This is a genomic window from Synechococcus sp. CS-1332 (genome assembly GCF_025127995.1).
Lineage (GTDB): Bacteria > Cyanobacteriota > Cyanobacteriia > PCC-6307 > Cyanobiaceae > Cyanobium.
Genome location: NZ_JAHLYP010000018.1, coordinates 1 through 49,263 on the forward strand (window position 1 = coordinate 1; position 49,263 = coordinate 49,263).

The window sequence follows — 49,263 nt, forward strand, 5'->3', positions numbered from 1 at the left end:
CCGCAGGCCCTGCCAGTGGTGCACCACTCGCGCCCCCTGCAACCACTCCGGCGCCGCGCCGCCCAGCTGGCGCAGCCGGCTGAGCTGGTCCGGATCGGCGGCGGCGCCGGGTTCCAGGGTCGCCCCCAGCCACAGGCGTCGGCCACCCTCCAGGTCGGGACGGGGCACCAGATTGAGGCCGCCCCACACCACCGTCCCGGGCCAGGCGGAGGGCAGGGGGGCCTCCAGTTCAAGCTCCAGGGCCTGGCCCAGCACCGGCTCAAGCAGCCACCGGCCATCCCCGATGCCGGGGACACCCTCCAGCAGGGCGCCGGCGGAGGTCCCTGCCGCCAGCACCACCCAGGCCGCCTGCTCCGAGCTTCCGCCTGCCAGCTCCACCCGCCAGCCGCCCTGATCGGGCTGGAGGGCCACGGCTGCCTCCGCACGCAGCGCCAGCCCCCGCTCCCGGCCGTCCGCTGCCAGGGCCGCCAGGGCGGAGCCGGGATCGAGCTGGCCGTCGCGGCCGGAGTGGAGCCCCGCCAGGGCGGGCTGGGGAAGGGTGGGCTGGAGAGGCTCCAATCGCTGCCGGTCCCAGAGTTCCATGGGCAGACCCAGGGCCCGTTTGCGCGCCCCCAGCGCCGCCAGACGCTCCTGCTCGGCGCCATCGGCGGCCAGCAGCAGCACCCCGGCCCGGTAGGGGATCGGATGCCCCCGCTGGGCCAGCTCACGGCGCCACTGGCTCCAGAGCTCCAGGCTGCGCTGTCGCAGCTCCCAGGCCCGGCCCCGCTCGCGGTGGAAGCTGTCGGCCATCAGCACGCCGAGGGCCGCCCGGCTGCCGCTGCGCCATTCGCCCCCAGCGTCGCGATCTCTCGGGCGATCACCGGCCAGGGCCGGATCCAGCAGCAACACCTGGTGGCCCCGGCACTGCAGCCACCAGGCGCAGGCCAGGCCCACAATGCCCGCCCCCACCACGATCACCGTGGTAGGGGCGCTGCCTACTGGCGGTGCTTGCGGGGGCCTGGGTTCAGGCGTCGGCGTTGCTCACAGAGACCGGCTGGGGAGCGGGCGTAGAGGCCGAGGGGGCCGGGGGCACGGCGTTGGACTCCTTGACCTCGGCGGCGAAGGCTTCGGCCATGGCGACGGCCTCGGCTGGGATCACCTCGGCGTAGGCGCTGAAGCCGGTGGCCACCTTGATGTAGTCCTTGCGGAGGTTCTCACCGTCCTGCAGGCGGGCGGCCTCATCCAGCTTGGCCAGGGAAGACTTCAGCTTGGTGGCCCGCTTGCCGGCCTCGGCCCGGTCGGCGGGGAGCAGGCGCTGGTTGATGTAGAGCATCTGGCGACCCAGATCCTGCATCGGACCGTGGATCAGGTTGCGGGTGAAGACCCAGTTGCGGTCGTTGACCAGATCAGCCAGTTCGGGCAGGCGTTCCTTCGAGGCCAGGAACCCTTCGGCCTGGCGGGCGATCAGGGTCATGTCGGCGGGGCTGATCGTCGGGGGCTTGCGGGTCTGGTCGCCCGAGCAGGCCACCAGCGACACGCTGAGCAGCAGGGCCACGGCGAGCAGGGCGAGGCGGCGCAGGCCAGCCATCAGGGAGATGGGCGCGGGGATCGACGCGACGGCCATGGGACGGTGCTGTGACGTGGCTGGCGCCGTGACTTTACCGGCCCGCCTGCGCCACGATGACGGTCCCGTCCGCTCCATTCCGGAATCATCGATGCGTTCTGCCACGGCGATCCTGCAGCTGATCTGCCCCGATCGACCAGGCTTGGTGAGCGAACTTTCGGGCTGGGTGGCCGCCAACGGCGGCAACATCGTGCACGCCGATCACCACACCGATGCGGGGGCGGGGCTGTTCCTGAGCCGGATCGAATGGGCCCTGGAGGGCTTCGGCCTGCCCCGAGAGGCGATCGTTCCGGCGGTGGCCGCCCTGGCGGGGCGCCTCGGCGGCGAGGGCCAGGTGCACTTCTCCGATGCCCTGCCCCGGGTGGCGATCTTCGCCAGCCGCCAGGACCACTGCCTGGTGGATCTGCTATGGCGCACCCGCTCCGGGGAACTGCCGATGCTGGTGCCCCTGGTGGTGTCCAACCACCCGGATCTGGCGGCGCTGGCGGCTGATTTCGGGGCCCGTTTCGTGCACCTGCCGATCACGGCGGCCACCCGTGCGGAGGTGGAGCAGGCCCAGCTGGATCTGCTGGAGGAGGAGGGGATCGAGCTGGTGGTGCTGGCCAAGTACATGCAGGTGCTGAGCCCCACGTTCCTGGCCCGGTTCGCCCAGGTGATCAACATCCACCACTCCTTCCTGCCCGCCTTCCAAGGGGCCCAGCCTTACCACCGCGCCTGGGAGCGCGGCGTCAAGCTGATCGGCGCCACGGCCCACTTCGTCACCGAGGAGCTGGATGGGGGGCCGATCATCGAGCAGGCCACCATGCACGTGGGTCACCGGGACGAGGTGGAGGACCTGATCCGCAAGGGCCGTGACACCGAACGGCTGGCCCTGGCCCGGGCGGTGCGCCTGTTTCTGCGGCGACAGGTGATGGTCTATCGCGGCCGAACCGCTGTGTTTGATTGAGCCTTGCCCCGGGACCCGCCGCCGGTCCCCCGTTGCCGCCGCCGCCCCGGTGATCTTTTTTTCCGCCCTCGACGAGCGCCTGATGGCGCCCAAGCCGGACGCCGCCACCCCCCTGGGCTGGCGCTGTTTCCAGCTGGGGCTGTTCCTGCTGGCCAGCAGTGCCTTTCTGGGTGGCCTGGCCCTGCTGCTGGCCCTGATCCTGGGCAGCCGCGGCCGGCGCCCCGTCCTGGCCGACCGGGTCAATGGTGTGCTTCTGGTGGCGGCGGTGCTGATGGTGCTGGGCTGCTTCCGGGCCGCCAGCAATGGGCTGGCCTGGCTGGGGATGGGCAACTGGCTGCCCTTCTTCTGGGGCTTCTGGGGCTTCCAGGTGTATCTCGGCACCCCCGCCGCCCGCCGCCGGGTGGCCCTGGCCCTGGTGGCCGGGACGGTGCCGGTGATCCTCACGGGGCTGGGCCAGCTCTGGTGGGGCTGGAGCGGACCGTTCCAGTGGCTGGGGGGCCTGATCATCTGGCACATCAAGGCCGGCGGCAATCCGCCGCAGCGGCTGGCTGGCCTGTTCGACTACGCCAATATTGCCGGGGCCTGGATGGTGCTGGCCTGGCCCTTCACCCTGGCGGCCCTGCTGGAAGCCCGCCAGGGCTGGCGGCGCCGGGGGGTGGTGCTGGTGATCGCCGCTGCCCTGGTGGCGGCCGTGTTCCTCACCGATTCCCGCAATGCCTGGGGCGCCCTGCTGCTGGCGGTGCCCCTGGTGGCGGGGCCGCTCAGCTGGGTATGGCTGCTGCCGGTGCTGCTGGTGGTACTGGCGGTGATCGGCCTGGCCACCCTGCCCTGGGTGCCGGAGGCCCCGCAGGAGCTAGCCCGCCAGCTGGTGCCCGAGGCGATCTGGGGCCGGCTGATCGACCTTGACTCCGGCGGCCAGCGGCCGCTGGCGATCACCCGCCTGGCCCAGTGGCAGGTGGCGCTGGGACTGATCGCCGAACGGCCCTGGCTGGGTTGGGGGGCGGCCGCCTTCAGCATCATTTACCCGATGCGCACCGGCTTCTGGCACGGCCATCCCCACAACCTGCCGATCGATCTGGCCTTGAGCCACGGGGTGCCGGTCGCCGTGCTCGTGGTGGGGCTGGTGCTCTGGCTGCTGGGCCGGGCCGGCTGGCTGGGCATGGCCGGCGGCAGCTTGTTCGATCGGGCCTGGTGGGCGGCGACCCTGGTGCTGGTGGCCCTGCACGCCACTGACATTCCGCTCTACGACAGCCGCGTCAATGTGGCGGGCTGGGTGCTGCTGGCGGGTCTGCGCTGCTATCGCCAGCCAGCGCCTCCTGCCGGTGCCTGAGCAGGGTGGCCGGGGGCAGGGGCCCCTCCAGATGGGCCCAGGGCAGCACCCTCTCCTCAGCCCAGGTGGCGTGGACCACCTCCTCCCAGGGGGGTGGCAGCGGCAGGGGGAACGGCAGATCGGCCGGTGCGGTCACCTCGCCGGCCCGGGCCGCCCGGTAGGCCGTCTTCCAGCCGCCCTGGCTGTCGTGCTGGCCCCGCGCCGCGGCGATCACCGGCGCCAGGCGGCGGTCGCTGCGGGAGAGCAGGGCCTGGATGACGCTCCAGCCGTAGCTCTCCGGCCGCAGCTCGATGCCCTTGGGCTGCAGGCGCCGCGCCAGCCGTTGCAGACGCTTCTCCGCCTCCGGGCGCACCCCCTGCCACTGGAAGGGGGTGTGGGCCTTGGGCACGAAGGTGCTCACCCCCAGGCTGAGCCGCAGGCCCGGGGTGGCTTTCTTCAGGTCCAGCAGCAGGTCGGCGGTGGCTTCGATGTCGGCGTCCTCCTCACTGGGCAGCCCGGCCATGCCATACAGCTTCAGGCCGCTGAGGCCACCCTCCTTGGCGTAGCGGGCCGCCGCGAAGATCTCCTCGCCGCTCAGTTTCTTGTTCACCACCCGGCGCATGCGTTCGCTGCCGCTTTCGATGGCGATCGTGAGGGACTTGCTCCCCCGCCGGGCCAGGATCCGCCCCAGCTGGGGGGTCACGGTGGCCGCCCGAACCGAGCTGACGCTGACCCGGGTGCCCTCGAAACGGTCCTGATCCAGCCAGCTGAGCAGGTCGTCGAACTGGGGGTGCTGGGTCACCGAGGCCCCCAGAAGGCCGAGCCGCTGCGTCACCGCCAGCCCCGTTTCCACCGCCGGGATCAGACCGTCGTCGAGGGAGGCGGTGCGGAAGGGCAGGGTCAGGTAGCTGGCCAGGCAGAAGCGGCACAGCTCCGGGCAGCTGCGGGCCACCTCCACCATGTGGATCGACGGCCAGGCCGCCTCGGGTGTGATCACCGTGGAATGGCTCAGGGTGTTGCCCCGCCAGGTCTGCTTGGCGATGGTGGCCGGCACCTCGGCGGCGATGGGCTCCACCGCCAGCAGGGCGCCGTCGGCGTCGTAGCGGGGGGCGTAGAGCGCCGGCACGTAGACCCCGGGAACCCGGGCCAGCTGCCGCAGGCGTTCGGGGCGGGGCAGGGGGCGGCCGGCCTGGAGCGCGTCGATGAAGGCGGGCAGCAACTGTTCGCCGTCACCGAGCAGCACCACGTCGAAGAAGGGGGCCAGGGGTTCGGGATTGGCGGTGAGCACCGGCCCGCCGCCGAACACGATCGGGTCGTGCTCCCCCCGCTGGTGGCTCCACAGGGGGATGCCCTGCCGCTCGAGCAGGTCGAGCAGCACCGGTCCGTCCAGCTCCCAGCTGAGCGACAGGCCGAACAGGTCGCAATGGCGATGCGGCGGGTCCCCCTGATCCGTGAACAGCCGCCGCACGTCCAGGTCGCTGCGGCGCGCCAGGCTGGCCCACACCACCTGATACCCCAGGCTGGTGATCCCCACCGAATAGCTGCTCGGGAAGGCCAGCACGGTGCGCAGGGCATCGGCGTCCGGCCGGGCGGGTTCGAACAGCAGGGTTTCCTGATTCAGAGGGGCGGCAGGGAGTGGAGTTCCAGCGTGTCACTTCAGGCGACGCGGTGGTGTCTCCCTAAACTCGGGCGCTTTACGACAGCCGTCATGCTCACGCTGCCGAGTTCCGTCGAAATCATCCTCGGCATCCTGGTGCTGTTCGGCGGTGGGGAGTTGTTCGTGGCCGGTTCGGTTGCCCTGTCCCTGCTGCTGGGCATTCCCCAGCTGGTGATCGGTCTGACCGTCGTTTCGCTGGGCACCAGCACGCCGGAACTGTTCGTGAGTGTGCTGTCCACCATCCAGGGGGACGCCGACCTGGCAGTCAGCAACATCGTCGGCAGCAATATCTTCAACATCCTGGTGGTGCTGGGCGCTAGCGCGGCCATCGTTCCCCTGCGCGTCAGGAGCCGGCTGGTGCGGCGGGACGTGCCGCTGCTGCTGGGTATCTCGATGGCCGTGTGGGGCATGGCCTCCGGGGGCCGGCTCACCTGGCAGGCGGGGGTGGCGCTGCTGTTCGCGATGGTGGCCAATCTCGTCTGGGAGATCCGCACCGCGTCGGAAGATTCCGAGGACGACGAGGACAACGAAGAGGAACGGGCAACCCCGCTGGTGGCCGGCCTGAAGCTGGCCGCCGGCCTGGCCCTGCTGGTGCTCGGCTCCCAGCTGCTGGTGAAGGGGGCCACCACGGCCGCCGTGGCCCTGGGGGTGAGCCAGACGGTGATCGGCCTGACGATCGTGGCGGCCGGCACCTCCATGCCCGAGCTGGTCACCTCGGTGGTGGCCGCCTACCGGGGCAAGGCCGACCTGGCCATCGGCAACGTGGTGGGCAGCAACCTGCTCAACCAGGTGGTGATCCTGGGCCTCTGTGCCGTGGTGTCCGGCGGCAAGGGACTGGCGGTGGATCCGGTGATGATCAGCCGCGATCTGCCGATCATGGTGGCCACCACCCTGGCCTGCTTGCCGATCTTCTGGAGCAACGGAACGATCTCCCGCCTCGAGGGCTGGTTGCTGCTGGGTCTTTACGGGCTCTATCTGGTGGAGCAGGTCCTGGCCGCCACCGCCGGCGGTGAGATCGTCGACAACACCTTCAGGTTCGTGGTGCTGGTGGCTGTGCTGCCCCTGCTGCTGGTGTTCCTGGTCTGGCAGGTGCTGCGCTGGAAGCAGCAGCGCAAGCTTCTGGCTGTCCAGGGCGGCGAGTAGGAGCGGGGGCTGGCGTGGACCGGTGAGGGTGCGTCGGGATCTGCCGATCTTGCTGGAGCTGGGTGAGGTGAGGGGGTACTGGCGTTCGGCTCGCTGGCGCGGGGCGAGGCACGCCCTGATTCCTACCTTGATCTGGCGGTGATCGTGGGCCGCGCCCAGCTCAGCCCCGCAAAGAAGGTCACCTGCTAGCGCCGCTTTCGCCAGGCCCTCCGGCTGCTCGGCGCCGGGGTGGACCTGGTGGCGGCCACTTCCGCCGACGCCGAACGGTTGAGCGGCTCGCGCTGGCAGGTGTTCGGCGATGAGGCCACCGACAAGGAAGGTCCGCTTCCTCTGTCGACGCTCGCCTGGAGCTGCTGGTATTACTGGAGGCCGAGCTGGAACGCTGGCGGTAAAATGGCGGACTTAATCGGTTCCGTCAATTGAGCGTTAGTCTTCACACAAAGCACCCAACGCCTCGACTATGTTTCGATTCTTGTGACAAAGTTGGGTGAAATGGCCGTCATAAAGGTCGGCCCGACTTGAGCCGAGTTGATGACATTGCTAGTTTGCTATTTAACTTCGCAGGCGACTTCGAAGAGTCTCTCCAGCTACCCAGTATATCGACATTCCATCTTTACAGCACCAATAGGAGCAGGCAACTAAAGGTTCATTCAGAATTCACAGGCGCGGCGGATGTGGGTCGATCCCTCTGGATATCTGCCAAAAGCGCATGCCGACAGAGAGTCATTGGAAAATCTCTGCGTGCTCGCTGCCAAATGCACCGGTTAATGGGTGCTGGGACTTAGGGGAATTTTTACCTACCCTGGCCTAGAAACAGAGCACGATGTACTTAAGCAAGCCCGTAGGCCGTTTCTCAGTCAGGCCTAACCCCCCGCTCAAGCTGAGTCCCAGCGGCGTGGCACACTGGACAGTAAGCGTTAGGCCTGCGACCCATTCAGTGCTTGCTGTCTAGCGCTCCACGGTGCTGGGGTCAGCTAGCTCAAACGTTGGACTGACAACAGAACCAGTCAGTAACCCAGCGATAAGACTTGGTATCTCGCTAGACCAAGCTTCCACGTTCACCTTGGTATGTCAGCATGAGTCCAGCTAAACCGAATCAGATTGCTGAGGACTTCACTCAGCCGGTCTATAAACTCAGGGATCCCCAGGCATTGAAGATGAAGCAGTCCGCAAGAGATATGAGCTGTGACACTGTGTTGAGGCTCTTTGGGATAACTTGCGTTTTTCTCCCAATCGTGTTTGCCATTGCTTGGAAGAACCCTGCGCATCTTCTCCAACTGGCCTATCTTCCCTTCGCGTTTCTCATCTCACCAATTGTTTGCGGCTTCTCTCCTGTAAATCGGCGGATATCTAATGCGATGCACTTCATGCCAGTCTTCATCCTGTTAATTCCAATTGCGCTTATTCATCGCCTCGTGCCATCTCCCTCATGGTATATTTTTGTGGTGCCATTGCAGCTGATTTTGTCTTGGTGCGCCAAAAGCGGGCTTCCAAGCATGAAGAGAAGGGAGTGGCAAGAGTTTTCAAGAATCACGGGATAAGTTCAGCTGATTGATGAAACGATCATCGTAGTTGCTCGGGCTTTCTCTTCCTTGCCGATCGGGGGGCATGGAAATCGGGCGGAAGTTCAATATCTCTGAATTGGCTATGAAGCTCCTTCAAGATTCTGGAAGTTACAGTCCAATATCCAGATTCAAGAGATGTGATTCCACCTAAGTCAATGGATTACATCGCTTCTGCCCGCTTCTGGGCTGGAGCGTTAGCGGCACCCCCTCACACCTCCGCCAGCACCTTCTCCTCCTCCTCCACGCTCACCACCCGGCCGGCATCGCTGAAGCCATCGATCTGGTCGAAGTTGAGGTAGCGGTAGAGCTGGTCGGAGAGGGGGTCGATCTTGGCCGCCGCGATCTCCAGGTACTCGGCCGGGCTGGGGATGCGCCCCAGCAGGGCGCACACCGCCGCCAGTTCGGCGCTGCCCAGGTACACCTGGGCGCCGTTGCCGAGGCGGTTGTTGAAGTTGCGGGTGCTGGTGGAGAACACGGTGGTGTTGTCCTCCACCCGGGCCTGGTTGCCCATGCACAGCGAGCAGCCCGGCAGCTCCATGCGGGCGCCGGCGGTCTCGAACTTGGCGGTGTAGCCCTCGGCCCGCAGCACCTCGTCGTCCATGCGGGTGGGGGGGCAGACCCACAGCCGGGCGGCGCTGGTGCCGGCCCCATCCATCACCGTGGCGGCGGCGCGGTAGTGGCCGATGTTGGTCATGCAGGAGCCGATGAACACCTCGTCGATCCGGTCGCCGGCCACCTCGCTCAGCAGCTTGACGTTGTCCGGGTCGTTGGGGCAGGCCAGGATCGGTTCGCTCAGCTCGTCCAGGTTGATGTCGATCACGGCGGCGTACTCGGCGTCGGCATCGGCCTCCATCAGCACCGGATCCGCCAGCCAGGCCTCCATCGCCTTGATCCGCCGCGCCATGGTGCGAGCATCGCTGTAGCCCCGGGCGATCATGTTCTTCAGCAGCGCCACGTTGCTGCGCAGGTATTCGCTCACCGTCTCGACGCTCAGCTTGATCGTGCTGCCGGCGCAGGAGCGCTCGGCGGTCGCGTCCGTCAACTCAAACGCCTGCTCCAGCTTCAGATCGGGGAGCCCTTCGATCTCCATGATGCGGCCGCTGAAGATGTTCTTCTTGCCGGCCTTCTCCACCGTGAGGAGGCCCTGCTGAATGGCCACGTAGGGAATGGCGTTGACCACGTCCCGCAGGGTGACGCCGGGCTGCAGGGAGCCGGAGAAGCGCACCAGCACCGACTCGGGCATGTCGAGGGGCATGGCACCGATGGCGGCCGCGAAGGCCACCAGGCCGGAGCCGGCCGGGAACGAGATGCCGAGCGGGAAACGGGTGTGGCTGTCACCGCCGGTGCCCACCGTGTCCGGCAGGAGCATGCGGTTGAGCCAGCTGTGGATGATGCCGTCGCCGGGGCGCAGGGCGACGCCGCCCCTGGAGCTGATGAAGTCCGGCAGCTCGGCGTGGGTCCTGAGGTCGACCGGCTTGGGGTAGGCGGCGGTGTGGCAGAAGCTCTGCATCACCAGATCGGCGGAGAAGCCCAGGCAGGCCAGCTCCTTCATCTCGTCGCGGGTCATCGGCCCGGTGGTGTCCTGGCTGCCGACGCTGGTCATCAGCGGTTCGCAGCTCGTGCCGGGGCGCACGCCCGCCAGGCCGCAGGCCTTGCCCACCATCTTCTGGGCCAGGGTGAAGCCCTTGCCCGTGTCAACGGGGGCCACCGGCCGGATGAAGGCCTCGGAGGGGGGCAGGCCCAGCTGCAGCCTCACCTTGTCGGTGAGCGAGCGGCCGATCAGCAGGGGGATGCGGCCACCGGCCCGCACCTCGTCGGCGATGGTGCTGGGCTTGAGCTCGAAGCGGGCCAGGACCTCCCCGGCCCCCGGCTCGCCGGCGGCCCGCTCGATCGTGCCGGCGTGGGGCCGGATCGTGATCACGTCGCCGCTGCTGAGGGCGCTCACGTCGCACTCGATCGGCAGGGCGCCGGAATCCTCGGCGGTGTTGAAGAAGATCGGCGCGATCTTGCTGCCCAGCACCACCCCGCCGCTGCGCTTGTTGGGCACGTGGGGGATGTCGGTGCCGATGTGCCAGAGCACCGAGTTGATGGCGGATTTACGCGAGCTGCCGGTACCCACCACATCGCCCACGTAGGCCAGCGGGTGGCCCTTGCCCTTCAGCTCGGCGATCAGGGCCAGCCCCTCCGGCATCCGCGTCTCCATCATCGCCATCGCGTGCAGGGGGATGTCGGGGCGGGTGGTGGCGTGGGTGGCCGGGGAGAGGTCGTCGGTGTTGGTTTCTCCGGTCACTTTGAACACCGAGACGGTGATCGCCTCCGGCAGGGGCGGCCGGGCGTGGAACCATTCGGCCGCCGCCCAGCTGTCGACCACCTGGCGGGCCAGGGGGTTGGTTTCGGCCAGCTCCAGCACGTCGTGGAAGGCGTCGTACACCAGCAGCGTGCGGCTCAGTCCCGTGGCCGCTTCGGAGGCGATGGCGGCATCGGCGTTGCCCAGCAGCGCGATCAGGGCGCCGACGTTGTAGCCGCCGATCATCGTGGCCAGAAGCCGGGTGGCCTCCAGGGCGCTCACCAGGGGGCTGGTTGTGGTGCCCTGGGCCACGGCGCTGAGCCAGCCAGCCTTCACGTAGGCGGCCTCATCCACCCCCGGCGGGATGCGTTCGCTCAGCAGGTGCAGCAGGAAGGCCTCCTCGCCGGCAGGAGGGTGCTCCAGCAGCTGGGTGAGGGCCTGGGCCTCGGGTGCCGTGAGCGGCAGGGGCGGCACGCCGAGGGCTTCGCGGGCCGCGGCGGCCTCGCGGTAGGTGGGGAGCAGGTCGGCAGGCGAGAGGGACATGGGGGCGTGGGTCCGGGTCGTACCCCCGGATGGCATGGACGTGACGTCCATTGTTCTTCGCCGTGGGTCCACCCACTGGTGACGACGGCTGCAGAAGTCGTCGCTGCGACCGATGGCGCCAGGGTGGCGAAGGGTGTCTGGAACGTCAGTTCGTAGGCTGGAGTCCCTGACCAATCTCCGCCGGCCGCCGCGCATGATCCCCACCTCCGATCTCCACGTGGTGGAAACCCGGCCGCTGGTGCCGCCGGCTGTGCTGCATGCGGAGTTGCCCCTGTCCGAGCAGGCCGCCCGCACCGTGCAGCAGGCGCGTGAGCGCATCAAGGCCATCCTGCACGCCGGCGACCAGCGGGTGCTGGTGATCGTCGGCCCCTGTTCGGTCCATGACGTGGCTGCCGCCCGCGAGTACGCCGGCGCCATCGCCCAGGCCCAGCGCCGGCACCGGGGCGAACTGGAGATCGTGATGCGGGTCTACTTCGAGAAGCCCCGCACCACCGTGGGCTGGAAGGGAATGATCAACGATCCCCACCTCGATGGCAGCTACGACATCAACACCGGCCTGCGCCGCGCCCGCTCCCTGCTGCTGCACCTGGCGGAGATGGGCCTGCCGGCGGCCACCGAGGTGCTCGATCCGGTGGTGCCCCAGTATCTCGCTGACCTGATCAGCTGGACCGCCATCGGCGCCCGCACCACCGAAAGCCAGACCCACCGGGAGATGGCCTCGGGCCTGTCGATGCCGATCGGCTTCAAGAACGGCACCGACGGCAGCGCCGCCACAGCCATCAATGCCATGGAGGCGGCCGCCCGGCCGCACCATTTCCTGGGCATCAACAAGGAGGGCCAGGCCGCCATCGTCTCCACCACTGGCAACCCGGATGGCCACCTCGTGCTGCGGGGGGGCAAGAGCGGCACCAACTACCACGCCGAGGCGGTCGAGGCCGCGGCGGCCCTGCTGGCCCGCGATGGTCTGCCGGCACGGCTGATGGTGGATTGCAGCCATGGCAATTCCAACAAGGACTACCGCCGCCAGGGGGAGGTGCTGCGCCAGTTGGCCGATCAGGTGCGCCAGGGGTCCGTCCACGTGATGGGGGTGATGGTGGAAAGCCATCTGGTGGAAGGAAATCAGAAGATTTCCGCCGATCTTGCCTCGCTCACCTACGGCCAGAGCATCACCGATGCCTGCATCGATTTGGACACCACCCTGGATCTGCTGGTCGAACTCGCCGAAGCGGTGAAGCAGGCCCAGGCTCGAAGCCTCGCCCTGGCCTGAGAACCCAATCAGCACTCTGATGACGCGAGTGCTGATTCCATTCTCTGCAACAGACTGTTCTTTGTGAACAGTTAACTGCTCCGCCATGGGTACGTTTGGGTCAGCAAGATCATGGAGGTCCGCTGATGTCCTATCTCCTGCAGTTCTGCGGGTTGTCGGATCCCTTGCAGTTGTTTTATCTCGAGCAGAAATCCGCTTCTTCACCCTCCGGCAGCCCCACGCCCGGCCCGATCTACGGCGGCTTCCGCCCCTTCCAATTGGATGATCTGCTCGGTTGGGCCCTCGACACCGCCCGGGGCCGCAGCTGGGACGGCGAGGCCATCCAGCGGCTGGTGCTCGACGTCTGGATGGAGCGGGCCGATGTGATCCGCCAGTGGCAGCTGCGGCTGCGGGAGGAGCCGGCCGGGCGGATGCTGGTGGCGGGGATCGGTACCCAGCGCGACTGGGAGTTCCGCTGCGAGCAGCTCCTGAAGGCTTGAGCTCTCCCCGCCTCCTGGTCTGCCCGGGGTCAGTGCTTCCTCAAGCGACCTCGATACCGAACAGCTGCCGCATGCGCTCCAGGATCGAGGTCTGTCGCCGGGCCGCATCCGGCGAGGAGAGCTTCTCCAGCTCCGAGCGCCGTTGGCCCACGATCGCCGCCAGGGCATCCAGCACGCCGGCGTCGTCCTCCACCAGGGGCAGGAAGTCGTCCCGCTCCACCTCCAGCAACACACATTCCCCCCGCGAACGCACCGTGGCCGTGCGGGGTTCCCCCGTGCAGACCGTCATCTCCCCGAAGATCTGATCACGGCCCAGCACCGCTACAGACCGCCCCAGGGGGGAACCATCGGCCTTGAACACCTCCACCTGGCCATCCACCACCTGGAACAGGGCGTCACCCTCCTCCCCTTCTCCCACGATCGTTTCGCCGGAGCCGAAGCGCAGGCAGCGCACCTCCGGGGCCAGCCGACTCACCTGGTCGGGATCCAGCTGGGCGAACAGCCAGCTGCGCCGCAGCAGTTCCGCCGTCAGGGAGGCATCCACACCGGTGGGATGGGCCGGATCCCGGCGGGTCTGGCGGCGCTTGAGCTCCCGCACCGGATAGGGCAGCTCCCAGCCCTGCCGCTCCAGGGCGTACCAGATCTGCTCCAGCAGTTCACTGCGCAGACGCAGTCGTGCCCCTTCCGAGGCGCCCTGCTGGGAGGCCAGCAGTTCGTAGCGGACCAGGGAGTCGTCGTAAGCACTGATCCAGACCTCCGGCGGCGGCTCCTGAAGCACCAGCGGGTTGTCGGCCATCACCCGCAGCAGCAACTGGCGGGCCCGGGCCGGCGGGATCTCATAGCCCAGGGAGATCTGGAAGCGATTCCCCACCGGGTCGTACTGGTTGATTCGCTGCATCGGGTTGTCCGCCACCGTGTTGTTGGGCAGGTTCACGGTGGAGCCGTCGGTGCGGCGCAGGCGGGTGCTCATCAGATGCAGCGACTCCACCGTGCCGCTCTCCACGCCGACGCTGATCCAGTCCCCCTCCCGGAAGGGCGGATCCAGCTGCAGTTCGATGCCGGCGAACAGATCTTTGAGCGATTCCTGGGCCGCCAGGCCGATGACGGCGGTGAGTACGGCTGACGTGGTCACCAGGCCTACCAGGTTGAGGTTGGCCAGGCGCTGCAGCACCAGCACGGTGGCCAGGGCCGACAGACCCAGGCTGAGCAGGTCGCGCAGGATCTTGGCGACAGGCCGCCACCAGCCCAGGGCCTCCGGGCACTCCAGGGCCAGCCAGGCCAGCAGGGCAATCAGGGCATAGGCGGTGGCCAGTTCATCCACAGCGCCGAGCCACTGCACCCCGGCCGGTCGACTCATGTTGCCGAGCACGGACCAGAACACCACCGCCACCACTGGCAGCAGCAGCGGCGGCGGTGGCAAGCGAAAACGGCGGGTGGCCAGCCGCAGGCCCAGCAGGGCCGCCACCAGGGCCACGCCGATCAGAATCCGCTCGATCGGTCCCATCAGCTCAGCACCCGCCACAGCCCGGCCACTGCCACAGGCACGCTGAAGTTGTCGATGCCCAGCAGGGCCCATTGCTCCAGACCCGTCGCCACCAGGGCGATCAGGGCGATCCCCGCCGCTCCAGGCGCGGGGCCGCTGCCCAGCTGCCCCAGGGCCAGCAGAACGGTGAGGCTGGCGAGCGCCATGGCAGCAGTGCCCACCAGGGAGCGCCGTTCCCCGAACACGGTCCAGGAGGGCGAGGGGATCAGTGGCCCCAGCAGACCGGCCAGGCCGTCACCGAAGGCCATCACCAGAACGCCGGCCGCCACCGTGGCGGGATGGGCGGGCCACCAGAGCCAGAGCAGCAGGGTGATTGAGGCGCCGTAGGCGATCGTGCCGTAACTTCGCCGCTCCACATCCTCGATCGCTGGCAGCACCCGGACCCGGTGATTGAGGGCCGCCAGCAGGGTGATGGTGCCGGCGGCGGGTACGGCGATCAGCCTCTCGACCCCAAAGGCCCAGGCGATCAGCACCACCGGCCCGGCACCGATGTGCACCAGCTTGCGGCTCCATTCCCGTTGCTCGGGCCAGCGGCGGCGCAGCAGCAGAGCCGCGCCGCTGAGCAGGGCCAGCCAGGAGGCCACCACCAGCGCACCGGTGAGCTGGGTAACCCCGCCCTGTTGTGGAGGAAGGACCAACGCCAGCAGGGAAGGTGGGATCAGGCGGCCTGGTGGAGATTGCTCATCAAGCGCAGCTTCATGATGGCCTTGGCTTCCAGCTGCCGCACCCGTTCACGGGAGACGTTGATCTGACGGCCGATCTCAGCGAGCGTAAGGGGTTCTGAGCCCTCCAGCCCGAAGCGAAGCCGCAGGATCTTCTGCTCGCGCTCGTTGAGCTGGGAGAGCCAGGCACCGAGGTGTTCCTTCTGAAGAAGGCGATCCATCGAATCGAAGTGCTCGTTACTGGCCGGGTCAGCGATCAGTTCCCCCAGGGTGCTGCGATCTTCCTCGCCCCGGGCATGGGCATCAAGGGAGGCGCAGGGGGCGCTCTGGGTCATCAGTTCCTCGAGCTCCTCCGGCCGCATGCCCATGGCGTGGGCCAGTTCGAGCCTGTTGGGCTGGCGCCCCAGCCGATGGGAGAGTTCGCGGGTGATGCGCCGCATCTTCGAGAGCTTCTCGCTGATGTGAATCGGCAGTCGAATCGTGCGGGCGCTGTTATCGATGGCCCTGGTCATGCCCTGGCGGATCCACCAGTAGGCGTAGGTGGAGAATTTGTAGCCCATGGCGGGGTCAAACTTGTCGACGGCCCGCTCCAGACCGATCGCCCCTTCCTGGACCAAGTCGAGCAGTTCCAGGCCCTGATTCTGGTACTTCTTGGCCACGCTCACCACCAGCCTGAGGTTGGCGGCCATCATGCGGTCGCGGGCCCGTTGGCCCATGCGCAGCTGCCGCTTCTGACGCGACGTCAGCTCCCCATCGACGAGGGCCTGCAATTTTTTGCCGGCCTGAACGTGGTGGGCCAGCTCAATTTCTTCGGCCGGTGTGAGAAGCGGCACACGGCCAATGGTGCTGAGATACCAACCAATGGAATCAGCGCTGAGCCGTCCCCCTTGGCGGGCTGTTGTCTTGGAACTGACTGAACCGCCACTGGATTTCGCCCTGCTGGGCGAAGCCGCGTCTGCACTGCTTTTCAGCAGTGAGAGGGCGGAATGCAGAGGTGTCCCCATCACCCCAGGCTCCCGAATGAATTTGGCCGGAATGTAGCACCTCAGGATGGATGAAACCAGCCTTCTCTGGAAGGTTGTCAGTAGCTTGTCTAAAAAATGTTGCTTATGTCGTGGTGGCTACGCTTTGGCCTCGGGCGTGAAGCCGCCGCGCCAGCGCTCCATGAGCAGCATTTGCGTCAGTTTTGCCTCACCGGCGTGCTGACGCTGCGAAAAGTGTCCATCGCTGTGCATGTGCCAGGCGCCTGTATCGGTGAGGTAGAGGTCAAGCAAAGCCTCGATCTGTTTCTGAAGGCGCGGATCCTCGATCGGTGCCACCGCCTCGACGCGCCGGTCCAGGTTGCGGGGCATCCAGTCGGCGCTGCCGAAGAACATCTCCTGCTGGCCGCCGTTGCCGAACCAGAAGAGCCGTGAATGCTCCAGGAAGCGACCGATCACGCTCACGACGCTGATGCCTTCGCTGACCCCTTCGACTCCCGGCCGCAGGCAGCACATGCCGCGGATGATCAGTTCGATCCGCACGCCGGCCGCTGAGGCTTCATAGAGCAGCGCGATGATGGCCGGGTCGACCAGGGCATTCATCTTGGCCCTGATATGGCCTCCGCGACCTTCCCGGGCATGGTCGATCTCCCGGCGGATCAGCCCTTCCATGCCCTTGCGCAGGGTGACGGGCGCCACCAGCAACTTGCGGAAACTCTGCTGCTTGGAGAAGCCCGTGAGGTAGTTGAACAGCTCCACGAGGTCCTGGCCGAAATCCTCCCGGGCCGTGAGCAAGCCGACGTCGGTGTAAAGCGACGAGGTCTTGGAGTTGTAGTTGCCGGTGCCGATGTGCGCGTAGCTGCGCAGGGCTCCCTTCTCGCGCCGCACCACCAGCAGCACCTTGGTGTGGGTCTTGAGCCCCAGCACCCCATACACCACGTGCACACCGGAGCGCTCCAGCTGACGGGCCCACTGGATGTTGTTGTCCTCGTCGAAGCGGGCCTTGAGCTCCACTAGGGCCATCACCTGCTTGCCGTTCTCGGCGGCCCGGATCAGGGAGGCCACCACCGGTGAGTCCTTCGACGTGCGGTAGAGAGTCATCTTGATCGCCAGCACCGAAGCATCGTCGGCGGCCTGCCTGAGGAACTCCTCCACCGAGGTGGAGAAGAGGTCGAAGGGATGGTGCAGCAGCACATCGCCGCGGCGCAGCACCGAGAAGATGCTTTCGAATTCCTCCTGCTTGATCGAACCATCCTCCAGCTGGCTGCGCTGGGCCCGCACCAGGGACGGGACGGTGCGCCCTTTGTGGGGCGCGTCCCGCAGCTGGCTGAGGGGGATCGCCATCAGGCTCATCAGATCGTCGAGGCCGAGGGGACCGTTGGTGCGATAAATGTCCTTCGGCTCCACGTCGGTGCCCTCCATCAGCAGGTGCACCACCTCCTCGGGCATCTCGTCGGCCACCTCCACCCGCACCACCTCACCGCCGACACGGCGCTTGCGCAGGCCCTCCTGCAGGGCCTCCATCAGGTCGTCGGCCTCCAGGTCCCGCAGTTCCAGGTCAGCGTCGCGGGTGATCCGGAAGAAGTAGTGCCCCTCGATGGTCATGCCGGGGAACAGCCAGCTCAGGTTGAAGGCCACCAGCTGCTCCAGGGGAACCGCCGTGAAGCCAGGGGTGGGCACCATGCCGCTCAGCTCGGTGGGGATCGGCACGAATCTGGGCAGGATCTTCTGGGGCACCTTCACCCGGGCGAACTGCTGCCGGCCGGTGTCTGGGTCGCGAATCAGGGCCGCAACGTTGAGGCTCAGGTTGCTCAGGAATGGGAACGGGTGGGCCGGGTCCACGGCCAGGGGCGTGAGCACCGGAAAGATCGCCTTGCGGAAGTAGTCGTCGGCCCAGGTTTTCTGGGCCTCGTTCAACCTCAGGTAATCGAGCAGCTGGACGCCGTATTCGGACAGGTGGGTCTTGAGGGAATGGCGGTAGTGCTGCTGCTGCATTTCCAGCAGGGGACGCAGTTTGGTGTGGATCGCATCCAGCTGTTCCTGGGGCGTCAGGCCGTCGTCGCTGCGGCTGGTGACCCCTGCCTCCACTTGGGACTTCAGCGAAGCCACCCGCACCATGAAGAACTCATCGAGGTTGTTGCTGAAGATGGCGCTGAATTTGGCTTGCTCCAGCAGGGGCGTGTGCTCGTCGAGAGCCAGGGAGAGCACCCGATGGTTGAAATCGATCCAACTCTGCTCGCGGTTGATGTAGAGATCGGGAGCGACGACCGGCTGCGACGACATACGGCGGGGCTCCGCGGACACAAGGAATGGCAACGTAGCAATGGCGATCCCGCCGTCAGGGTGTCGCCTCTGCTTGACGCTGGGATCCTGCCGCCACAAGCCACACCACGACGGCCATCAGCAGGATTCCCAGCCAGAACGGACTGCGGCGGCCGATGGTCTCGTAGGCCAGCCCCGCCAGGGGCGGTCCGAGGAAACTGGCCAGGCTCTGCAACCCCTGCAGGCTGCCCAGGGCGGCGCCCTGGCCGCTGTCGGCGAGGCGCCGTGACACCAGGCTGCGCAGGCTGGGGGTCACCAGACCCGTGCCCAGGGCCAGGATCGCCACCGCTGTGAACACCACGGGAACCGCGTTCTGCCGTTCCGCCAGGGGCACCAGCAGAAACCCCGCCATGACGCAGCCCAGGCCGATCTGGGTGAGGCGCCACTCCCCCAGGCGTTGCACCAGCGGACCGATCAGTCCGCCCTGCACCACCGTCGCCACCACGCCCACCACCAGGAAGGCGCCGGCCGACAGTCCCGGCCCCCAGCCAAACACCTGCTTGAAATAGAGCACCAGCAGGGCGGTGAAACCGCTGAACCCGAGAAAGAAGAGGAAGAAGGCGGCGCAGAGGCGGCGGACCCGTGGATTGGCGAACACCCGCTGCAACTGGCCGAAGGGCTGCAGCTCCCAGTGCCTGGGCAGGGGCAGACGGGCCTCGGGCGGATGGGTTTCCGGCAGCAGGGTCACCACGACCACCAGGTTCAGCACGGCGAAGCCCACGGCGAGCAACAGCGGCAGGCCCACGTTGATGCGGCCCAGCAGGCCGCCGAGGGCCGGGCCGAGGATGAACCCCAGCCCGAAGGCCACGCCGATCAGGCCGAAGGCCCGGGCCCGCCGCTCCGGGGTCGAGATGTCGGCCAGCACGGCCGCCGCCGTGGCCGCGGTGCCGCCGCTCACCCCGTCGATCAGGCGGGCGGCGAAGAGAAGCGCCAGGGGTAGACCACTGGCGGCGGCCTCTGGCCAGAGGCGGCCCCAGGGCAGGATCACGGTGAGGGCGAACAGGCCCAGGCCCAGCACCGAACCGGCCACGCAGGCGGTGATCACGGGCCGGCGGCCGTAGCGGTCACTGAGGGCGCCGATCAGGGGGGTGAAGGCGAACTGGGCGATGGCGTAGCTGCCGGCCAGCAGGCCGAGGGTGCGGCCGTCCGCCGTGAACCCCGCCAGCAGGAACGGCAGCAGTGGGAACACGATGCTCTCCCCGAGCCGGTCGTTGAGCAGCGTCAGGAAGGCGCAGAACAGGGTGGAGGGGCGCGAAAGGCGCACGGCGGCGAGCCGGGGATCCCTGGCACCCTCCCATGCCAGGGGGTGGCGGATCAGGCTGGCCGGCCCAGGACGGTCTTGATCCGATGCTTGACCCTGGCGATGGTGGTCCGCAGGGCCTGCCGAAGTGTCGCGGTCTGAGCCTTCGGTTGCTTGTAGGCCTGTTGAAAGGAAGGAGCGATCCGGCGCAGGCTGTCGATCCGGCGGCTGTCGATTGGATAGGGCTTGGAAGGGGCGTTGTTGAACTGCCGATCCAGGCCCTCCAGCAGCTGGCGCCACTGCCGATAACTGCCGTCCGCGCTGTAGTGCTGAGCGACGAGATCCCTCGCGGCCGTTGAACAGCGCTGCCAGAGGTCGGGATCGTCGGCCAGCCGCAGCAGGGCCTCGGCTGCCTCTTCGGGATCCTCCGACACCAGCAGGCCGGTGCGCTCGTGATCCACGAGCTCGGGGATGCCGCTGGGGATGCGACGCACCACCGGCACCACCCCGGCCGCCATCGCCTCCAGCAGGGCGATGGGCAGCCCCTCGAAGTCGGACATCAGCAGAATCGCCTGAGAATCGAGTAGCCGGGCCTGCACCTGGGTGGGCGACAAGGGCCCTGTGAAGGTGATCGCCCCGCAGAGGCCGGCCTCCGCCACTTGCCGTTCACAGGCGGCCCGGGCATAGCCATCGCCGATCAGGGTGGCGCGGAGGGCGTCCTTGGACCGGCAGGCCCTGATCAATGTCTGAATCACGAGCGAGGCGCGTTTCTGGTGCTCCCAGATCCGGCCGCTGAAGACCACATGGAAGGGATCATTCCGGAATCCTGTCGCCATCACGGGCATGGCCACGCCATAGGGAATGACGCTGCTCGGCCGGTCGACCTGCCTGCGGGCGAGTTCGTCACGGATATGGCGGGATACGCAGATCAGTGAACTGCCGTGGCGGGAGTCCCCGAAGGCCTTCACCGCCGCCCAGTAGTCAGGATCATCAGAATGAAGGGTGAGCGCCCAGGGCAGGCCCCGGCAGCCCGCCTGGGCCGCCGCCGCAAAGTGCGGCGCTGGGCACTGGGGCAGGAACACCGTGGGTTGCCAGTGGTTGAGAAAGGCCAGGGTCTCCCGGGTGTCCTCCTCCAGGCTGGCCCGGCGCGGAGCTGAGAACACCTCAATGCCCTGACGGCGCAACGACGCGAACAGCGTCGGTTCACCGCTCCGTTCCCCTGGCAGGATCAGGAAATGGATGGCGACGCTGACACCATCCGCGGCCAGTCTTCCGGCCAGGCCCAGCACCCAGGTTGTGACACCGCTGATGTCATTGTCCTGGCTGTAATGGGCAAAGGCGACTCGCAACGACCACCCGGAACTGCCGGGCCCAACGATACCCCTGACGATCGGGTCGGCCCGGCCTCCTGAGATTGCGTTTTCAGTTCAGGTTGTGGGCCAGCGCAGGTAACGGCGGCGCAGCAGCGGTGACTGCAGCAATCGCAAGTACAGGCCCAGGCGCAGGGGGCCGCGCAGGATCCGGATCAGCAGCTTTTCGGCCAGCGAGGGCTGGTAACGCCAGAGATACTCGTAGAGGATCCAGTCCCAGCCACCACTGGTGGCCACGTCATGCCAGTGCCCGCCTGGCCTCGGCCGGGTCATCTGCAGCACCGAGGTGATGGTGGAGGAGTACTCAGCGAAGCGGAGCTTCTCCTGGCTGCGGCTGACGGTGCTGCGGGTGCTCCGGTCGTGGCAACGGAAGCCGGAGTGGGCCTCGTTATCGAAGGACACGGTGCCACCCATCCGCATCAGATAGTCGGTCCAAAACAGCCAGTCGCCGGTGCAGCGTCGGCCGGCCGTCCGCAGTCTTAGGGCCCGGAGCAGCGCCCGATCGGGTTGGCGGAACACCACGCCACTGGCATTGGCGATGACGTTGCCGCGAGCCATGTAGGTGCGGCAGAAGTCCACGGCCGCGATCGTGAAGGAGTGCTGCCAGCGATCGGGGTCGACCTGATCCGGCCAGAAGCTCTGGGGGGTGATCGGATCGCCCGTCGCATCAATCGAGGTGGTGCGGCAGTAGGACAGCACGCTCCCCCCCTCCAGACGGCTCACCATCCGTTCCAGAAAGACCGGTGAGCAGGTGTCATCCGATTCCGCGATCCAGATGTAGCGGCCCGTGGCCATTTCCATGCCGCTCAGCCACTGCGAGCAGGGCTGGCCTGAGTTGAGCGCATTGCAGACCAGCCGGTGGGGGTGCTGGCTCAACTGCTGCCGGATCACTGTGGGGGAATCGTCCCCGGAGGCGTCATCGAGAACGATCAGCTCGAAATCCTGAAACGACTGGCTGAGAATCGATTGCAACCGCTCGGCCAGGAAGGCTCCATGGTTGTAATTGGGTACGATGACGCTGACGAGCGGGGCCTGATCTGACCGCTTCACTGGATCGTCCCATCGCCTGACCGCCCGGCGATTCGCCTGAGCCAGCCGATCCCCTCGACCTCCCCGCTGTCTCCTGCCACCTTGCCTCCAGGGGAGTTGAACCTCAGCTGAATGATCGTCGGATTCTGGATCGCCGCCACCGGCCTGGCCCTCGTGCTGTTCCTGACCGTCCATCTGGGGGGCGTGGGGATGGCGCTGGTGGATCCGACGGCCTTCGAGGTGTATGCCACGTCCCTGCACCACCAGTCCTGGCTCCCCTGGCTGGAGTTCGCCCTGCTGGCGGCCGGTCTGGGCCATCCCCTGCTGTCGCTGCAGCGGGCCCGCGCCAACCTCCAGGCCAGGGGGCCGGCCGCCGGACCCCTGCGCAGCCGTCGCCAGGGGCCATGGGAGCCACTGGCAGCCCTGGCGGCCCGGCTGATCCCCTGGAGTGGATCGCTGTTGCTGCTGTTCCTTGCCGTCCACGTGCTGCAACTGCGCTGGCACCGGCCGTCTGCTGGCGCTGAACTGGCCGCGGTCCTGGCCGTGTTGCAGGAGCCCTGGTGCCTGGCCCTCTATGCGGTCGCCGGGGCCGCGGCGGGTCTGCACCTGCTGCATGGCGTCGAGAGTGCCGGGCGCCGGCTGGGGTTGCTGGAGCCCGCCAATGCGGCGGTCCTGCGGCTGGGCGGGAGGGGGCTGGCCCTGGTCCTAGGGGCGGGCTTCGCGCTCCTCCCCATCGCCCTGGTGCTGAGTCCCGCTGTTGCACGGGTGGCAGGCGGATGAGCACCACCCCGTACCTGGATCCCCGCCTTCCCGAGGGCCCCGTCGCCACCGCCTGGCAGCGTTGCCGAGAAAGCCTGCCGCTGATCAGCCCCAACCGCAAGCAGCGGCTGCGGATCCTGGTGGTGGGCAGTGGTCTGTCCGGGGCCGCTGCCGCCGCCAGCCTGGCCGAGCAGGGCTATCGGGTGCAGGTGCTCACGTACCACGACAGCCCCCGCCGCGCCCACTCGGTGGCGGCCCAGGGGGGCATCAACGCCGCCCGCAACTACGCCAACGACGGCGACAGCGTTGAGCGCCTCTTCCGCGACACGGTGAGGGGGGGCGATTTTCGCGCCAGGGAAGCCGGCTGCCACAGGCTGGCCGAGATCAGCGGCTCGATCATCGACCAGTGCGTGGCCCAGGGAGTGCCCTTCGCGCGGGAGTACGGCGGCACCTTGGCCAACCGCAGCTTCGGCGGTGCCCTGGTGAGCCGCACCTTCTATGCCCGGGGCCAGACGGGTCAGCAACTGCTTTATGGCGCCTACCAGGCGATGTTGCGGCAGGTCGCCGCCGGCCGGGTGCAGTTGCTCTGCCGCCGGGACATGCTCGACCTGATCGTCCATGGGGGCGTGGCCCGCGGGGTGGTCTGCCGCCACCAGATCAGCGGTGCGCTGGAGGTGCTCAGTGCCGATGCGGTGCTGCTGGCCACCGGCGGCTATTCGAACGTCTTCTACCTCTCCACCAATGCCCTGAAGTCGAACGTCACCGCGATCTGGCAGGCCCATCGACGTGGTGCCTGTTTCGCCAACCCCTGCTTCACCCAGATCCACCCCACCTGCATCCCCAGCGGTGATGTCCACCAGAGCAAGCTCACCCTGATGAGTGAGAGCCTGCGCAACGACGGCCGGATCTGGCTGCCGCTGCGCCCCGGCGACGACCGGCCGCCGGCGGCGATCCCGGACGCGGAGCGGGATTATTTTCTCGAGCGGCAGTACCCCAGCTACGGCAATCTGGTGCCGCGGGATCTGGCCTCACGGCGGGCTCGGGAGCTGTGTCTCGAGGGCAGGGGCGTCGGGCCCGGGGGGCGTTCCGTCTATCTCGACCTGGCCGAGGCCATCGCCCGGGACGGAACCGAAGCGATCGAGGCCCGCTACGGCAACTTGCTCGAGATGTATGAGCGAATCACCGGCGACGACCCCCGCACCACGCCGATGCGGATCTACCCCGCGCCCCACTACACGATGGGCGGGCTCTGGGTGGACTACCACCTGATGAGCACGGTGCCGGGGCTGTTCGTGCTTGGGGAGGCCAACTTCTCGGAGCATGGCGCCAACCGGCTGGGGGCCAGTGCCCTGATGCAGGCGCTGGCCGATGGCTATTTCATCGCCCCGGCGACGGTGACGGGCTGGCTGGCGGGGCGGGCCACCGGCGCCCTGCCGGCCGACCACCCGGCCTGTTGCGAGGCCCTGGCGGCGGTGGAGTCACGGATGGAGGCCCTGCGCCGCTCAGGGGGCTCCCAGCCCGTGGACGTCTTCCACCGCAGACTCGGCCACCTGATGATCGACGCCTGCGGCATCAGCCGGCGGCCGGACCGTCTCACGGCGGCGCTCGCTGAGCTGGAGGCCCTGCGGCTTGTCTTCCTGAAGGAGGTCTGCCTTCCGGGCGACGAGGGCGTCCTCGACGGTGAACTGGCGAAGGCACTGCGGCTGGAGGACTTCTTCGGACTGGCGGATCTGATGCTGCGGGATGCCTTGGCGCGGCAGGAATCCTGCGGCGCCCATTTCCGCGAGGACCATCAGACCCCGGCCGGGCAAGCCCTGCGGGATGACGAGCGCTTCGCCCACATCGCGGCCTGGCAGCATCGGCCCGGCAGCACACCGGTGCGCCACAGCGAGCCGCTGATCTTCCGATCCATTACGCCGGTACAGCGCAGCTACGGCTGAGGGGCTCGGGTCGGCCGAAGAGATAGCCCTGTCCCTGGACGCAGCCCATGTCGAGCAGGCCTGCATGCTGCTCGACAGTCTCGATGCCTTCGGCAATCAGGCCCAGGCCCAGGTCGCGGGAGAGGCGAATCATGGCTTCAAGCACCACCGCCTTGCGGTGATCGTGGAGAAAATCAGAAATGAAGCTGCGGTCCACCTTGATCGTGTCGATCGGCAGCCTTGCCAGCCAGGACATGCTGGAATAGCCCGTGCCGAAATCATCGAGATGCACCTTGACGCCGGCTTTCCGTAGTCGGCGCAGCTCGGATGTGGCCAGGTCGGGATGTTCGATCAGGATGCTTTCGGTCACCTCGATCACGGTCCAGGAGGGATCCACACCGGAGCGTTCCGCCTGGCTGAGGAAGAAGTCGCTGAGGCCGCTTTCCTTCAGCTGCAGGGGACTCACATTGATCGCCATGGTGACGTCCGAACCTTCGGCTCGGAGCTCGCAGAGGCGCTGCAGGGCTTTGCTGATCACCCAGCGGCCAATCGGCAGGATCAGGGCCGTGCGTTCGGCAAGGGGAATGAATTCCGATGGCGTGGCGATCGGCGCGGCGATCGCCCCGAGGCGTAGCAACGCCTCCATTCCCACCACGATCTGATCGCCCAGCTCCACGATCGGCTGATAGGCCAGAAACATGGTCTCGTCCTGAAGTGCACCCTCTAATTGATGACGCAGGTGGATATTCTTCCTGACTTTCTTGTCAATGGATGAATGGTAGAAGGAGATGTGTTGATCGCCATTCGTCTTGGCTTCATACATGGCAAGATCTGCGCGTCTAATCAGCTCATTGACGGAGATCTCTGGATCGTCCGAGATGGTGATTCCGATGCTCATCGATGGGCGGATCGTACGGTCTTCCATCGACCAGGTCTGGCCGACAGCCGCATTCAGGCGCATCGCCAGCTGGAGGGCATCACTCTCATCGAAAATGCCCATCGTGAGCACCACGAATTCGTCGCCGCCGAGGCGCGACAGGATGTCTCCGAAACGCAAGGACCGCTGCAGGCGGCGGCCGATCTCGACCAGCAGATCGTCGCCCACCTGATGACCGTGAAGGTCGTTAATCTCCTTGAAGGAGTTGAGATCGCAGAACAGGATGCTGATCCGGCCGCCATTCTGCCGCTGGGTCTTGAGGGCGGCACGGATGCTGACGTGGAGGCCGCGGCGGTTGGGCAGCCCGGTGACCGGGCATTCCATCACCTTGGTGGCCAGGGCGAGGCGTTCCAGCTCTAGGGCCCGGTTCAGATTGTCGGTCTGCTGACGCCGCCGCTCGATCCGATCGGCCTCCACCCTCAGCTGTTCATAGGAGAGCAGGGCGCTGACGTCCCGGAAGCAGAAGATCAAGGGCCGCAGCCGCTCGGTGCGAATGGGTTTCCAGTCGATCTCGATGGCGCGCAGCTCGTTGCGATGCAGCACCTTGGTGCAGCGTCCTCCCTGGTCGTCGCCGGCAAGCACCTGCTCTGGGTTCAGCAGGGAAGCACCATCGCAGTCGAGGGGAAGCTGGTCGTAGATGGATTCGCCCACCAGAGCCGGTGGCGGCCGCTCCACCAGCTGCGCGTAGCTGGCGTTGCACCAGAGCACACTCCCTTCGCAGCTGGTGATCACCAGGCCATCACTGATGGTGCCCAGAGCCGCCTCCAGTCGACCCATCGAGCGCCGCAAGTCAGCCACCAGCTGGTGTTGGTCGTTCACGCTGGAGCGGGGACCCGGTCGGGCATGGGGTCTCGGTCCAATACTGAAAATTTACTGAGTATTGCACCCTGCGGCTCGAGGCCGCACACTGTGCTGCCGGGATGATGCGGAACAACAACATCTCCGGAGGCCGAGCGGCAGAATCAATCCATGGCCCTGGTGCCTTCCGGCTGACGCCAACGGCGACGCCTATGCCGAGCCTGCTCCGATGACCACCGTTTCGCTCACTCTCAGGATCTGGCGCCAGGCTGGTTCCGGCGAGGCTGGTGAGTTTGAGGTCCATCCGCTGGAGGCCGTCTCCACCGACCTCTCCTTGCTGGAAGCCCTTGACCTGCTCAATGAACGGCTGATCGCCGCCGGGGGGCGTCCCGTGGGGTTTGAACACGACTGCCGGGAGGGAATCTGCGGGTCCTGCGGATTTCTCATCAACGGTCAGGCCCAGGGGCCGCAGCGGGCCACCAGCGTCTGCCAGCTCTACCTGCGCCAGTTCCGCGATGGCGAGGTGCTGACGCTGGAGCCCTTCCGCGCCCGTGCCTTCCCCGTGCTGGAGGATCTGGCCGTGGATCGCTCCGCCTTTGACCGGATCATCGCCACCGGCGGGTACTGCTCGGTCAACACCGGCAGTGCGCCGGAAGCCAACGTCCTGTTGATCGGGCGCGAGCAGGCGGCCCAGGCCTTCGACACGGCAGCCTGCATCGGTTGCGGCGCCTGCGTGGCCAGCTGCCGCAACGCCTCCGCCAGCCTGTTCGTGGCAGCCAAGCTGGCGCACCTGGGCCAGTTGCCCCAGGGCCAGCCGGAGCGGCAGCATCGGGCCCGGGCGATGCAGGCGCAGATGACCAGCGAGGGCTTCGGCAGCTGCAGCAGCCACCTGGAATGTGAGGCCGCCTGCCCCAAGCAGATCTCCGCCGACTGGATCAGCTGGATGCACCGCGAGTCCTGGCGGCGACCCTGAGGCCTCAGGCCACCGCAGCGCCGCAATGACGGGCGATCACCCCCTCCTCATCGGCGGGGATCTGCAGCAATTCGAATGGCGCCAGCCAGGTGAGTTCCGCCTCCAGTTCCTGCTTCAGCGCCCCGTCGCGTTCGCCGATGCCACCGGTGAGCGCCACCACATCGACCCCTCCCAGGCTGGCGGCCATGGCCCCGATCCCCTGCAGCAGCTGGTGGCGGAACACCGCGATGGCGAGCTGGGCCCCATCATGGCCGTCGGCGGCGGCCAGGCGCAGGTCCTTCATGCTCGGACTCAGTTCCGAGAGGCCCAGCAGGCCGCTCTCGTGCTGCAGGCCGTGGGCGAGCTCCTCGACCGTGGCCCCCCGGCGCAGCAGATGCAGCAACAGCCCCGGATCCACCGAACCGCTGCGGGTGGCCATCACCAGGCCCTCAAGGGGGGTGTAGCCCATCGTGGTGGCGATGCTGCGCCCCCCCCGGATGGCGCACAGGGAGCAGCCGGCGCCGAGGTGGCAGCTGATCAGCCGCAGGTCCCCGCGGCCGGTGGCATCAGCGCGGCGCAGGGCAACGCTTTCAGCCACGTGCTGATGGTTGAGGCCGTGGAAACCGAAGCGCCGCAGGCCCTCGCCGCGCCAGCGGGCCGGGATCGCGTAGGTGTGGGCTTCCGGCGGCAGGGTGCTGTGGAAGGCCGTGTCGAAGCAGGCCCACTGCTCGATCGCGGGCTTCCAGCCGCTCAGCCAGCGCATCACCCGCAGGGCCGGGCCGTTGTGCAGCGGAGCCAGGGGCACCAGTCCCTCCAGGACGTCCAGCACCTCCGCGTCGAGGCGGACGGGGGCGGTGAAGCGCTCGCCACCATGGACCACGCGATGGCCGGCGCGGACCAGCCCATCCCCCCAGGCCGCCAGGGCCTCGGGCAGCCAGGCATCCAGCACCGCGTCGGTGCCTTCGGCGGCGGCGACGCTCCAGCTGCGCTGGTCGCTCCAGAGGCGGTCCCCGCCGCGCCCGTGCACCGAGACCTTGAGGCTGGAGCTGCCGGCGTTCAGCACCAGCACCTCCCCCGCTGCCGGCGAGTCCGCGGAGGGGGGGGCCGCCATCAGGGCGCGGCGGCGGGCGGGGTCCAGCGCCAGTCGGTCACTTCCGGGGCATCGGTGCCGTGGGTGTGGGCATAGGCCCGGTGGGACAGGATCGCGTCCTGCATCCGCTCCTTGACGTGGGCGGCGCGGGAGCGCAGGAAGGGAACCCGGTTGACCACGTCGATCACCAGGTTGAAGCGATCGATCTGGTTGTTCATCGCCAGCTCGAGCGGCGTGTTGATGTTGCCCTTCTCCTTGTAGCCGCGCACGTGGATGTTGGCGTGGTTGGTGCGGCGGTAGGTGAGCCGGTGGATCAGCCAGGGGTAGCCGTGGAAGTTGAAGATCACCGGCCGGTCGGTGGTGAACAGGGTGTCGAAGTCCCGGTCGCTGAGGCCGTGGGGATGTTCGTTCGGTTCGGTGAGGGCGAACAGCTTGACCACGTTGATCACACGGATCCGCAGACTCGGGATCTCGCGGTGCAGGATCTCCACCGCCGCCAGCGTCTCCTTGGTGGGGATGTCACCGGCGCAGGCCATCACCACATCCGGCTCATCCGGGGTGGCGCCGCAGTCGTCATTGCTCGCCCAGCCGACGATACTGACCCCCTTGGCCACATGGCGCCGGGCCTGCTCCAGGGTGAAGTACTGCAGGTGTTTCTGCTTATCGGAGACGATGATGTTGCAGACGTTGGTTTCCTGCAGGGCCTCCTCCGCCACCGCCAGCAGGCAGTTGGCATCGGCCGGCAGGTACACCCGCACCACATCACCGCTCTTGTTGCCGGCCAGGTCGATGAAGCCGGGGTCCTGGTGGGTGAAGCCGTTGTGGTCCTGTCGCCACACCGTGGAGGAGATCAGGCAGTTCCAGGGGCCGATCGGAGCCCGCCAGGTGGCATGCAACAGGCAGGATTCCAGCCATTTGGCGTGCTGGTTGAACATCGAGGCGATCACATGGGCGAAGGCCTCGTAGGTGTGAAAGAAGCCGTAGCGCCCGGTGAGCAGGTAGCCCTCCATCATCCCCACCAGGGTGTGCTCGCTGAGCATCTCCACCACCCGCCCGCTGCGGGACAGTTCACTGCCGTTGAGGTCCTCGGGGAGGAATTCCTCCATCCACACCTTCTTGCTGACTTCGTAGATGGCCTGCAGACGGTTGGAGGCGGTTTCATCGGGGCCGAACACCCGCATGGAGGTGGGATTCGCCTGGATGATGTCGCGCAGCAGTTCACCGAGCGGGTAGGTGTTCTCCTCTTCCGTGGCGCCGGGCGATACCACCGGCACCGCGTAGTTCTCCAGGGGTGGGAACTGCAGCTTGCGGCGCAGCAGGCCGCCGTTGGCGTGGGGGTTGGAGCCCATCCGCCGGTTCCCCTGGGGCGACAGCGCCTGCAGTTCGGGCCGCAGGCTGCCGTTGGCGTCGAACAGCTCCTCAGGCCGGTAGCTCCTGAGCCACTCCTCCAGAAGCTGCAGTTCCTCGGGATCGGTGTTCGGGGCGGCCAGGGGCACCTGGTGGGAGCGCCAGAAGCCTTCCAGCTTCTTGCCGTGCAGGTAGGCCGGTCCGGTCCAGCCCTTGGGTGAGCGCAGCACGATCATTGGCCAGGCGGGGCGGACCGCTTCGCCGCTGGCGCGGGCCTCGGCGCGGATCTCCAGGATGCGCCCGATCGCCTGGTCCATGGCGGCGGCCATGGCCTGGTGCATGGCCATCGGCTGGTGGCCTTCGATGAAGATCGGCTCCCAGCCGTAGCCGCGCATCAGGCTGGCCAGCTCCTCGTGGGGGATGCGGGCCAGAAGGGTGGGGTTGGCGATCTTGTAGCCGTTGAGGTGCAGCACCGGCAGCACCGCCCCGTCGCCGATCGGGTTGAGGAACTTGTTGATGTGCCAGGAGGTGGCCAGGGGCCCGGTCTCGGCCTCGCCATCCCCCACGCAGGCCAGGGCGATCAGGTCGGGGTTGTCGAACACCGCCCCGCAGGCGTGCGAGAGCACGTAGCCGAGCTCGCCCCCCTCGTGGATGGATCCGGGGGTTTCCGGGGTGCAGTGGCTGCCGATGTGGCCGGGGAAGGAGAACTGCTTGAAGAAGCGCCGCATTCCTTCAGCGTCCTGGCTTTTGTCCGGATACACCTCGCTGTAGCTGCCATCGAGATAGGTGGGGCCCAGCACCCCGGGGGCACCGTGCCCCGGCCCCGACAGGTAGATCATGTCGAGGTCATGGCGGCGGATCACCCGGTTGGCATGGGCCCAGATGAAGGCCTGGCCGGGGGAGGAGCCCCAGTGGCCCAGCAGCCGTGCCTTGACGTCCTCATGGCGCAGTGGCTGGGCGAGCAACGGGTTGTCCCGCAGATAGATCATCCCAACGGCCAGATAGTTGGCGGCGCGCCACCAGGCATCGATCAGGGACAGCTCCTGCTCCAGTTCCGGCGTCATGGCCTGGGCCTCGAAGGGGGCCATCGTCGAGATGCTCATGGCCGTCACATGCAGGGGGCTGTGAGCTCAACTTTCGCCTGCTTGGGTTAAAAGGTTGGAAATTCAGCGGCTCTCCTTTGGGGGGTCAGGAATCCGACATCCGGCGCCTTGGAACTCGGGCGTCCGTTCAGCCCAGCAGGTTGCGCACGTGGCTGAGGATCCCCTCGCTGTCGATGCCCTGGTGGGGAGCCTGCTCCCAGAGGCCGCCACAACCTTCGCGCCAGGTGCCCAGGTGGGCGTACCTGGGGTGGTAGCCCCGCTCCAGAAGCCAGGTTCCGAAACGGCTGCCCAGGCCGGTGCGACGGTTGAAGGCTTCCACCACCAGCACGAACGGTGAGCGGCCGATGGTCTCCATCATCGATTCGTCCACCATGTTCAGGCTGGCCTTGTTGATCAGGCGCACGGCGGTGCCCTCCTGGCGCAGCCGCTCGACCGCATCGAGGGCCCGGTAGAGACAGTCCCCGAAGCTGATGATCGTGCCGGCTTCTCCGTCCCGCACCACTTCGTCCCTCCCCGGCTCGAAGACATAGCCTTTCCCGTGCAGGTCGTTGCCCTGTTCATCCAGCAGGTTGGGCACCTTGGAGCGGGTCGAGAAGATGAAGCGCAGGCCTGGGTCGTGGAACACCGCCTCCACGCAGGCCTTCATCTGGCCTGCGTCGGCGGGGAAATAGAGCCGGGTGGGATGGTGATCATCCTCCAGACCGTTGTCGGCAAACAGGTTGTTGAGGCCGAAATGGCAGGTGTTGTCGGCCATGTCGTCCACGCCGGCATGGGAGAAATGGCTGAGCACGTTGGCGCCGTTGAGTCGCGCCATGGTGATCTCCGAAATGCACATCTCCAGGAAGGCGCTGAAGGTGGCGAACAGGCCCTGGCGTCCTTTCTGCATGCCGAAGCCGGCGGCGGCGGAGAAATTGGCCCGCTCCATGATCCCGCCGCTGATGAAGATCTCCGGATAGGCCTTGCGGATCTGGCTCAGACCGCAGGAGCCTTCCAGATCGGAGTCGACGCAGAGCACTGTGTCCTTGCGCTCGCTGGACTCCAGCCGGGAGAGCACGGCCACGACGGTGTCGCCGAAGATGTTGCGGTTGGCGGCGGTGGTGCGGCTGGAGCCCAGGTAGATGGTGGGGTTGACGGGCTTCTCGATCGCCTTGAGGCAGGCGGCGGCGGCGTCCTGGCCGCGCTGTTCGAGGTAGGTGATCGCCAGGTCGACGGGGATCACGTCGTGGCCGTGGGTGGAACCTTCGAGCCCCTCGATGCCCACGGCCATCGGCCGTTTGTTGATCACGGCCACCGGTCCGTCGGTGGCCACCGCGGCGCAGAGCCGGCCGTAGAGGTCATCGAGATCCTCGCCATCGCCGCTGAGGGTGGCCAGCCCCTGGCCGGCCAGGGTGCGACCCACGTCGTAACCCTTCTGGTACTGGGAGGGGTGGCCGGCGATGGTGACGTCGTTGTCGTCGATCACCAGCTTCACGTCGAGGCCGTGGGCGACCGCGAAGCGAGCCGCTTCGGCGTCATCCCCCTCCTGCTGGGCGCCATCGGAGCCGAGGCAGAAGAGGATGCGCCCGGGATGGGCCAGGGCCACCCCGTTCACGAACGGCCAGAGGTGACCCAGCCGGCCCGAGCTGAATTCCACACCGGGGGTGAGGCCCAGCTCCGGGTGGCCGGGAAGGCGCGAATGGGCAGCCCGGTACTGCATCAGATCGCTGGCCTGCAGATGACCCCGCAGCACCGCCATCAGGTATTGGGTGGCCACCCGGTGGCCGGCCTCATCGAAGAAGACCGGCACGAAGCGCTCCGGGGCGCCGCGGAAGAAACCGTCGAGGATCATCACCTCCGGCACGGTGTCGTAGGGGCCGCCGGTATGGCCTCCCACCCCCCGGGCAGCGCCGGTGGCGGTGAAGAAGACGATCGCGTCCCGGCAGAGCTGGATGTTGGCGCGCAGGGCCTCCCGCTGGGATGGGCTCAGTTCCGGCTGGGTGGGATCCAGGGCCAGGGGCTGGTAGGCCGCCAGATCGATCGGGAAGGCGTCGGTCACGCTGGAGGGGGAGGGGCTGGAGAACGGCTGCCGAAGCCTTCAAAGCCTCCTACCCCGCCCAGGTAAAGGAAACGCGGCGGAGCTATCAGGTGCACAAGCTCATAGGGGCATTCCAGCACTTCACGGCAGGGATTCCCCGGTAGTCGGAAAGAATCGTGAGCGTGGCGGTGTCAAGCAGGAAATGGGCGCCGTGGCTGGGTGGCAGGTCGATCCAGCGCGCTACGAACACCCGCAGCAGATGCCCGTGGGCGAACAGGGCCACCCGGCCGCTGCTTTGCCGCAGCCGGCGAATCACCCGGTCGACCCGCTCCCCCACCTGGGCGGGACTCTCCCCATCGGGACAGCCATCGCGGAACACCAACCAACCGGGCTGGCGCCCCTGAATCACCGTGTTCGTCAGACCTTCGTAGGCCCCGTAGTCCCACTCGACCAGATCGGGCTCGAGGCTGGCCTGAGCGGCCAGGCCCGCCAGCTCGCAGGTGCGCCGCGCCCGCTGCAGCGGACTGCAAAGCACCAGGGAGAACGGCTTGACCGCCAGGACCGGAGCCAGCCCGCGGGCGGCCGCCTCCCCCCGTTCGGTGAGGGGAATGTCGGTGCTGCCGGTGTGCTGGCCCGAGAGGCTCCATGCCGTTTCGCCGTGGCGGATGAGGACCACTTCGGCGGTGGCGGCGGGGCCGTTCTGAATCGTTGTCACGGCAGGGCTCTCACGGGACGAAGTCGTGACGCTCACTTAAGCTCGCCAGGGTGGTGATGGCGGTGGCCGGCAGCCACGGCTGATGCCTTCAACCTGACGCCCGAACGTCCGTCGGGAGGCAGCCTGCCTCTGTTGTCTGCCCGCGATCTTGAGCCACCCCTCCACGCCTCTCCCCCCCACCGACGGTCCGGCCCGGGCCCAGTGCCCCTACTGCGGTGTGGGCTGCGGCCTGGAGATGAAGCCCCCCGCGGCGGCCGCAGCCGGCAGCAAGGCGCTCTGGACGGCCCGCGGCGACCGCCACCACCCCTCCTCCCTGGGCCAGGTCTGCGTCAAGGGGGCCACCGTTGGCGAGACCCTGGACCGCAACCGGCTCACCACACCGCTCTACCGGCAGCGCATCGACCAGCCCTTGGCGCCGATCAGCTGGGATCGGGCCTTCGACCTGCTGGAGGCCCAGGTGCGCCGCACCCTGGCCGAGAAGGGGCCCTCCGGCCTTGCGATGTATGGCTCCGGGCAGTTCCAGACCGAGGACTATTACGTCGCCAACAAGCTGATCAAGGGGGCGCTGGGAAGCAACAACTTCGATGCCAACTCGCGCCTGTGCATGAGTTCGGCCGTCTCGGGCTATGTCCGCAGCCTGGGTTCCGACGGCCCCCCCTGTTGCTACGACGATCTCGATCTGGCCGACACGGTGCTGTTGATCGGCACCAACACGGCGGAATGCCATCCGGTGCTCTTCCAGCGGCTGCTGAAGCGCAAGCGCCAGCAGAAGCAGGCCCTGCAGATCGTGGTGGTGGATCCCCGCGCCACTGCCACCAGCGACGCGGCCGACCACCACCTGGCGATCCGGCCCGGCACCGATCTGGCGCTGCTGCATGGTCTCGGCCATCTGCTGCTGGAGATGGGCGGGGTGGATCGGGCCTACGTGGAGGCGTCCACCGAGGGCTTTGACGCGTTGGCGGAGGTATGGGCGGGCTGGACGCCCGAGAGGGTGAGCCGGTTCTGCGGCATCGAGGAGCAGCAGTTGCACCAGCTTGCGGCCCGCTGGGCCGGGAGCCGCGCTGTGCTGAGTCTCTGGTCAATGGGGGTGAACCAGAGCGTCGAGGGCACCGCCACCGTGGCGGGGATCATCAATCTGCATCTGGTCAGTGGCCAGATCGGCAAGCCCGGTGCAGGGCCCTTTTCGCTCACGGGCCAGCCCAATGCCATGGGGGGCCGGGAAGCTGGTGGCCTGGCCCGGCTGCTGCCGGGCTACCGCTATGTCACCGAGGCCGGGCACCGCGCCGAGCTGGAACACCACTGGGGCCTGGCTCCAGGGGCCATCGCACCGGAATCGGGACTCACCGTGTGGGAGCAGATCGAGGCGATGGAGCGGGACGACCTGGGGTTGTGGTGGGTGGCGGCCACCAATCCGCTGGTGAGCCTTCCCTGGCTGGACCGGGTGCGGGCCGCGGTGAGCCGCTGCCCGATGGTGGTCCTCAACGAGGCCTACGCCGGCACCGAGACCGCCGCCATCGCCCACCTGGTGCTGCCGGCGGCGCAGTGGAGCGAAAAGGCCGGCGTGATGACCAACTCCGAGCGCCGCGTCACCTACTGTCCGGCCTTCCGTGTTCCCCCGGGAGAGGCCCGACCCGACTGGGCGATCTTCGCCGAGCTGGGCCGACGCCTGGGCTTCCAGGACCAGTTCAGCTATGGCTCCTCGGCCGAAGTGTTCGCCGAGTTCGTCGCCATCACCAAGGACAGGGTGTGCGATCTGAGTGGGCTGAACCATGGTCTGCTGCAGGAGCACGGCCCCCAGCAATGGCCGTTCCCCACCGGCACCTCCCCGGGTGGGGGCGCCCCGCGGCTGCACACCTCGGGCCGTTTCCCCACAGCCTCCGGCCGGGCCCGGTTGATCAGCGAGCAGCCCATGGGCCTGGGCGAACCCCCTGACGCTGACTACCCCCTGGTGCTCACCGTCGGCCGCTACCTGGAGCAGTGGCACACCATGACCCGCACGGCCCAGGTCGAGCGGCTGATGCGGCCCCACGTCGTGCCCCTGTTGGAGGTGCATCCCGCCGACGCCCGAGAGCATGGATTGATCGATGGTGGCCGGGCTGAGGTGCGCTCCCGGCGGGGCGCCGTGACGGCCAAGGTGCTGATCACCGATCGCATCCGTCAGGGCACGGTGTTTCTGCCTATGCATTGGGGCGCGGCCCAGGAGCAGGCCTGCGAGGCCAACCGGCTGATGCATGAACTGGGCTGCCCGATCTCCCAGCAGCCGGAACTCAAGGCCGCCGCCGTGACGCTGAGGCCGAGCACGTCGCCGTCGATGGCGCAGACCTTGAACCCCGGCGACCCTTCAGTACTCCGGTCCGAATCGAAGTCTTGAGTCGGCTGCCGGCTGCTCCACGAGCCTCGGGGCGAGCCTCATGTCACCGGTTGGGCCTCGGAAGGTTTCGATCAAAGGGTGATGGGCTGGTGGTTGGTGGTCGCCAGCGAGACCCTCAACAGCCCCTGCTCGATCACGAAGCACCGGGCCATGCCCTGATGTTCAGGATCCAGCAGCAGGGTGTGGCCCTCGGCGATGGTCACTTCGCCCTCTTGCCGTGACGTCACTGGTCGTCGTGGGCGAATCGCCGATAGAGGAAATCCAGGGCATGATTTCGGTAGTCGTAATACTCCGGCATTTCCATCAGCTGGGCCCGCTGGCGGGGGCGCGGGAAGGGCAGCTCGAGGATCTCGCCGATCGTCGCCGCCGGGCCGTTGGTCATCATCACGACCCGGTCGGCGAGGAACAGGGCCTCATCGATCGAGTGGGTGATCATCAGCACGGTCACCTTGTGCTCCTGCCAGATCTTGAGCAGCTCCTCCTGCAGCTCCTCCTTGGTGATCGGATCGAGGGCGCCGAACGGCTCATCGAGGATCAGCACCTTGGGTTGCAACGCCAGGGCCCTGGCGATCGAGACCCGCTGCTTCATCCCCCCCGACAGACTGCCCGGTTTCTTATCGGCCGCTTCACTGAGCCCCACCATGGCCAGGTGGCTGTCGACGATGGCGCGAGCATCGCCGTTGCGCTTGAGATGGGGGAACACATTGTTCACAGCCAGGGCCACGTTCTCGGCGGCCGACATCCAGGGCAGCAACGAATAGTTCTGAAACACCACCATCCGGTCTGGGCCGGGTTCCCGGATCGGCACCGACTCCAGCCGCACCTCTCCGCTGCTGGGCTGGCCGAAGCCGGACACCAGATCGAGCAGGGTGGATTTGCCGCAGCCGGAATGGCCGATCACACAGATGAATTCCCCCTCCGCCACCTCCAGGCTGATGTTGTCGAGCACGGTGTAAGGCCCCTTCGGGGTGGGGTACACCTTGCTGACGCCATCAATCACCAGGAACGGTGCACCGGAGCCTGTTGGGGTGGGGTGGGGCGTCGTCAGGGTCTGCATCGGTGTGGAGGGGGGAGCGGAAGGCAAGGAGGTCAGCGACGGGCGGCTGCAGGGGCTTCTTGTCGCTGGGGAGGCGGCGGTGGCAGAGCCAGGGAGGCCACCCTCACCTGCCCCTTGACCGCCAGAAGGTCGAGATAGTTCAGGGGATCCAACGGGTCGAACCGATCGCCGACAATCCTCTCGATCGGCGCTTCAGCCAGGTCGGAGGCCGGTAGGCCCAGGGCGGCAGCGGCACTCCGGAACAGTGTTCGGTCCTGCACGCGCTTCGTCACCTCCTGCCAGTTGCTGGGAAAGCTCGCCAGGCCCCAACGTCCCAGTTGGCTCAGGATCCATACGGCGTCACTGGCGAGGGGTTCGTTGACCCCCGGACCGAAGAAGCGGTTGAACTCCGGCACGGCAGCCGGGCTGCCAGTGCCGCGGTCGTAGGGATCGACGAAGCCGGGCCGGATCGTGGCCACATCGGTGCCCACGTACTGGCTCTGGGACAGCAGATCGGCCAGATCGTGGCGATGGGCCGGGTCCTCGCAGTAGCGGCAGGCTTCCAGAAGTGCCTGTACCAGGGCCTGGTGGGTGCGGGGGTAGGCGGCAGCCCACGCCTCCCTTACCCCAAGCACCTTTTCGCAGTGACCATTCCAGATCTCCACATCGGTGGCGATCACCGTGCCAAGACCTTCACGAACAGCGCGTGAGTTCCAGGGTTCCCCGACGCAGTAGCCATCGATCGTGCCTGCCTTCAGGGCGGCCACCATCTGGGGCGGCGGGATCACCAGCATGTCCACGTCGCGCTCCGGATCGATGCCCGCTGAGGCCAGCCAGGCCCGCAGGATCAGGTTGTGCATCGAGGCCGGGTGCACCATGGCGAGCACCGGTTTGGTGCCTGGATGGGCGACGATCCAATCCCTGAAATCGGCGAGGGTGTGTACCCCGGCCTCGTGAAAACGGCGGTGCAGGGTGATGGCATTGCCGTTGCAGCTCAAGGTGAGCGCACTCACCATGGGCAGGGGCGTCTGGCCGTTGCAGCCGAGGGTCATGGCGATGGGCATCCCCGCCACCATCTGGGCAGCATCAAGGACCTCCTGGCGAACGTGGGTCTCCAGGGTTTTCCAGTTGCTTTCCCGCCGCAGCTTCACCTGGGTCAGGCCGTGCTTGGCGAAGAACCCCTTCTCCTGGGCCACCACCAGCGGGAGGCAGTCGGTGAGGGGGATGAAGCCCAGCTCCAGATTCACCTTTTCCAGCCCATTGCTGGCGATGGCATCGGCAGGCTTCAACCGTTGTTGCCGTGCCCGCCGCTGCTCGGACAGGAAGCCCACGATCTCGGCGCGCAGACCGTAGTAGCGGGGATGCTCCACTGCCGCCAGCTGGGTGCGTGGGCGCGGCAAGGGCACTTCGAGGATCTGGTCGATGTGGGCCTCAGGCCCGTTGGTCATCAGCACCACCCGGTCGGAGAGCAGCAACGCTTCGTCCACGTCGTGGGTGACCATCAGGGCGGTGACCTTCGCCTCCTGGCAGATCTGCATCAGCTGCTCCTGCAGATTGCCCCTTGTGAGCGCATCGAGGGCGCCGAACGGTTCATCGAGCAGCAGCAGCTTCGGCCGCAGGGCCAGGGCGCGGGCGATGGCGACCCGTTGCTTCATCCCCCCGGAGATTTCCCGAGGGTATTTGTCGGCGGCAGCCTTCAGGCCCACCAATCGGATGTGGTGCTCGATGATGGCTTCCCGCTCCCGATGGTCGCCGCTCTTGATCACGTTGTTCACCCCCAGCGCGATGTTCTGGCGGACCGTGAGCCATGGCAGAAGCGAATAGTTCTGGAACACCACCATCCGGTCGGGTCCAGGATCGGTAACCTCACGGCCGTTCATCAGAATGCCGCCTTGGGTGGCACGGGTCAGACCAGCCAGAAGGTTGAGGAGGGTGGATTTCCCGCAGCCGGAGTGTCCGACAAGTGAGATGAATTCACCTTCGGCGATGTTGAGGAAAATGTCCTTCAGGGCCACATACCGGCCGCCATTCTTCAATGGGAACGTCTGAGTGACGTGGTCAACGGAAAACAGCGTCGACATGTCTAATCAGCTCCTTTGCTGATCTTGCGACCTGCAAAAGCAACCAGCCGGTCGAGCAGCAGGCCGACGATGCCGACATAAACGATGGCCAGAATGATCTGGCTTGAGCTGGAGTCACCGCCAGCATTGTAAGCGTCCCAGATGAAATAGCCGATGCCTCCATCCGCCTTGAGCATCTCGGCTGCAACGATCGCCAGCCAGGCCAAGCCAACGGCGATGCGAAGGCCGGTGAACACAAATGGGACGGTTGCAGGGATCACGATGTCCTTGATGTAAGCCGCCTTGGACAGCTTCAGCACCCTCGAGACGTTGATGTAATCCTGGGGAATCTGGCGAATGCCAACAGCGGTATTGATGATGATCGGCCAGATCGCCGTGATGAAGATCACGAAGATGGCCGATGTCGTGGAATCCTGGAACACCATCAAAGTGATGGGAAACCAGGCGAGTGGAGGCACGGTTCTCAACACCTGAATCACCGGGTCGAATCCTTTGCCGAGGAAACGATTCATCCCCAGGATTCCCCCGATCGTGATCCCTGCAACGGCCGAGAGGCCGTAACCAACGGCGACGCGCTGAAGTGAGATAAGGATCTGCCAACCCAGCCCTTTGCTGGTGCCGCCGTCATCAAAAAACGGCTGGCTGATATAAGGATCCCAGGTGTCAACGATGACGTTGATCGGACCCGGCAGTCGCCCTACACCCAGAACAAACGACAGGAACTGCCAGACCAGCAGGAAGCCGCCGATGCACAGGAAATAGGGAACCGCCAGGACAAACCAGCGGGGGAGCATTCGTTTGGAACGACTGGGTTGGATTGCTGCAGAAATGGCCATAGTGGAAAGGAGGATGGTTCCGAGGTTGAGCCGGCCTGGTCGGTAGGTCCGGCTCTCCAGGTCAGGTCATGGCCTTGATTTTGAGAGCATCCAGATAGGCTTTCGGATTCTCTGGGTCGAACACGACACCGTCGAAGAAGGTCTCCTTACCGCGAGAATCACTAGCCGGAATGGCTTTTTCCTGGCCAATGGCCTTGGCGGCCTCTTTCCAGAGGTCAGCCCGGTTCACCTGGTTCACCAGGGCGTCGATGTCGGTGCTGGCAGGCAGGTAGCCCCAGCGCATGTCCTCGGTGACGAACCACTTGTCGTGGCTCTTGAACGGGAAGGAGGCGTTCTCGCTCCAGAAGCGCATCCGGTAGGGGCTGTCCTTCACCACACGACCGTCGCCGAAGTCGAAGTTGCCCGCCAGACGGGGCTTGATGTCAGCCACGCTCGCCTTGAAATACTTGTCCTTAGAGGTGATCTCGCACAACTCGTCGAGGTTGGCGGGGTCTTCGCACCACATCTGGGCTTCCATCACCGCCATCAGCAGGGCCTTGGTGGCCTTGGGGTTCTTCTGGACCCAGTCAGCGCGCATCGAGAAGGATTTCTCGGGGTGGAACTTCCAGAGTTCACCGGTGACGGCGGCGGTGTAGCCGAGTTTCTTGTTGACCAGCCGCTGGTTCCAGGGCTCCCCGACGCAGAAGGCATCCATGGTGCCGGTCTTCATGTTGGCCACCATCTGGGGCGGTGGAATCACCACCAGGTCGGCGTCCTTGTTGGGATCGATGCCGTTGGCGGCCAGCCAGTAGCGCATCCAGAGGTCGTGGGTGCCACCGGGGAAGGTGACGGCCGCCTTGAATTTCTTGCCGGCTGCGGCCTTGTCGGCCACGGCCTTGGCCAGGCCTGCCTTGTTGTCGATGGTGAGCTTGTTACCAAGCAGTTCCTTCGAGGCCGAGATGCCTTGGCCCTGCAGGTTGAGCCGCGCCAGGGTGACCATCGGCAACGGTTGCTTGCTCTTGGTGATCTTTCCGGCCGCCAGCAGCAGCGGCATCGGCGAAAGGATATGGGCACCGTCGATGCCGCCACCGGCCTCGCCCAGCTCCAGGTTGTCGCGGGTGACGGCCCAGGAGGTCTGCTTCATCACCTTCACATCGGGCATGCCGTGCTTAGCGAAGAAGCCCTTTTCCTTGGCGATGATCACCGGGGCGGCGTCGGTGAGGGCGATGAAGCCCAGGGTGGCGCCTTTCACCTCCGGGGCATCGGCCGCGCCACCGACGGCCGGAGCCATGGAGGTGGCGGCCTCTTTCTTGCCACCACAGGCGCTGAGCCAGATGGCGCCGGCGGTCGTCCCGGCGGCGGTGATCAGGAATTTGCGACGGGAAAGATTCGACATGGGGCCTGGTGGAGAATCTGAAGAGGACCGGAGTGATGGCATCGCTGATGCGGATGCACTCCGGACGGGCTCCACAACGAAGCGCACCGTGCCGGCAAATTCTTGATTGGCGCGCAGGCTGACCAACCTGATCCAAAAGACCACGGCGACCCCCACTGCCAAAGTCGCGTCGGTTACCGATTCCTGCTTTTGCCCTTCAGGAGGGACAGCTCTCCCTGGCCTGGTCGGCCAGTTCCCGGCGCAGGCGCTCACCGCTGCGGGCCACCAGCAGGGCGGTGGCCTGATCCAGGGCGCCCGCCAGGCGCTCGAAGCGCCCTGAGAACCAGAGGTAGGCGGCCACGTTCCAGCGCAGGGCTTGCATCAGCTCACCCTCGCCGGCCAGGGCCGCCAGGGCCTGGCTGCGCCAGATCTCCAGGTTCTGCCAGGGGACTTCGGGGGCGCTGATGCCATGGTCCCGGGGGTGTAGCAGGATCCGCTCCGGTTCACCCTGTCGCAGCCGGGCGGTGATGCCGGCACGGGAGGTGGGCAGGTCGGTGGAGCCCTCCAGTCCCTTCACCGTGAGCACGTCGGATTCACCGCAGGCCTCGAGGGCTTGCCAGGCGCGGGTTTCGGTGGGGGGATGCACGAAACCACTCACGAGCAGATGGTCGCCCCGGTGGGGTGTCCACAGCAGCTCGAGGCTCGCCACCGGGGGTCGCTTGCCGATGGCATCGCGCACGGGCACCAGGCGCTCGGCCCAGGGGAAATGGTCCGGCTGGTGGGTGAGGGCCAGGCCCTGATCATCGAGGCGACGTTGCACCGCGCTCAACGGCAGGCCGGTCCAGCCGATGCCGATGGCTTCGAAGAGCTCGGCGAGGGTGACCCCGAATTTCACCGGCATGGCACCGCCGCCATGCATCACCACCTGCAGGCCGTCACTGGCCAGAACCAGGGCCACCAGCGGCAGCAGCGGGGCGGTGCGGCTGCGGCCGTCGTAGGGCACCCCGAAGCAGAGGGGCCGTCGCCCCGGTGTTTCCAGCACCGGCCCGTGCTGGCGGTAGCTGTCGAGCATGCCGGAGAGCTCGATGGGGTGGGGCCGCCGGATGCGGTGGGCGATCAGGAAGGCCCCCATCTGGGCGTCATCGGCCAGGCCACCGAGCATCAGGTCCATCGCCTCGCGGGCTTCGGCGCGGTCGAGGCCCGTGCTGGTGTGCTCACCGCTGCCCACCTTGCCGATCAGTTCGCGGAAACGGGCCCGGCCCGTGCCCAGGGCCCGGAGGCGTGCCTCGCGCCGATCGGTTGCGGCGGTCATCGGTAGCGGTTGAAACACACGATCACGACTCCGTATCAGAAGCTAAGTCTTCCTCGTTCGGTGGGGATAGCGCAGCTTTCTTGGCGCTCCCCGACTGCCGACCGCCCCCGACGACGCAGCTCTCATCGGCGTCCGTTCGGTTCCGCATCCCGTCGCTCAGGCCCCGGGTTGGGGCAGGCCGAGGTGTCACTTCGTCACAGCCTGCCCGTCAGCTCTTTGCTGCGTGTTCCACACGTCAGTTTGTATCCCGCATGATCAGCCCCCCTGGATCCGACGCCCAGGTCTCTGACGCACCGGCTCCCACGCTCAGCAAGGTCGAACAGGCCAAGGCCGACCTCTGTGGTCTGGATCTGGCCCCTCAGCTGGCCGAACTGGCAGGCCAGGGCTGGGACTCCCTTGACGAGGCCACCCTCACCATCCGGCTCAAGTGGCTGGGCATCTTTTTTCGGCCGGTCACCCCCGGGCGCTTCATGGTGCGGCTGCGGTTGCCGAACGGGGTGATCCGCTCCGACCAGCTGGAGGTCCTCGCCGATGTGGTGGATCGCTGCGGCGACCACGGCAGCGCCGACATCACCACCCGTCAGAACCTGCAGCTGCGCGGGCTGCTGCTGGAGGACATGGCGCCCCTGATGGAGGGCCTGGAGCAGGTGGGGCTCACCAGTCGTCAGTCGGGCCACGACAATCCCCGCAACATCACCGGCAACCCCCTGGCCGGCATCGACCCGGAGGAACTCCTCGACACCCGCCCCTTCGTCGAGGCCATCCAGGCGCGCCTGCTGGCCGCCGATGGTCCGCGCAACCTCCCACGCAAGTTCAACGTGGCCGTGGGCGGAGCCCCCGACAGCTTCCTGCTGCATAACGATCTGGCCTTCCTGCCGGCACCCCACCCGCAGGATCCGGCCGCGCCGCTCGGTTTCACGGTGTTGGTGGGTGGCTTCTTCTCGGCCCAGCGCAACGAACTGGCGATCCCCCTGGGGGTGTGGCTGCGGGGCGATCAGCTGGCCGATTTCACCCTGGCCCTGCTGCGCCACTACGAGGCCCACGGCAATCGGGTGCAGCGCAACAAGAGCCGGCTGATGTATCTGATCGACAGCCTGGGGCTGGAGCCCTATCGCACGGCCGTGCTCGAGAGCTACGCCCGGCTGGCCGGAGTGCCGGCCGCTCCGGTTCTGCCCCACGATGGGCGCCATCTGGTGAGCCGGGCTCCCCGCGACGGCCTGGGGGTCCAGGCCCAGAAGCAGGCGGGCCTCCACTGGGCTGGGCTGCATGTGCCGATGGGGCGCCTTGATGCGGATCAGATGCTGGAGCTGGCGCGGCTGGCCCGCGATCACGGCAGCGGGGAGCTGCGCTTCACCGAAGCCCAGAACGTGCTGATCGTGGATGTCCCCACCGATCGGCTGGAGGCGCTGCAGGCCGAGCCCCTGTTGCAGCGTTTCCGGCTCGAGCCCGGGGCTCTGCAGGCCGAAGCGGTGAGCTGCACGGGCAGCCGCTACTGCAGCTTCGCCCTGATCCCCACCAAGAGCACCGCCCAGGCCGTGATCGAGGAACTGGAGCGTCGGCTGGAGTTGCCCGAGGCCGTGCGCAGCCACTGGACCGGCTGCCCGAACGCCTGCGGGCAGCCCTACATGGGCCAGATCGGGCTGATGGGTGCCAAGGCCCGCCAGGACGGGCAGATGGTGGAGGCGGTCAAGATCTTCCTGGACGGGTCGATGGGCCAGGAGCCACGGCTGGCCGAACTTCACGAGAAGGGCGTTCCCCTCAGTGAGCTCAGCGACGTGCTGGAAGAGCTGCTGGTGGAACGCTTCGGCGCCCGGAGGCGGACGCCCCTCGCCTGATGGCGCGCCTGTCCCAGGGGAAGCGCCGGCTCCGGGGAACGTCCGGATGCCAGCAACGGTCCATCTCGGCCAGCCTGGCCCTGTCGTTCAGATCATGTCCCCCATACAGAAGCCGGATGACCCGTTCGGGATCAATCTCCAGGGCCGCCACTTCCTGCCAGAGCCGAGCAACGCTCGCCTGGTCGGCCCGGATGAATTGCACAGCGGCCAGCTGGGCCGTCAGTGTCAGCACCAGCTGGCGTTCCTTCTCCTCGATCGGCCTGACGGTTAAAGCCGCCTCGCAGGGCCGGCCCCACCGCCGCGGCTCACCCTGTGGCCGTCGGATGGGGGGATGGGGGATGACATCGGTACCGCTGAAGGCCATTGGAGACCTGCCTGACGTCTGGACTGATTTCGTTGTAGCCCCGGGGCCTCAGCAGGCCAGGGCTGGCGCACCAAACGTATCAATGGCGACAGATCATGGGGGGGGTCATTCTTGACCGGAACGCCTCCCTTCCAGGCCCTGCCGCAGCTGCTACCTCCGGCCGGCAACCCCGATCGCTGGCCCTGGCTGCGGCGTCTGCGTGGTCTGGATCGCCTCGATGTGGAGCCCTGGCTGGAGGCGGTGGAGGCTGGCTGGCTGGTGCCTGACACGGATCTGCTGGGCTCGCTGGAGGATCGGCTCGACGGCCCCGCGGCGGCCCGGCTGCTGGCCTGGTGGCTGGCCGAGCCCGCCGCCGACCCGGCCCTGCTGGCCGTGATCGGCCGCCTCCGCCATCCCCGTTGCCGGGTCCTGCTGCGGCAGGCCCTCGAGGGAGCCAGCACCGGCGCTGGGCGGACCGAGCTGTTGCTGCCGCTGCTGGGCCACCAGCGCGATCCCGAGGATTTCGCGTATCTGCGGCAGCGGGCCCTGGCCCCCTTGCCGCTGGTGCAGCGCCGGGCCGCCCTCGAGGGCCTGGCGGTGGGGCTGGCGGCCTGGCCGGCGGTACCCCTGCGGCAGGCCCTGTGCACCTTGGTTGGCGACCTCGATCTAGCCCTGGCCGCCACGGCCGTGGACCTGCTGGCCCGTCTGCCGGCGGGACGGGAGGCCTTGGACGGCCTTGATCGGGACCGGCTGGCCCCGGAGCTGGCGCAACGGGTGGAGCGGCGCCTTGCCGGAGGGGCGATCATGACTCTCACCCAGCGTGCCTGAGGCGAGGCCGCCGCAGGCTTCCATCTACGGCGATCCGGTGCTGCTCGATCCGGCCGTGGTGGAGAAGTTCAGCCAGGCGAAGCGGCGGGCGTCCGCTGCGACACGGCCGTGGGCGATCATCCGGTCGTCTACGAGGCGATCATCGCGGCCGCCAGCACCCATGGCTGCGACCTGATCTTCATGGCCTCCCACGGCCGCCGCGGCCTGGCCGGGTTGTTGCTCGGCAGCGAGACCCAGCGGGTGCTGACCCACACCGACCTGCCCGTGCTGGTCTTTCGGCGCCCGGAGCCCGCCGCTGCTGGCAGCGATGCGGAGACTCAGTCCGGTCCGGCCTGCTGAAGCCGCCAGCGGCGCACCACCTCGGCGACGCCCAGGCCGTCGAGGTCGACCTGGGCATTGAGGCGCTGCATGGTGGTGGCGGGGATCCGGCCGGCCAGCGCCTCAATCACGGGCACCAGTTCCGGGCGCCGCCGCAGGGTGGCCGCGTTGAACACGGGCACCGCGTCGTAGGGGGGGAAGTAGTGGCGGTCATCCCGGAGCTGTTGCAGGTCGAGGGCGGGGATCAGGCCGTTGGTGGTGTCACCGGCGATCAGGTCGACCGTGCCCTCGGCCAGGGCCCGGTAGGTGAGGCCCAGATCCATGGCCTCGGGCGGCTGGGCGAAGCGCAGTCCGTAGCGCCGGGCCAGGCCGCTGAAGCCATCCGGCCGGTTGAGGAATTCGTAGCCGAAGCCCGCCCGCCAGCCGGGGGTGTGGGGGGCCGCCTCGCTGATCGTGGCGATCCCCAGCCGCCGTGCTTCGTCGCGGCGCACCAGGATCGCGAAGCTGTTCTCGAACCCCAGCGAGGGGAACACGCTGAGTCCGAAGCGTTCGCCGTACAGCCGGCGTGTTTCCTCAAACACCCGCTGCGCCGGATCGGGCGTGTCTGGCGGAGGCGTGAACTGGTCAAGAAGCGTGGTCCAGGCCGTGCCGGTGTACTCCACATAGCCGTCGATGCGGCCGCTGCGCACGGCGGCGTGGATCAGGCCGGTGCCCCCCAGGCCGAAGTCCCGCTTCACTTTCAACGGGGTGGTGGCCTCGATCTGCTGGGCCAGCAGTTCGCCCAGGATCAGTTGCTCGGTGAAGCTCTTGCTGCCGATCCGCACTGTGCCTGTGCCTGTGCCTGTGCCTGTGCCTGTACCGGCGGGCGGCAGCAGCCGCAGCGCCAGCACGGTGCCCACGGCGAGGCCCGCCAGGAGCCAGGCGAGCCGCAGAACCCGCCGCCGGCCGCCAGTGGCTCCCTTCGCACGGGGCTGGGCCAGCCGCTTCTCCAGCACCCCCAGGCCGCCATCGGCGACCAGGGCGATGGCGGCGGCCGGCAGGGCCCCGGCCAGGATCAGGCCGTTGTTCACCGTGGCGATGCCCCGGAAGATGAACACCCCCAGGCCGCCGGCGCCGATGGCGGCGGCGATCGTGGCCACGCCCACGCCGATCACCGTGGCGACCCGGAGGCCGGCCATCAGGGTGGGCAGGGCCAGGGGCAGCTCCACCCGCAGCAGCACCTGGCGGTCGCTGAGTCCGAGGGCCTGCCCTGCCTGCTTCAGTCCCGGGGGCACCTGGGCCAGGCCGGTGACCAGGCCCCGCAGCAGGGGCAGCAGGGCGTAGAGGGTGAGGGCCACGATCGCCGGGGTGGTGCCGATGCCCCCCAGCAGCGGCACGGTGAGCAGCAGGCCGAAGATCGCCAGGCTCGGGACCGTCTGCACCGTGCTGGCCACCGCCAGCACCGGCCCGGCCCAGCGGGGCCGGCGGCTGATCCACAGACCCAGCGGCAGGCTGATCGCCAGGGCCAGGCCGATGGCGGTGCCCACCAGCAGCAGGTGCTCGCCGCTGCGCTGCAGGATCTCCGCCGCCAGGGCGCCGTCCCACCAGGCCGGCGGCCATGGGCCGCTCATGGCGCTTCGGCCGGTGTGAGGGCCCGGGTGACCTGGAAGAGGGGCACACTCACGCCGATCAGCAGCAGGGCCCAGCCGCTGTTGGCGGTGTCGTTGAGCAGGGCGCCCACCAGAAAGGCGATCGACCCCACCAGCACGATGGCGGTGCTCCACGGGTGGCCCCAGGCCTTGAACGGCCTTGGGCGCTCCGGTTCCCGCCGGCGCAGCACGAACAGGCAGACGATCCCCATCAAGTACAGGCTCACGTAGAGGAACGCCGCCAGCCCGAGCAGGATGGTGAAGTCGCCGGCGAGCACCAGCAGGGCCGAGGCCAGGCTGGTGAGCACCAAGGCCACGGTGGGGGTGCCGCCCCGGTTGACCCGATCGACCAGGGGGCTGAACAGCTTGTCCCGGCTGAGGCCGTAGAGGATGCGGGGGGCGCCCATGATCGAGGCGTTGATCAGGCCCGCCAGGGACACCAGGGCCAGCACGGTGATCGCCTGGCCGCCGAAGGCGCCGAACAGCAGGGCGGCCGCATCGGCCACCGGCAGGCTGGAGACGGCGATCACCTTCAGGGGCAGCACCCGCAGCAGGGCCAGGTTGAACAGGGTGTAGAGCACGATCACCGCCAACACGCCGCCGATCAGGGAGCGGGGCAGGTCCTCCTGGGGTTCGCTGAACTCCTCGGAGAAGTAGATGGGGCTGTGCCAGCCGTCGTAGGTGGTGACGATCGCCTGCAGGGAGAACACCAGCGCCACCGCCAGGCCCGTCCAGCCCGCCGGGGTGGCCAGGGCCGTTGCACCGGTGGGGATCGCCGCGCTGGCGGCGGCGCGGGTGTCGGGGCCGCCCAGCAGGAAGCAGGCCGCCACCACCGCCAGAAAGGCCATCGCCTTGGCCAGGCTCAGCAGCTTCTGGCTGCCGCTGCCGGCCTCCACCCCCAGCAGCTGGATGCCGGTGAACAGGGCCACCACCCCCAGCCCCACCAGCTTCCCGTGGGCCTCCAGGCCCGGCAGCAGGAAGACCGCGTACTCCCCGATGGTGATCGCCACCCAGGCGATGCCGGTGCAGTGGCCGATCCAGTCCATCCAGCCCACGCTGAAGCCGGCGGCATCACCGAAGCAGCGCCGGGCGTAGACGTACCAGCCGCCGGCCAGGGGCAGGCTGGCCCCCAGCTCCGCCACGGCGATGGCACCGAGCAGGGCGTAGAGGCCGCCGGCCAGCCAGGCCGCCACCACCCAGGGGCCACTGCCCATCTGGGCCGCCACGAGGCCGGGGGTGCGCAGGATGCCGGCGCCGATCGTGCCCCCCACGGCGCCGGCGATGCCGAAGGTCACCCCCAGCACGTTGAGCAGGCGGCCCGGCGACTCCAGCTCCGGGGTCACCGGATCGGGGGGAGCGGAGGGGGTCAGGAGGCGATCACCCGTTCCAGCAGGGCGTGGAGCTCGTCCAGTTCGTGGCGGCTCAGAAGCCAGTCGCCCTGCTGATCCTTGGTGACACGGGCCTCGATGATCCAGCCGTCCTCCGTGGGCGCGATGGCGAAGTGGGGGGACTGCAAAGGGGCGGCCATGGGCTGGCGGGAGCTGGACGGTACCTCCTGCTTAGCCAGATCCGCCAGTAACGGCGGTGGGCCCAGCTGCTCGAGACGAAAGGTGGCGCCGTAACTGGGGGTGGGGTGCTGGGAATAGAAGCGGGCGGGGGCCGGTCGGCCCAGGCGGCGGCGGCCGCTGGCCACCAGGGCGGCGGCCCGGCTGCGGGAGCGCAGGGCCTGCAGCACCAGGCCC

37 protein-coding genes and 2 pseudogenes are annotated in these 49,263 nt (G+C 67.6%); 14 read left to right on the forward strand and 25 right to left on the reverse strand.

Features of this window, described 5'->3' with window-relative positions; all coding sequences use genetic code 11:
• Window positions 1-948, reverse strand: a 948-nt coding sequence (locus KQ305_RS03485; protein ID WP_259724049.1) for an FAD-binding oxidoreductase, incomplete at its 3' end; no start/stop codon positions are given.
• A 166-nt stretch (window positions 949-1,114) separates the two neighbouring features.
• Window positions 1,115-1,792, reverse strand: a pseudogene (gene psbQ / locus KQ305_RS03490) (photosystem II protein PsbQ); the annotation flags it as partial.
• Here psbQ and purU point away from each other — a divergent pair.
• Both purU and KQ305_RS03500 read left to right on the forward strand, forming a co-directional pair.
• Window positions 1,695-2,549, forward strand: coding sequence for a formyltetrahydrofolate deformylase (gene purU / locus KQ305_RS03495; protein WP_259724050.1), 855 nt, complete (start codon window positions 1,695-1,697; stop codon window positions 2,547-2,549). The pseudogene psbQ and the gene purU sit on opposite strands and share 98 nt — an antisense overlap.
• An 82-nt stretch (window positions 2,550-2,631) precedes the next feature.
• Entirely contained in the window at window positions 2,632-3,879 is a 1,248-nt protein-coding gene (locus tag KQ305_RS03500) for an O-antigen ligase (RefSeq protein WP_259724082.1), read from the forward strand.
• Here the strand turns inward: KQ305_RS03500 and KQ305_RS03505 are convergent.
• Window positions 3,806-5,419: a radical SAM protein gene (locus KQ305_RS03505; RefSeq protein ID WP_259724051.1), complete on the reverse strand. Its 1,614-nt coding sequence runs from the start codon at window positions 5,417-5,419 to the stop codon at window positions 3,806-3,808. The genes KQ305_RS03500 and KQ305_RS03505 overlap by 74 nt on opposite strands.
• Window positions 5,420-5,566: 147 nt before the next feature.
• Here KQ305_RS03505 and KQ305_RS03510 point away from each other — a divergent pair, with 147 nt between their 5' ends.
• The 3 genes from KQ305_RS03510 (at window position 5,567) to KQ305_RS03515 (ending at window position 7,081) form a co-directional block, all read left to right on the forward strand.
• A complete protein-coding gene (locus KQ305_RS03510) occupies window positions 5,567-6,658 on the forward strand; it encodes a calcium/sodium antiporter (protein WP_259724052.1) in 1,092 nt (363 codons plus the stop codon).
• 78 nt (window positions 6,659-6,736) lie between these two features.
• The gene (locus KQ305_RS15410) at window positions 6,737-6,847 is read left to right on the forward strand and encodes a nucleotidyltransferase domain-containing protein (protein WP_399230493.1); all 111 of its coding nucleotides are present in this window, start codon (window positions 6,737-6,739) and stop codon (window positions 6,845-6,847) included.
• Window positions 6,848-6,895: 48 nt separating this feature from the next.
• Complete coding sequence (locus KQ305_RS03515; RefSeq protein ID WP_259724053.1) at window positions 6,896-7,081, forward strand: hypothetical protein; 186 nt, start codon at window positions 6,896-6,898, stop codon at window positions 7,079-7,081.
• A gap of 1,350 nt (window positions 7,082-8,431) precedes the next feature.
• Here the strand turns inward: KQ305_RS03515 and acnB are convergent.
• On the reverse strand, window positions 8,432-11,053 hold the full coding sequence (gene acnB / locus KQ305_RS03520; protein ID WP_259724054.1) for a bifunctional aconitate hydratase 2/2-methylisocitrate dehydratase: 2,622 nt from the start codon (window positions 11,051-11,053) through the stop codon (window positions 8,432-8,434).
• Between the two features lie 193 nt (window positions 11,054-11,246).
• Between acnB and KQ305_RS03525 the strand changes: the two genes are divergently transcribed.
• Window positions 11,247-12,320: a 3-deoxy-7-phosphoheptulonate synthase gene (locus tag KQ305_RS03525; protein ID WP_259724055.1), complete on the forward strand. Its 1,074-nt coding sequence runs from the start codon at window positions 11,247-11,249 to the stop codon at window positions 12,318-12,320.
• Window positions 12,321-12,445: 125 nt separating this feature from the next.
• Entirely contained in the window at window positions 12,446-12,799 is a 354-nt protein-coding gene (locus KQ305_RS03530; RefSeq protein ID WP_259724056.1) for a hypothetical protein, read from the forward strand.
• Between the two features lie 40 nt (window positions 12,800-12,839).
• Here KQ305_RS03530 and KQ305_RS03535 read toward each other — a convergent pair whose 3' ends face one another.
• The 7 genes from KQ305_RS03535 to KQ305_RS03565 form a co-directional block, all read right to left on the reverse strand.
• Window positions 12,840-14,303 (reverse strand): mechanosensitive ion channel family protein, encoded by a 1,464-nt coding sequence (locus KQ305_RS03535; protein ID WP_259724057.1) that lies wholly within the window; start codon window positions 14,301-14,303, stop codon window positions 12,840-12,842.
• Window positions 14,303-14,980: a diacylglycerol/polyprenol kinase family protein gene (locus KQ305_RS03540; protein WP_259724058.1), complete on the reverse strand. Its 678-nt coding sequence runs from the start codon at window positions 14,978-14,980 to the stop codon at window positions 14,303-14,305. Before KQ305_RS03540 ends, KQ305_RS03535 begins: the two co-directional genes overlap by 1 nt.
• A gap of 20 nt (window positions 14,981-15,000) precedes the next feature.
• Entirely contained in the window at window positions 15,001-16,008 is a 1,008-nt protein-coding gene (locus tag KQ305_RS03545) for a sigma-70 family RNA polymerase sigma factor (RefSeq protein WP_259724059.1), read from the reverse strand.
• 117 nt (window positions 16,009-16,125) lie between these two features.
• Complete coding sequence (gene ppk1 / locus KQ305_RS03550) at window positions 16,126-18,267, reverse strand: polyphosphate kinase 1 (RefSeq protein WP_259724060.1); 2,142 nt, start codon at window positions 18,265-18,267, stop codon at window positions 16,126-16,128.
• Window positions 18,268-18,322: 55 nt separating this feature from the next.
• Window positions 18,323-19,570, reverse strand: coding sequence for an MFS transporter (locus KQ305_RS03555; protein ID WP_259724061.1), 1,248 nt, complete (start codon window positions 19,568-19,570; stop codon window positions 18,323-18,325).
• Between the two features lie 50 nt (window positions 19,571-19,620).
• Complete coding sequence (locus KQ305_RS03560) at window positions 19,621-20,895, reverse strand: glycosyltransferase family 4 protein (RefSeq protein WP_259724062.1); 1,275 nt, start codon at window positions 20,893-20,895, stop codon at window positions 19,621-19,623.
• Between the two features lie 78 nt (window positions 20,896-20,973).
• Window positions 20,974-21,966 carry a glycosyltransferase family 2 protein gene (locus tag KQ305_RS03565; RefSeq protein ID WP_259724063.1) on the reverse strand — a complete coding sequence of 331 codons (993 nt, stop codon included), beginning with the start codon at window positions 21,964-21,966 and terminating at the stop codon, window positions 20,974-20,976.
• Window positions 21,967-22,077: 111 nt separating this feature from the next.
• Here KQ305_RS03565 and KQ305_RS03570 point away from each other — a divergent pair, with 111 nt between their 5' ends.
• Together KQ305_RS03570 and KQ305_RS03575 are read left to right on the forward strand one after the other, a co-directional pair.
• On the forward strand, window positions 22,078-22,725 hold the full coding sequence (locus tag KQ305_RS03570; RefSeq protein WP_259724064.1) for a succinate dehydrogenase: 648 nt from the start codon (window positions 22,078-22,080) through the stop codon (window positions 22,723-22,725).
• Window positions 22,722-24,644, forward strand: a complete 1,923-nt coding sequence (locus KQ305_RS03575; RefSeq protein WP_259724065.1) for a fumarate reductase/succinate dehydrogenase flavoprotein subunit — start codon at window positions 22,722-22,724, stop codon at window positions 24,642-24,644. The genes KQ305_RS03570 and KQ305_RS03575 overlap by 4 nt, the downstream gene beginning before the upstream one ends.
• Here the strand turns inward: KQ305_RS03575 and KQ305_RS03580 are convergent.
• Entirely contained in the window at window positions 24,616-26,379 is a 1,764-nt protein-coding gene (locus KQ305_RS03580; RefSeq protein WP_259724066.1) for an EAL domain-containing protein, read from the reverse strand. The two genes, KQ305_RS03575 and KQ305_RS03580, sit on opposite strands and share 29 nt — an antisense overlap.
• 208 nt (window positions 26,380-26,587) lie before the next feature.
• On the opposite strand from KQ305_RS03580, the gene KQ305_RS03585 reads away from it, so the two are divergent.
• A complete protein-coding gene (locus tag KQ305_RS03585; RefSeq protein ID WP_259724067.1) occupies window positions 26,588-27,331 on the forward strand; it encodes a succinate dehydrogenase/fumarate reductase iron-sulfur subunit in 744 nt (247 codons plus the stop codon).
• Window positions 27,332-27,335: 4 nt separating this feature from the next.
• On the opposite strand, the gene KQ305_RS03590 is transcribed toward KQ305_RS03585, so the two are convergent.
• From KQ305_RS03590 to KQ305_RS03605, 4 genes are all read right to left on the reverse strand, one after another.
• Entirely contained in the window at window positions 27,336-28,421 is a 1,086-nt protein-coding gene (locus KQ305_RS03590; protein ID WP_259724068.1) for an acetate/propionate family kinase, read from the reverse strand.
• Window positions 28,421-30,850, reverse strand: a complete 2,430-nt coding sequence (locus KQ305_RS03595; RefSeq protein ID WP_259724069.1) for a phosphoketolase — start codon at window positions 30,848-30,850, stop codon at window positions 28,421-28,423. The genes KQ305_RS03590 and KQ305_RS03595 overlap by 1 nt, the downstream gene beginning before the upstream one ends.
• A gap of 127 nt (window positions 30,851-30,977) precedes the next feature.
• Complete coding sequence (locus KQ305_RS03600) at window positions 30,978-32,885, reverse strand: transketolase C-terminal domain-containing protein (RefSeq protein ID WP_259724070.1); 1,908 nt, start codon at window positions 32,883-32,885, stop codon at window positions 30,978-30,980.
• Window positions 32,886-32,970: 85 nt separating this feature from the next.
• Window positions 32,971-33,579, reverse strand: a complete 609-nt coding sequence (locus KQ305_RS03605) for a histidine phosphatase family protein (RefSeq protein ID WP_259724071.1) — start codon at window positions 33,577-33,579, stop codon at window positions 32,971-32,973.
• A gap of 148 nt (window positions 33,580-33,727) precedes the next feature.
• Between KQ305_RS03605 and KQ305_RS03610 the strand changes: the two genes are divergently transcribed.
• A complete protein-coding gene (locus KQ305_RS03610) occupies window positions 33,728-35,950 on the forward strand; it encodes a molybdopterin oxidoreductase family protein (RefSeq protein ID WP_259724072.1) in 2,223 nt (740 codons plus the stop codon).
• Between the two features lie 71 nt (window positions 35,951-36,021).
• On the opposite strand, the gene KQ305_RS03615 is transcribed toward KQ305_RS03610, so the two are convergent.
• From KQ305_RS03615 to KQ305_RS03640, 6 genes are all read right to left on the reverse strand, one after another.
• Window positions 36,022-36,177, reverse strand: coding sequence for a hypothetical protein (locus tag KQ305_RS03615; RefSeq protein ID WP_259724073.1), 156 nt, complete (start codon window positions 36,175-36,177; stop codon window positions 36,022-36,024).
• A complete protein-coding gene (locus KQ305_RS03620; RefSeq protein ID WP_259724083.1) occupies window positions 36,174-37,007 on the reverse strand; it encodes a nitrate ABC transporter ATP-binding protein in 834 nt (277 codons plus the stop codon). The genes KQ305_RS03615 and KQ305_RS03620 overlap by 4 nt, the downstream gene beginning before the upstream one ends.
• Before the next feature lie 32 nt (window positions 37,008-37,039).
• Window positions 37,040-39,067 carry a nitrate ABC transporter ATP-binding protein gene (locus tag KQ305_RS03625; RefSeq protein ID WP_259724074.1) on the reverse strand — a complete coding sequence of 676 codons (2,028 nt, stop codon included), beginning with the start codon at window positions 39,065-39,067 and terminating at the stop codon, window positions 37,040-37,042.
• Window positions 39,068-39,069: 2 nt separating this feature from the next.
• The gene (ntrB, locus tag KQ305_RS03630) at window positions 39,070-39,861 is read right to left on the reverse strand and encodes a nitrate ABC transporter permease (RefSeq protein WP_259724075.1); all 792 of its coding nucleotides are present in this window, start codon (window positions 39,859-39,861) and stop codon (window positions 39,070-39,072) included.
• Between the two features lie 103 nt (window positions 39,862-39,964).
• Window positions 39,965-41,278, reverse strand: a complete 1,314-nt coding sequence (locus KQ305_RS03635; RefSeq protein WP_259724076.1) for a CmpA/NrtA family ABC transporter substrate-binding protein — start codon at window positions 41,276-41,278, stop codon at window positions 39,965-39,967.
• A 196-nt stretch (window positions 41,279-41,474) separates the two neighbouring features.
• On the reverse strand, window positions 41,475-42,569 hold the full coding sequence (locus KQ305_RS03640) for an anthranilate phosphoribosyltransferase (RefSeq protein ID WP_259724077.1): 1,095 nt from the start codon (window positions 42,567-42,569) through the stop codon (window positions 41,475-41,477).
• Window positions 42,570-42,820: 251 nt separating this feature from the next.
• Here KQ305_RS03640 and KQ305_RS03645 point away from each other — a divergent pair, with 251 nt between their 5' ends.
• The 3 genes from KQ305_RS03645 to KQ305_RS03655 all read left to right on the forward strand — a co-directional run bounded on the left by KQ305_RS03645 (window position 42,821) and on the right by KQ305_RS03655 (window position 45,914).
• A complete protein-coding gene (locus KQ305_RS03645) occupies window positions 42,821-44,404 on the forward strand; it encodes a ferredoxin--nitrite reductase (protein WP_259724078.1) in 1,584 nt (527 codons plus the stop codon).
• A 475-nt stretch (window positions 44,405-44,879) separates the two neighbouring features.
• Window positions 44,880-45,575 (forward strand): hypothetical protein, encoded by a 696-nt coding sequence (locus tag KQ305_RS03650; RefSeq protein WP_259724084.1) that lies wholly within the window; start codon window positions 44,880-44,882, stop codon window positions 45,573-45,575.
• A 108-nt stretch (window positions 45,576-45,683) separates the two neighbouring features.
• A complete protein-coding gene (locus tag KQ305_RS03655; RefSeq protein ID WP_259724079.1) occupies window positions 45,684-45,914 on the forward strand; it encodes a universal stress protein in 231 nt (76 codons plus the stop codon).
• Here the strand turns inward: KQ305_RS03655 and KQ305_RS03660 are convergent.
• From KQ305_RS03660 to KQ305_RS03670, 3 genes and pseudogenes are all read right to left on the reverse strand, one after another.
• On the reverse strand, window positions 45,893-47,503 hold the full coding sequence (locus KQ305_RS03660; RefSeq protein WP_259724080.1) for a glycine betaine ABC transporter substrate-binding protein: 1,611 nt from the start codon (window positions 47,501-47,503) through the stop codon (window positions 45,893-45,895). The two genes, KQ305_RS03655 and KQ305_RS03660, sit on opposite strands and share 22 nt — an antisense overlap.
• Complete coding sequence (locus tag KQ305_RS03665) at window positions 47,500-48,864, reverse strand: APC family permease (protein ID WP_259724081.1); 1,365 nt, start codon at window positions 48,862-48,864, stop codon at window positions 47,500-47,502. Before KQ305_RS03665 ends, KQ305_RS03660 begins: the two co-directional genes overlap by 4 nt.
• A gap of 23 nt (window positions 48,865-48,887) precedes the next feature.
• Window positions 48,888-49,263 (reverse strand): annotated as a pseudogene (locus tag KQ305_RS03670) (hypothetical protein); the annotation flags it as partial.

Excerpts from the sequence above, each read along its gene's own strand:
- purU (WP_259724050.1), top strand. The coding sequence starts at position 1,695 with ATGCGTTCTGCCACGGCGATCCTGCAGCTGATCTGCCCCGATCGACCA.
- KQ305_RS03500 (WP_259724082.1), top strand. The coding sequence starts at position 2,632 with ATGGCGCCCAAGCCGGACGCCGCCACCCCCCTGGGCTGGCGCTGTTTC.
- KQ305_RS03510 (WP_259724052.1), top strand. The coding sequence starts at position 5,567 with ATGCTCACGCTGCCGAGTTCCGTCGAAATCATCCTCGGCATCCTGGTG.
- acnB (WP_259724054.1), bottom strand. The coding sequence starts at position 11,053 with ATGTCCCTCTCGCCTGCCGACCTGCTCCCCACCTACCGCGAGGCCGCC.
- KQ305_RS03525 (WP_259724055.1), top strand. The coding sequence starts at position 11,247 with ATGATCCCCACCTCCGATCTCCACGTGGTGGAAACCCGGCCGCTGGTG.
- KQ305_RS03530 (WP_259724056.1), top strand. The coding sequence starts at position 12,446 with ATGTCCTATCTCCTGCAGTTCTGCGGGTTGTCGGATCCCTTGCAGTTG.
- KQ305_RS03535 (WP_259724057.1), bottom strand. The coding sequence starts at position 14,303 with ATGGGACCGATCGAGCGGATTCTGATCGGCGTGGCCCTGGTGGCGGCC.
- KQ305_RS03545 (WP_259724059.1), bottom strand. The coding sequence starts at position 16,008 with ATGGGGACACCTCTGCATTCCGCCCTCTCACTGCTGAAAAGCAGTGCA.
- ppk1 (WP_259724060.1), bottom strand. The coding sequence starts at position 18,267 with ATGTCGTCGCAGCCGGTCGTCGCTCCCGATCTCTACATCAACCGCGAG.
- KQ305_RS03570 (WP_259724064.1), top strand. The coding sequence starts at position 22,078 with ATGATCGTCGGATTCTGGATCGCCGCCACCGGCCTGGCCCTCGTGCTG.
- KQ305_RS03575 (WP_259724065.1), top strand. The coding sequence starts at position 22,722 with ATGAGCACCACCCCGTACCTGGATCCCCGCCTTCCCGAGGGCCCCGTC.
- KQ305_RS03585 (WP_259724067.1), top strand. The coding sequence starts at position 26,588 with ATGACCACCGTTTCGCTCACTCTCAGGATCTGGCGCCAGGCTGGTTCC.
- KQ305_RS03590 (WP_259724068.1), bottom strand. The coding sequence starts at position 28,421 with ATGGCGGCCCCCCCCTCCGCGGACTCGCCGGCAGCGGGGGAGGTGCTG.
- KQ305_RS03595 (WP_259724069.1), bottom strand. The coding sequence starts at position 30,850 with ATGAGCATCTCGACGATGGCCCCCTTCGAGGCCCAGGCCATGACGCCG.
- KQ305_RS03620 (WP_259724083.1), bottom strand. The coding sequence starts at position 37,007 with ATGCAGACCCTGACGACGCCCCACCCCACCCCAACAGGCTCCGGTGCA.
- KQ305_RS03625 (WP_259724074.1), bottom strand. The coding sequence starts at position 39,067 with ATGTCGACGCTGTTTTCCGTTGACCACGTCACTCAGACGTTCCCATTG.
- ntrB (WP_259724075.1), bottom strand. The coding sequence starts at position 39,861 with ATGCTCCCCCGCTGGTTTGTCCTGGCGGTTCCCTATTTCCTGTGCATC.
- KQ305_RS03635 (WP_259724076.1), bottom strand. The coding sequence starts at position 41,278 with ATGTCGAATCTTTCCCGTCGCAAATTCCTGATCACCGCCGCCGGGACG.
- KQ305_RS03640 (WP_259724077.1), bottom strand. The coding sequence starts at position 42,569 with ATGACCGCCGCAACCGATCGGCGCGAGGCACGCCTCCGGGCCCTGGGC.
- KQ305_RS03645 (WP_259724078.1), top strand. The coding sequence starts at position 42,821 with ATGATCAGCCCCCCTGGATCCGACGCCCAGGTCTCTGACGCACCGGCT.
- KQ305_RS03660 (WP_259724080.1), bottom strand. The coding sequence starts at position 47,503 with ATGAGCGGCCCATGGCCGCCGGCCTGGTGGGACGGCGCCCTGGCGGCG.